Source organism: Streptomyces sp. NPDC059897 (genome assembly GCF_042730865.1).
GTDB lineage: Bacteria > Actinomycetota > Actinomycetes > Streptomycetales > Streptomycetaceae > Streptomyces.
The window spans coordinates 1-57,671 of record NZ_JBHWKQ010000023.1; the positions used below are offsets into that span (position 1 = coordinate 1).

Consider the following 57,671-nt stretch of genomic DNA (forward strand, 5'->3'; position numbering starts at 1 on the left):
TGCACCGGCTCGTGGCTCATGTAGTCCAGCGAGTCGTGCATCCAGCCCATGTTCCATTTGAGGCCGAAGCCGAGGCCGCCGAAGCCGCCGGGGCCCGTGTGGTGGGTGGCGCGGGTGACGCCGTCCCAGGCCGTGGATTCCTCGGCGATGGTGACGACGCCGGGGACCTGCCGGTAGAGGGTGGCGTTCATTTCCTGGAGGAAGGCGACGGCGTCGAGGTTCTCGCGTCCGCCGTGCCGGTTGGGGGTCCACTGGCCGTCCTCGCGCGAGTAGTCGAGGTAGAGCATGGAGGCGACGGCGTCGACGCGCAGGCCGTCGATGTGGAATTCCTGGCACCAGTACAGGGCGTTGGCGACCAGGAAGTTGCGGACCTCTTTGCGGCCGTAGTCGAATTCGAGGGTGCCCCAGTCGGGGTGGGCTGCGCGTGACGGGTCTTCGTGTTCGTACAGGGGGCGGCCGTCGAATTCCGCGAGGGCCCAGTCGTCGCGGGGGAAGTGGGCGGGGACCCAGTCCATGAGGACGCCGATGCCGGCCTGGTGCAGGGCGTCGATGAGGTGCTTGAAGTCGTCGGGGCTGCCCAGGCGGGCGGTGGGGGCGTAGAAGCCGGTGACCTGGTAGCCCCACGAGCCGCCGAAGGGGTGCTCGGCCACGGGCAGTAGTTCGACGTGTGTGAAGCCCAGGTCTGTTACGTAGGCGGGGAGTTGGTCGGCGAGTTGGCGGTAGGTGAGGCCGGGGCGCCAGGACGGCAGGTGCACCTCGTACACCGAGAACGCCGATTCGTGGACGGGGCGCGCGGCGCGTTTTTCCAGCCAGGCCTCGTCGCCCCACGTGTAGTGGGTGTCATCGACGATGGACGCGGTCGCCGGTGGCTTCTCGGTGCGGCGTGCCAGAGGGTCCGCGTGCTGTCGGGGCGGGCCGCCGTCGGGACCGACGATCTCGAACTTGTACAGCTCGCCCTCGCCGATGTCCGGCACGAACAGTTCCCACACCCCGGACGAGCCGAGCGAGCGCATGGGTGTCGATGTGCCGTTCCATGAATTGAAGTCGCCCACCAGGCGGACACCTCGCGCGTTGGGGGCCCACACGGCGAAGCGGGTCCCGCGCACGCCTTGGTGTTCCATGACATGTGCGCCCAGCGCCGTCCACAGTCCCTCGTGGCGGCCCTCGCCGATGAGGTGCAGGTCCAACTCCCCCAGGGTCGGCAGGAATCGATAGGGGTCCTCCACCTCGTGGACACTCTCGGCGGTGGTCACCCGCAGCCGGTAGCCATCGACGGTGGAGGTGCTCGGGAGGACGCCTTCGAAAAAGCCGTCGCCCGTGTCCGGCAGTTCCCATGAGGTGTCGCCTGCCGGCACCGACACATCAAGGGCGTGCGGGAGGAGGCAGCGGACGATCACGCCCTGCGGCACCGGATGCGCCCCGAGCACCGCATGCGGGTCGTGATGGGTTCCGCCCAGCAGCGCCGTCCGCGTGCCCTGGTCGAGGCCAGGCCCCGGCCTGGCACGTCGGCGCAGGAGCGGGTCGGCGGTGGCGTTGACAGTCATGGTCGGCTCCTTCGGAAGGGGGCGGGCAGCGTCACGACGACGTCAGCGTGTGCCGGCGAGACGGGCCACCGCCTCCAGGGGGACGGTGATCCAGTCGGGGCGGTGTGTCGCCTCGTACAGCACCTCGTAGACGGCGCGGTCGGCCTCGTACGCGCGCAGCAGTTCCGGCGCCCCCGTCGGCTCGAAGCCCCCGGCTTCGCTGTAGCCGGAGCAGAAGGCGGTGCGGCAGCGCTCGGCCCACTCGGGGCAAGGGGCGGCGCTCATGTGCGCCGCGTAGTCGAAGGATCTGAGCATGCCGACCACGTCGCGGATCGGGGACCGGTCCGCACGGCGTTCGGCCAGCGGGCGCGAGGGCTCTCCCTCGAAGTCGACCGCGTGCCAACTCCCGTCGGCCCACAGGACCTGCCCCAGGTGGAAGTCTCCGTGTATCCGTTGCAGGGGCGGCTCGCTGTGGGTCACTGCCGCATCCGCGAAGATGCCCTGGAGGGCGGGCACATGACGGCGCAGGGCGGGCACCGTATCGGCCGAGCGCATCAGCCTGCCGAGCATCTCCTCGGCGAGCCGCGACGGGTGCTGCTCCTCGGGCTTCGCGGCGGGAAAGACCTGAGCGAGCGCCGCATGCAGCTCGCCCGTCGTGCGGCCCAGGCCCCACGCCTCCTTGACGAAGTCGCCTCGATCGGCGGCCGAGTCCAGAGCCAGCTGCCAGCCGTCCGTGGCCCCGCTCAGGAAGGGCTGGACCATGCCGAGGGTGCCCCAGAACGGTTCGGTGACGAAGAACCATGCCTCGGGCGCCGGCACCGAGGGGTGACCCCATCTCCCCAGCCGAGCGGTCACCTCGAGGTCGGGGTTGATGCCTTGCTGGATGCGGCGGAACAGCTTGAGGATGAGCCTGTCGCCATAGACGATCGATGAGTTGGACTGCTCGGTGTCCAGGACGCGGGGGGCCAGCCCCGTCGGCAGCGACACACTGCGGAACGACTCGAAGCGCAGCGCCCCGACCTTCCCGCCCTCGCGCAGCCGGTCCAGCAGCAGGACCGCCACACGGTGATCGTGAAGGGCGTCGTAGACCATCAGGCTGCCGCCCGCGGGCCCGTCCAGCTGCCCGAGGGCGTGCTGCCACAGTCGCGGGGGCGGGTCGACGGCCGCGCCCAGTATCAACTGGTAGTGGTTCTCGTCCTGTTGGCCGTCCTCCTTCACTCGCACCAGCAGGTGGAAGCACTCGGGTGTCAGCGCGGTCGCGGCCGCTACCGCGATCTCCGTGATCCGGCGGCCACTGCTCGCGTACCAGCGCTGTCTCGGGAGCCAGCGGCTGAGCAGTTCATTGAGCGAGGAGCCGAGGAGCGCGGGGCGCGGGCCGTCCAGTTCGGTCAGGGGGCGGGTCATGGTGTGCGGTCCAATCCGGCGGAGCCCCCCGCGTGACGGTCCAGCATTGAGGTCGTGCTCAGGCGGAACCAGTAGAAGCCGTGTCCGGCGAGGGTCAGCAGGTACGGGAGTTCGCCGATCGCGGGGAAGCGGACTCCGCCGATCAGTTCCACCGGGTGCCGCCCGTTGAACGTCTGGAGGTCGAGTTCGGTGGGCTGGGCGAAGCGGGAGAAGTTGTGCACGCACAGCACCAGGTCGTCGCCGTACTCGCGCAGGAACGCGAGGACCGCCGGGTTGGAGGAGGGCAGTTCGGTGTAGGAGCCGAGGCCGAACGCCGGGTTCTGCTTGCGGATCTCGATCATCCGGCGGGTCCAGTGCAGCAGCGACGACGGCGAGGACATCGACGCTTCCACGTTCGTGACCTGGTAGCCGTAGACCGGGTCCATGATCGTGGGCAGGAACAGGCGGCCCGGATCGGAGGAGGAGAAGCCGGCGTTGCGGTCGGGGGTCCACTGCATCGGGGTGCGCACCGCGTCGCGGTCGCCGAGCCAGATGTTGTCGCCCATGCCGATCTCGTCGCCGTAATAGAGGATCGGCGTGCCCGGCAGGGAGAGCAGGAGCGCGGTGAACAGTTCGATCTGGTTGCGGTCGTTGTCCAGGAGCGGGGCCAGGCGGCGGCGGATGCCGATGTTGGCGCGCATCCGCGGGTCCTTGGCGTACTCCGCGTACATGTAGTCGCGTTCTTCGTCGGTGACCATTTCCAGGGTCAGCTCGTCGTGGTTGCGCAGGAAGATGCCCCACTGGCAGCCGGACGGGATCGGCGGGGTCTTGGCGAGGATCTCCGAGACCGGGTAGCGCGACTCGCGGCGCACCGCCATGAAGATGCGTGGCATCACCGGGAAGTGGAACGCCATGTGGCACTCGTCGCCGCCGGAGGCGGTGTCGCCGAAGTAGTCGACGACGTCCTCCGGCCACTGGTTCGCCTCCGCCAGCAGGACGACGTCGGGGTACTGGGCGTCGATCTCCTTGCGGACCCGCTTCAGCATCTCGTGGGTGGCGGGGAGGTTCTCGCAGTTGGTGCCCTCCTCGGCGTAGAGGTAGGGGACCGCGTCGAGGCGGAAGCCGTCGATGCCCAGGTCCAGCCAGAAGCGCAGCGCGGCGAGGATCTCCTCCTGCACGGCCGGGTTCTCGTAGTTCAGGTCCGGCTGGTGGGAGAAGAAGCGGTGCCAGTAGTACTGCTGGCGGACCGGGTCGTACGTCCAGTTCGACGCCTCCGTGTCCACGAAGATGATCCGGGCGTCCGCGTACTGCTTGTCGTCGTCCGCCCACACGTAATAGTCCCCGTAGGGGCCCTCGGGGTCGGAGCGCGACTGCTGGAACCACTCGTGCTGGTCGCTCGTGTGGTTCATGACGAAGTCGATGATCACGCGCATGCCCCGCTGGTGCGCCGCGTCCACGAACTCCACGAAATCGGCCAGATCACCGGTCTCGGGCAGGGTGACAATGTAGTTGGCGACGTCGTAACCGTTGTCCAGCAAGGGTGACTTGAAGAACGGCGGCAGCCAGAGGCAGTCCACGCCGAGCCACTGGAGGTAGTCCAGCCTCTGCGTGATGCCTTTGATGTCTCCGACGCCGTCGCCGTTGCTGTCCTGGAACGAGCGGACCAGGACCTCGTAGAAGACCGCGCGCTTGAACCAGTCCGGATCCCGAGGCTTGGTGTCCGGTCTTTCAGGCAGCATAAATTCTTCGGTTGTCATGAGGGTCCTCTCCCTCGCTTGTTCATGCCGGTCGCGGTGGAGCGCTTTCCTGGCTCAACCGATGGTGAAGATGTGCGCGGGCGTCTCGCCCGGCGTCAGACAGACGTAGTTGGTGGCACCCCAGGTGTACGTCCGGCCGGTCAACTCGTCGCGCACACGGAAGGTGCCGTCCGACGGGACCCCGAGGGCCTCGCAATCGAGGCGGACCGTGGCCTCCTGGGTGTGGTGGGGGTCGAGGTTCACGACCACCAATACCGTGTTCGAGCCCTGTGCGGACGCGGTGGTCTTGGAGTACACGAGCACCGCGTCCTTGTCGGCCCGGTGGAAGTGCACATCCCGCAGGGTGCGCAGGGCCGGGTTGCGGCGCCGGATCGCGTTCAGTGAGGTGATCAGCGGGGCGATCGTGCGGCCCTCGCGTTCGGCCGACTCCCAGTCCCGGGGCCTGAGTTGGTACTTCTCCGAGTTCAGATACTCCTCGCTTCCGGCGCGCAGCGGGGTGTTCTCGCACAGTTCGTAGCCGCTGTAGACGCCCCAGGTGGGCGAGAGCGTCGCGGCGAGCACGGCGCGCAGTTCGAAGGCGGGACGGCCGCCGTCCTGTAGGAACTCGTGCAGGATGTCGGGGGTGTTCACGAAGAAGTTCGGCCGCATATAGGCGGCCGCTTCTCCGCTCAACTCCTCGGCGTACTCGGTGAGTTCGCGCTTCGAATTGCGCCAGGTGAAGTACGTGTACGACTGCTGGAAGCCGACCGCGGCCAGGGTGTGCATCATCGCGGGGCGGGTGAACGCCTCCGCCAGGAAGATCACGTCCGGGTCGGTGCCGTTGATGTCGGCGATCACCTGCTCCCAGAAGGCGACCGGCTTGGTGTGCGGGTTGTCGACGCGGAAGATCCGCACCCCGTGCCCCATCCACAGCCGCAGGATCCGCGTAGTCTCGGCGATCAGGCCCGGCAGGTCCTTGTCGAAGGCGATGGGGTAGATGTCCTGGTACTTCTTCGGCGGGTTCTCCGCGTACGCGATGCTGCCGTCCGGGCGGTGGTGGAACCAGTCGGGATGCTTGTCCACCCACGGATGGTCGGGCGAGCACTGCAACGCGAAGTCCAGGGCCACCTCCATGCCCAACTCCCGCGCCCGGCCCACGAAGGCGTTGAAGTCCTCGAAGGTGCCCAGGTCCGGATGGAGCGCGTCGTGGCCGCCCTCGTGCGAGCCGATCGCCCACGGCACCCCCACGTCATAGGGGCCGGGCGACAGCGAGTTGTTGGGGCCCTTGCGGAACGTGGTGCCGATGGGGTGCACGGGCGGCAGATACACCACGTCGAATCCCATCGCCGCGATCGCCGGAAGGCGCCGGGCGGCCGTGCGGAAGGTGCCGCTCACCGGCGGCTTCCCCGGCTCGACCACGGCCCCCTCGGAACGCGGGAAGAACTCGTACCAGGACCCGAACAACGCCCGCTCACGTTCGACGAGCAACGGGAAAGGCCGGCTCTCGGTCAGCCGCTCGCGCAGCGCTGCGACCTTCAATGCGGCACACACCTTGGGGTCCGCGACCGCGGCCAGCCGGTCCATGGGGCTGTGGGCGGCATCGCCCAGCGCGTCCACCGCCGAACGCAGCACGTCGCGCGTCTCCTCGTTCGGGACGCGGGCCATCGCTTCTTCCAAGTGGACGGCCCCCTGCTCCAGAGTGATCTCGCAGTCGACGCCGGCCCGTACCTTGATCGTGGCGTCCCGGAGCCACGTGGCCACGGGGTCGCGCCACGCCCGGACGCACCAGGTCAGCCGCCCGCACCTGTCGGAGCTCACCTCGGCGCTCCAGCGGTCGGTCCCCGGGGCCTGCGGCGTCATCGGCCACCGGCCCGCCTCACCCCCGTCGGACGCACGCAGGACCACTTCGGCGCCGAGGACCCCGTCGCCCTCGACGAAGACCGAGGCCGTGACCGTGAAGGGCTCCCCCACGACGGCCTTGGCCGGGCGTCGCCCGCCGTCGACGGACGGCCGCACGTCTTCGATCGGGATGGGCACAACGGTGTTCGACGGCGTCGTCATGCGGTGTCACCCTTCTCGATGGCAAGCGAGTGGCTCGAGCGCTGTGCCGCTTCGGCGGCCTCCCGGCCGCATCGCTCACCCGTGACCCGGCACAAGGCGGCGACGGCGCGCTCGAAGCTCTCGCGCGCCTCGGAATCGTCCGGGAAAGCCAGGAATCGACGCTCCCAGAAGCGGTAGCTCGCCAGGCACTGGTCAACCTCTCCGGTGACACGGGGCATCCCCATGGTCGGCCTCCGGGGCTCCTGGCCTCCGCGACGCGACGCCCGCCGAGACCAGGGGACCCACGGGCCGTTCACGGAGAGAGTTCATGTCGTTACCGTGCGCTGGCACTTTCTCATCTTGCGACGCCGTCGCCGATCCGTCCTGTTGAGCGGAGCGTCGCCCCGCGATCACGTCCGGTTGCACGAATGGAGTACAGCGCACAGGCTGATCAGTGACTCTCAAGCGATTCCTGCTCACGGTCCGTTCACGCTGTTCCGCCGTCCAGGCAAGGCCGTGAGCTACGCGGTGAGGAGCAGGAACCATGCACCAGGCAACGCCCAGCTACTACCACATCGCCGTGGAGCCGGCCCCCGAGCGCGTCGGCCAGGTCCAGCGAATCGTGGCCGCACACACCCGTTACTGGGGGCTCGAGCGTCTGACGCCCTCGACGGTCCGCGGTCTCGGTCTCCTGCTGGAACTGGCGATGGAGGGGCGCCCGGACAGCCGCATCGAGGTCGAGGCGTGGTGGACCGGGCAGCACTTGATCAGCGCTGTGTCCTACGAGAACCCGGACTCCGGGGCCTCGCACGGGTTCACCCGGCGTTGCTCCGCGCAGCTCGCGGCCCTGAGCGACGGGTGGGGCAGCTGCACGCGGCAGGCCCGGCGCATTGTGTGGTTCTCGCTGCGCAGCAGGACCGGGGTGCGGGAAGTGCTGGTTCCCAAGCTTCCGGTTCCCGATGCGAGCGAGGCGCTCCAGCTGCCCCGCTCCGCGCCGGCGGACCTCGCCCCGCGGCCCGTGCCCGTCACGACAGGCACCGCTTCGTGACCGCTCGCCCCGTGGACGGGGTCCATGTGCGCAGCGGGCGGCCCTATCCGCTCGGAGCGACCTACGACGGCCACGGCACGAACTTCGCCTTGTTCAGTGCCGTGGCCGACCAGGTGGATCTCGTGCTGCTGGACGCCGACGGCGCCGAACGCACGGTGCCGCTGCCGGAGGTCTACGGATCCGTGTGGCACGGCTACGTACCCCGTGCCAAGCCGCCCCAGCAGTACGGATACCGCATCCACGGTCCGTGGGAGCCGGCATCGGGGCACCGGTGCGATGCCGGGGCGTTCCTTCTCGATCCCTACGCCAAGGCCGTCCACGCCCGCGGCGGCGCGGCAGGAGTCGACGGGGAGGGTCTGTGCAGCGTGGTCGTCGACCCGGCCTTCGACTGGTCGGGCGACACCCCGCCGGATCACGCCTACGCCGACTCCGTCATCTACGAAGCGCATGTGCGGGGCCTGACCGCAAGGCATCCCGGTGTGCCCAAGGACCTGCGGGGCACCTACGCGGGCCTGGCCACGCCCGCGGTCCTCGACCACCTCACCGACCTGAAGGTGACCGCGGTCGAGCTGCTGCCTGTCCACCAGTTCGTACAGGACGGCTTCCTGCGGGACCGCGGGCTGTCCAACTACTGGGGCTACAACACGATCGGCTTCTTCGCTCCGCACCACGCCTATGCCGCACACGGCACGCGCGGCGAGCAGGTCACCGAGTTCAAGAGCATGGTCAAGTCGCTGCACGCGGCAGGCCTCGAGGTGATCCTCGATGTGGTCTACAACCACACGGCGGAGGGGAACGAGAACGGCCCCACGCTGTCCTTTCGCGGTATCGACAACGCGTCGTACTACCGCCTCGCCGACGACGACTTCAGCCGGTACTACGACACCACGGGCACCGGCAACAGCCTCCTCATGCGCCATCCCAATGTGCTGCAGTTGCTGATGGATTCGCTGCGGTACTGGGTCACCGAGTGTCACGTGGACGGCTTCCGCTTCGACCTGGCGGCCACGCTGGCCCGCCAGTTCCACGAGGTCGACCGGTTGTCGGCCTTCTTCGACCTCATCCAGCAGGACCCCGTGGTCAGCCGCGTCAAGCTGATCGCCGAGCCCTGGGACCTCGGCGAGGGCGGCTACCAGGTGGGCAACTTCCCTCCGCTGTGGTCCGAGTGGAACGGCAAGTACCGTGACTGCGTCAGGGACACCTGGCGGGCCCGGGACAAGACCCTCCCGGAGTTCGCCTCCCGGCTCACCGGGTCCGCGGACCTCTACCAGCACGAGCGCCGCCGGCCACGGGCCAGCATCAACTTCATCACCGCGCACGACGGGTTCACGCTGCGCGATCTCGTGTCCTACAACGAGAAGCACAACGAGGACAACGGCGAGCACAACAACGACGGTGAGAGCGACAACCGGTCCTGGAACTGCGGGCAGGAGGGGCCGAGCGACGACCCCGGTGTGCTGTCCCTGCGTGCCAGGCAGCAACGCAATCTTCTGGCGACCTTGGTGCTGTCCCAGGGCGTGCCGATGCTGAGCCACGGCGACGAACTGGGCCGCACCCAGCAGGGCAACAACAACGCCTACTGCCAGGACAACGAACTGACGTGGGTCGATTGGGGCCTCGACGACGAACGCGCCTCCCTGCTGGCCTTCACCCGCGACCTCATCGGACTGCGCACCACTCACCCGGTGTTGCGCCGGCGTCGCTTCTTCCGCGGTGAGGCCCCCGCGGGCCACGACCACGGCCTGCCGGACCTGGTGTGGCTGCGCCCCGACGCGACGGAGATGACGCAGGAGGACTGGAACCGGCCCGACGCGCACGCCCTGGCCGTGTACCTCAACGGCGACGCCCTGATGGAGCGGGACAGCCTCGGAGAGCGTGTCGTCGACGACTCGTTCCTGTTCCTGTTCAACTTCTTCTGGGAGGCGATGGAGTTCCAGTTGCCCGACGCGTCGCACGGCATCTCCTGGACGACACGCGTCGACACGGCGGAAGCCGACGGTGTGCCGGACGAGTCCGAATTCAAGGCCGAGGCGACCGTCCGGCTGGAGGCGCACTCCCTGGTCGTCCTCTCCCACCGCCCCGGTGGGTGAGAGGCCCGGGTGGGCGATTCCGCTGCCCGGTGGTCGACACCGTCCCCTCTTTTGTAGTGTCGAAGACACAACGAGCACGAGCTTGGGAAGACAGGCTCGCTCCAGGAGGTACGAGCCACCCGGAACGGGTGTTGATCGGCCCCTGGTCATCTTGCTGACCGCGACGATGAGGAGCGAACCATGGCCACACGTCACGTGCACGACGATGCCCCTGACACCGAACAGGACTTTCTCCGGCTCGCGAACACACCCGAGGGCCGCGAACGGGACACCCTGATCGAGCAGCTCGTGGAGGCCTGGCTGCCCATGGCACACCGCCTGGCCGGCCGGTACCGCAACAAGGGCGAGAACCCCGACGACCTGAACCAGGTCGCGGCGCTCGGCCTCGTGAAGGCCGTCGAACGCTACGAGCCCGGGCGCGGAGCCTTCGAGGCGTACGCGGTTCCCACGATCACCGGTGAACTGCGCCGCCACTTCCGTGACCACACCTGGGACGTGCGCGTCCCGCGGCGCGTCCAGGACCTGCGCAACAAGGTCCGTGCCGCGCGCCGCGATCTGCTCGACGAGCCCGGGCACCGCCACGAACCCGACCTGGAGGACATCGCGGCCCGGGCCGGGCTGACCCTGGACGAGGTCCGCGACGGCATGGAGGCGCTGGAGAGCTACAGCAGCCTGTCCCTGGACGCCGAACTCGGCTCGTCCCAAGACGGAGGCGACGGAATCAGCCTCGCCGACACGCTCGGCCAGGAAGAGCCCCACTACGACCTGGTCGCCGACCGGGAGGCCGCCAAGGAAGGCCTGCGGACACTCCCGGAACGTGAGCGCTCCATCCTCTACATGCGCTACTTCGAGGACATGACGCAGTCCCACATCGCGCAGGAGATCGGTGTCTCCCAGATGCACGTCTCCCGTCTCATCAGCCGCAGCTGCGCCCAGGTGAGGGAGTACGCATCGCTTCGGTGAGTCCGGGTACGCGACGGCTCCGGTGCATCGAAGGGAAACCGCATGCGCACTGTCGGAGTGGAAGAGGAACTGCTGCTCGTCGACCGTGACAGCGGAGAACCCCGCTCGATGTCGAGCGCGGTCCTGGCGGTGGCCGCCCGCAGCGGCGACGAGGCCTTCGAGGCCGAACTCCACCGCGAACAGCTCGAGTTCGCCACGCGCCCGCACGAGGCGATGTCGGACCTCGCCGAGGACGTCGCCCAGTGGCGCAGGGCGGCCGCCGATCACGCGGAGAAGCTGGGCTGCGCGGCGGCCGCCCTCGCCACGTCCCCGCTCCCGGTGAGTCCCACCGTGGGTACCGGCGCACGTCATCGGTGGCTGGCGGAGGAGTTCGGCCTGACCACACAGGAACAGCTCACCTGCGGCTGCCACGTCCATGTGGCCGTCGAGTCGGACGAGGAGGGCGTCGCCGTACTGAACCGGATCCGCCCCTGGCTGTCCGTGCTCGTCGCGCTGAGCGCCAACTCGCCGTTCTGGCAGGGCAAGGACTCCGGGTACAGCAGCTATCGCAGCCAGGTGTGGGGGCGATGGCCTTCGGCGGGGCCGGTGGAGCTCTTCGAGGACGCCGCCGCGTACCACCGGCAGGTCGAGGCCATGGTCGCCACCGGTGTCGTACGGGACAAGGGGATGGTCTATTTCGACGCCCGGTTGTCGGACGCCTACCCGACCGTCGAGGTGCGCGTCGCCGATGTGTGTCTCGAGCCGTTCACGACCGTTCTGCTCGCCATGCTGGTGCGTGGTCTGGTCGAGACGGCGGCGCGCGAGTGGCGTTCCGGCGAGCCCGCCGCGGACCATTCCGTGGCGCTGCTGCGCCTCGCGGCCTGGCGGGCCAGCCGCTCGGGCCTGGGCGACCGGCTCGTAAGTCCCCGGCTGATGCGGCCCGTACCGGCCCGGGCCGCGGTGGACGCGCTCCTCGACCACGTGCGGCCGGCGCTGGAGGACGCCGGTGACTTCGAGGAGGCCCGCGCCCTTGGCTCCCGGCTGCTGCGGCACGGCAACGGCACCGTCCTGCAACGCGAGGCTTTCCGGCGTACGGAGAGCCTGCCGGAAGTGGTGGCGGAGTGTGTGCGCAGGACCCACAGCGGGGTGTGAGGCACACCGCCTGCGGATGGTCACTCGTCCGACCGCCGGGTCCATGCGCGAGGGGCGGCCTGTCCGACACGCACGGTCCCGTCCGCGGGGACGTACCGCAGCAGGCCGAGATCGACCAGGCTCCTCAGATGCCCCAGGTACTCCTCGTCGCTCCACCGCAAGGCACCCCGCAGCTGATGGGCAGTGGGGTTCCCGCCGCCGACTCGCCGTTCGTACGAGGAGACCCAGGCGACGGCATCCCGCTGCTCTTGCGCGGACAAGCCGGTCGACGTCGGCGCCAGGTCCTCCGGCGGCGTGGCCCCGAGCGCCAGGCTGTACGGGGCATCGCTATAGGTCACCACCCCGCGTTGAGCGAGGTATTCAAGAACACCGGCGAGCTCCGCCGCGGTCCAGTCGAACCGTTCGCGCAGGTAGCCCCAGGACGGCCCTCTTCCGTGCTGCTCCCAGGCCTCCGCGATGTGCGCCGACACGAGCACCTCCCGGCCGCGCAGCAGGGCACGAGCTCGGTGCCTGCGGTACGAGGCCGACGACGCAGCCGGCTCCGGTCTCTTCGGCGGCTTCGCCTGCCACTCCGCGCGCGAGGAGAGGTGCCAGCGCCCGCACTGCGGGCATTCGTACACCCGCTGCGGAACCCCGCCGATGTGCCTCGGCCGCTCACGGATCTCCCTCAACCGCAGCTCCGCACTCTCACGGTCAAGAAACTCGGTCTTGCCCTGGCAGGCACGCACCCGCGTTCTCCGCGCACGTTCCTGAGCCAGCGCCTGCTCGGCATCGGTCGGGCCTTCGGCGTCGACGCCGGTGAGCCCCACGATGTCGTTGATGCGAGCTTCGAGTTCCCTGTCCATGTGACCGTTGTACGGCACGTCACTGACAATCTCCCTGGACCAGGGCCTTGGCAGTGGCCGGGTCCATGTGTCCGGCCGGCCCGTACGAAGGGCCCCCGACGGAAAGTGCTGAGGCGGCAATGAGCGAACCGACAAAGACGAAACCCCAGGTCGACGTCCCGGAAGGGGAGGCTCCCACCGAGCTGACCGTCCGGGACCTCATCGTCGGGGACGGACCCGAGGTGAAATCCGGCATGGTGGTCAAGGTCCACTACGTCGGGGTGACCTTCGCGACCGGGAAGGAGTTCGACGCCTCCTGGGACCGGGGCGAGCCGTTCAAGTTCGCCCTGGGCGGCGGCAAGGCCATCAAGGGCTGGGACCGCGGAGTGCGGGGCATGAAGGTCGGCGGCCGGCGCGAGATCATCGTTCCGCCACGTCTCGGCTACGGCAAACAGTCGCCCTCACCGTTGATCCCGGCGGGCTCGACCCTCGTCTTCGTGGTGGACCTGGTCGACTCGTACTCCAGGACGGGCGGCTGGAGCAGCGCCTCGTAGCGTGTGCCGAACGGGAACGAGCCGCCGGGGGGGAAGCCGACATCCGGCCCCACCCCGGCAGCACCCCCGGCATCGTCCTACGCCGACGTCTCCACGCCCTCCGGCTCCCCCTCCCGCAGCGCCCGCACGTTCTCCTCGGAACGCACCGGGGCCGACGGCGCCAGCTCGGCCGCGGCCTCCTCCGGGGACGTCGCGCGCAGGCGGCGCAGGTAGCGCTCGTACCAGAGGAGCGAGGCGCCGAGGAAGACGACGAGGCCGCCGACGTTGTAGGCCAGCGTCAGCCACAGCGCCTGGCCCTCGGGGAACGTGGAGGCCACGAATGCGACCGCGAACACCGCGAGGAGGAAGACGGACATGCCGAGGCCCACCGCCCGCGAGCCGAACCGGAACTCGCGCACCGAGCCCTCGAAGCGGGCCCGCAGCATCAGGTAGGCGACCAGGATGAGGGCCGGCGGGAGCAGCGCCGTGGCGGCCGTCATATTGGTGACGATCTTCAGCAGGTCGTCGATCGAGCTGCCCGCGCCGAGCGTCGGGATGAACAGCAGCGGCACGACGATCGCGAACTGGATCCAGGAGCCGACGACCGGCACACCCTGGTCGTTGAGCGCCACGACGCGCTTGCCGAAGACCTTGTCGGGGATCTCCGAGAAGAAGATCTTCACCGGCGCGGAGGTCCAGATCAGCAGGCCTCCCAGGGTGGCCACCAGCATGATGAGGCCGACGCCGCGCACCACCAGGTCGCCCGACAGGCCGAAGTGTCCGGCCGCCGACTGCATGGTCACGAAGATGCCGTTGCTGTACGAGACGCTGCTCTTCTTCACGAAGACGCCCATCAGCCACGTGCCGACCGAGTAGAGCAGGCCGATGGCGATGCCCGACACGACGATGGTGCGCACGAAGGCGCGCACACCGCCCTTGAGGTCGTTCAGGTACACACCGATCGACTCGGCGCCGCCGACGCCCTGGATGATCCACGCCAGCGTGCCGAGGAACGCCCACGCGGTGATGCCGGAGTCCGGGTCGAGGCGCATCCCGCCGGGTGACATGTCATTGGCCGGGGTGATCCCGCCGAGCAGCGCGCCCACTCCCGCGACGACGAACAGCAGCGCCATGACCATCATCAGGGTGGACCCGAACGAGGTGACACTGCCGATCCAGCGGGCGCCCTTCGTCGACACGTAGGTGGCGATGAAGAAGATCACCACGGACAGTACGGCGATGAGCCACGGCTGGATGGCCCACTCGTGCCCGAGGATCATGTAGCCCGCGTACACGAGCACGATCGGCAGCAGCGAGATGAAGTAGAAGAGGTTCACGAACCAGTAGCAGAACGCCGTGAAGAACGCCCAGCGGCCGCCGAGCGAGGACTTCACCCACTGGTAGACGCCGGACTCCGAGCGACGGTTGAGGCTCACCATCTCGGCGATGACGAGGGTGAAGGGCACGAAGTAGAGGATCGTGGCGATCAGGAAGATCGGGGCGGCGAGCGTCCCGATGGCGACGTAGTTGTTGACCACGTTGCGGAAGTTGAAGACGGCCGCGATGACCATGCTGAACAGGATCACCGCACCGATCGACCGGCGATTCGTCATTGAATGCTCCGTCTGATGTCGAGCTGATGTCGAGGGGTGGGGCAGGTGCGGTTACTTGTTGTGGAAGGTGGCGCCCTCCACGGTCACGTGGGCGACGACCGCGGTCGTCGCGGGTGCGGGCAGGACGCGGACGGCCTCGTCGGGTCCTGCCACGAGGACCGCGCCGCGCGGAATGGTGTGCCGCTCCCCCGGGCCACACAGGTACTGACGGTCGGTCAAGTCGCTGTAGGGTGCGGTCACTTCCAGCGTGACCACGGGCGCCGACTCGATCTCTGCGTCCCCGTCCACGGGCGAAAGCACGTACAGGTACCGGCGGCGGGCCACGAAGGTGTCCGTGGCGAGCGCGTCGGTGCGCTCGCGCATCGTCGTGAGCGAGTCACCGACCGAGTACATGACGCCGAGGGGGCGGCCCTCGGCGCGCAGCGCCTGGAGCGTCCGCTCCCACTTGGTGACACCGCCGAGGACCTCTTCGAGGTGGGCGTGGTCGCGGAAGATCCTCACGAGGCGGTCCCTTCGTCGTAGTGGGGCGCGGCCGCGGACACGGAGCGCAGGCCGAGCTCGAAGCGGAACGGCTCGAAGCGGACCCGGTGGGTGTCGAGGACCTCGCTGCCCCACGAGTTGGAGCCGAGGCCGAGCACGCGGTGGTTGATGTTCACGGTCACGCGGTCCTCCGGTACGAGGTCGGTGCGGTGCCGCGCGGCGTCGATGGCCGCCGCGGAGTACGGCCACGCCGAGAACGCGAAGGGGCCCGAGGCGGCCGCGCGCACGGCGATGCCGTCGCCGTGCGGGTCGGTGAGGGCCGCCCAGCGCACCTCGCCGCGGTTGGCGCAGTCCTGCGGCACGACGTACGGGGTGAACATGTCGTCGACGGTGGTGTGCCAGCGGCCGAGGGTGGCGGCCGCGCGGGAGTCCGGGTAGTTCTCGCCGGGCCCGAGGCCGTACCAGTCGACGGCACGCAGCTCGCGCGGGACCGCGCAGGACAGGCCGATGCGGGGCACGATGTCGCGGTAGTCGCCGACGGGTTCGCCCGCGACGGCAAGGTGTACGCCGTCGGCGGCGAGGGTCCAGGTCAGTGTGGTCCGCATGGCGATGTCGAGGGTGGGCGGCGCGATCCGCTGGGACACCTCCACGACGACCGCGCCGTCCTGCTCCCGCCACGACACATCACGCGTCGAGGTCTGCAGGTGCGGGAGGAAACGGGGCGCCCACAGCTCGTCGTTCTCCTGCTGGTGGTTGTCGACGAGGGGCTTCCAGAAGCCGACGCGGGGCGGCTCCGCGAGGAGTTCGCGCCCGTGGCTGCGCCACGACAGGTCGCCGGTGAGCAGGTCGACGGTGTACCGGTCGGCGGCCGGGGTGGTGACGGTGAGCGAGGTGGCGTCGGCCTCGGCGGCGACGGCCGCGCGCTTCACCGGCCCCGCGGTGCGGCGCGGACGGTCGGCGACGAGCGTCTGGTAGCGGCCCAACTCCCGCATGGGCTCCGCCCATTCGTACGCGGCGGTGGACAGGACGCGGGCGGTGACATGTGTTTCGCCGTGGGCCGCGACGTCCGGGTGCACGGCCTCGCTCCACACCTTGCCGGGTGGCACCGGGCCCGGGGTGAGCGTGCGGGAGCCGACGACGCGGCCGTCGTGCAGCGTTTCGAGGACGACCAGCACGTCGGACAGGTCGGTGAACCAGCGCCCGTTCGTCACGGTGCACACCCCGTCCGCGTACTCGACGCGCACGGGGCAGATGACGTGCTTGTACTCGACGAGTCCCGGGCTCGGCTCCTGCCACGGGAAGACCAGGCCGTCGACGCAGAAGCTGCCGTTGTTCGGGTAGTCCCCGTGGTCGCCGCCGTACGCGTGGTACTCGCGGCCGTCGTCCGTGTGCGCGAGGAGACCGTGGTCGCACCACTCCCACAGGAAGTGCCCCTGGATGCTGTCCCAGGTCTCGAAGACCCGCTGGTACTCGGCGAGCCCGCCGGGCCCGTTGCCCATGGCGTGCCCGTACTCGCACAGGATGCGCGGCTTGGGGTGCGGGTGCTCCCCCATGTCGTTCATCTGCGAGACACGCGAGTACATGGTGGAGATGACATCGACGACCTCGGCGTCCCTGTCCTCCTCGTAGTGCACCGGCCGTGTGGGGTCGAGTTCCTTGCAACGCCGGTACATGGCGGGGATGTTGCACCCGTACCCGGACTCGTTGCCCAGGGACCACATGACGATCGAGGCGTGGTTGCGCTGTGCGAGCACGTGCCGCTCGATCCGGTCGACGTACGCGGTCTGCCACGTCTCGTCGTCCGTGATCCGGGACAGGTCGCCGATGTTGGCGAAGCCGTGCGTCTCCAGGTCCGTCTCCGCGAGGACGAACAGGCCGATGCGGTCGCACAGTTCGTAGAAGCGGGGGTCGTTCGGGTAGTGCGCGGTGCGCACGGCGTTGATGTTGTGCTGCTTCATCAGGTGGAGGTCGCGCTCGACGCGGGCCATGCCGACGGCGCGTCCGTGCCGGTCATCGTGGTCGTGGCGGTTGACGCCGTGCATCTTGAACGGTGTGCCGTTGAGCAGGAGGAGTCCGTCGACGATGGTCACCTCCGCCAGGCCGAGGCGGTGGGGCACGTGCTCGACAGTTCCGTCAGCGCCGCGCAGCGTCAGGCGCATGTCGTACAGGTACGGGTCCTCCGGGTTCCAGAACCGCGCGTCCTCGACAACCAGCGTGGCGTCGGTGCCCGGTGTGACGGCGCGCGAGGCGACGAGGCGCTCGCCGTCGTACACCTCCCAGGTGACCTCCGGCTCCCCCACCGCGCTCGTGGTCAGGGTGAGCTCGGCGCGGTCGTCCGCGAGGCGGTGGGTGCGCACGAAGAAGTCGGCGAGGTGGGCGGCGGGTCGGCTCAGCAGATAGCAGTCACGGAAGATCCCGGACGCCCACCACATGTCCTGGTCCTCGAGGTACGTGCCGTCCGAGTACTGGAGCACCTTGACGACGAGGTGGTTCGCGCCGGGGTGCGCCACGTCGGTGACATCGAACTCGGCGCTCAGGCGCGACCCCTTGGTCATGCCGACGTAAGTGCCGTCCCAGTAGATCTCGGCGTAGCTCTCGACGCCGTCGAAGCGGAGCACGGTGCGCTCGCCGGCCGGTGTCCCGGGCAGCACGACGGTGCGCTGGTACACGCCGGTCGGGTCGTCGGCGGGCACCCGCGGCGGGTCGACCGGGAACGGGAAGCCCTCGTCCGTGTACTGGAGCTGCCCGTACCCGTCGACCTGCCACAGGTGCGGTACGCGCACGGTGTCCCAGCCCTCGGACTCGGACGCCTCGGCGAGCGCGGCGGCGGGGACGCGTGCCGGGTGGTCGAAGAGCCGGAACCGCCAGTCGCCGGTGAGGTCGACGAATCCGCGCGAGCGGCGGCGGTCCATGGTGCGGGCGAGCTCGGCCGATTCATAGCCGAAGAAGTACGCCCGCGCGGACAGCCGATTGCGTCCGGTGAGGGCGGGGTTCTCCCAGTCCGCCGGGTCCCGGTCGGCTCGGCCCCGATCGGCTCGGTGCCCGTCGGATCGGTCCCGGTCGGCCCGGCCGCGGTCCGCCGGGTCCGTGAGGTGGATCGTCATGAGCCGGAATGTAACCGGTTACATTCGCGCGTCACAACACCCGCCGAATGTGACCTGGATCTCACCGCGCACGTTCGCCCGCGCCGTCCTGACAGCGAGTCATCTGGGCGATACTGGGCAGCACACTTCTTTGTTCGTGCTGGTCACGGGCTCCCGGCCCGTGCGGAAAGGTCACCGATGCCCCGAGGCAGGCCCGGCGCCCCGCGCTCCGTGACGATCGGCGATGTCGCCCGCGAGGCGGGGGTCTCCCGCGCGACCGCCTCCCGCGCGCTCAACGACTCGGACCTCGTCACGCCCGAGACGAAGCGGGTCGTGCAGGAGGCGGTGGAGCGCACCGGGTTCGTGATGAACGCGCGCGGCCGCGCCCTGGCCACCGGCCGCGCGGAGACCGTGGGCGTCCTGGTCACCGAACCGCTGGACGAGCTGTTCGACGACCCGACGTACGGCAGGGTGCTGCGCGGCGTCGCGGAGGGCCTGACGGGAAGCGGATTCCTGCCGGTGATCATCCAAGCGTCCAGCGAGTCGGAGCGTGCGCTCGCGCTGCGCAGCTTCGGGCGCCGCTCGGTCGACGCGGTCGTCCACCTCACCCCGTACCGGGGCAGTGACCTGCTCGAATCCCTCGCGGGGACCGGGCTGCCCGTGGTGCTGTGCGGGCAGCTCGTCGACTCGCCGTACGACGGGGTCTTCTCGACGGTCTACTCCGACGACGTGCGCGGGGCCCGCCTCGCCGCGGAGCGGGTGCTCGCCGATGGGCGCGAACGGGTGGCCGTCGTGCTCGGTCCCGCGGACAACCCGGCGACCGTCGACCGCCGGCGCGGCTACGCGGAGGTGCTCGGGGCCCGCCTCGACGAGGCGCTCGTGGTGCACACCGGCTGGGACACCTCGGCCGGGCACGCGGCGACGGCCCGGCTCTTGGAGGCACACCCCGACATCGACGCGATCCTGGCGGGCTCCGACCGTATCGCCGTCGGCTCGCTGGCCGCCTTGCACGCCGCTGGGCGACGGGTCCCCGAGGACGTCGCCGTGGTCGGCTTCGACGGCCATGCCATCGCCGAGACCTCGGAGCCGCCGCTGACCACGGTCGCGCAGCCCCTCGTGGAGGAGGGGCACGTCGCGGCGCGGCTCGCCCTCGACATGATCGGTGGGGCGGCGCCGCGCACTGAAGTGCTCGAGATGAGCCTGGTGTCCCGCGCGTCCGCCTGAGCGCGTCTTCCTTCCCCACCGCGCGGCCAGGGTAAGCAACTCTGCGTTTCGGCAGTGATTTCTGTGGTGCTGCTGAGCCTTGTGGAGCGAACCGTCGGGTCCGGATAGTGGCCTTGATCGGCGCGGCAGTGGTGTCACCACACGTCGCCACGAGTCGTCGCAAGTGGTCGCGAGTCGCCGCAAGTCGTCGCGAGGGGAAGACATGAAGGTCAGGAGGCGTCGGGGCGTGGCCGCCGCGCTCGCCCTGAGTTGCGCCGTCGCCGTGACGGGATGCGTCAAGAACGCCGAACACACCGGCAGTCCGGCCGGGCCGAAGGTGAAGGTCGCGGCGGAGGCCGAGTTGGCCGACCTGGTACCCAAGCCGATTGCGGACAAGGGGTACTTGAAGATCGGCATCGGGCCCAACTACTTCCCGAACGAGTACCGCGACTCGCACAACAAAATCGTCGGCTGGGACGTCGAGATCGGCGACGCGATGGCCGCCAAGCTCGGGTTGAAGGCGAAGTACGTCGAGTCGAACTTCCCGCAGATCCTGTCGGGCCTCGGCATCGGGGACTACGACATCGGGATCTCGTCCTTCACCGACACCGCCGAACGCCGGCAGAAGGTCGACTTCGTCGACTACTACAAGGCCGGCACCCAGTGGGCGAGCGGCACCAGGTCCGAGAAGGTGGGCCCGGGCAACGCGTGCGGCAAGACGGTCGGCGCGCAGAACAACACGTACCAGCTGCTCGACTACCTCCCGGCGCTCAGCAAGAAGTGCCTCAGGGCGGGGCAGCCCGCCATCAAGATCGACTCGTACGACGACCAGACGCAGTCGACGACCGCCGTGGCGGTGGGCAAGGCCGACGCGAGCGTCGCCGACTCGCCGGTGACCGCGTACGCCGTGAAACAGAGCCACGGCCAACTGCGCCTGTCGAGCGGCATCTTGGAGGCCGCGCCGTACGGGATTCCGCTCAAGAAGGGCAGTGGTCTGAGCCGCGCCCTGGTCGCGGCGTTCGAGGCGATCGAGAAGGACGGCACGTACTACAAGATCCTGAAACGTTGGGGGGTGCATGCCGGTGCCGTCGACACGTTCGAGGTCAACGGAGGCTCCTGAGCCGGTGTCAGCGGGTACGCCGCTCCGGCCCGGGGCGGGCACGGACGACATCCACGCCGTGCCGCTGCGGCATCCGTGGCGGTGGGTGTCGGCCGCGGTCGTCGTGGTGTTGATGGCACTGTTCGCCATCAGCGCCGCGGGCAACGAGAACTATCTGTGGCACACGTACCTGAAGTACCTCTTCGACCAGCGCATCTCCAAGGGCGCGGCCGTGACGGTGCTGATCACCCTGATCTCGATGGTGATCGCGACCGCGGCGGGCCTGCTCGCGGCGGTGGCCCGGATGTCGGAGAACTTCGTGCTCCGCTATGCCGCGTGGCTGTACATCTGGGTCTTCCGCGGCACCCCGGTCTACGTACAGCTGGTCTTCTGGGGCCTGTTCACCAGCCTGTATCCGCGGATCGGGCTCGACATCCCCGGCGTCGGCCTGCTGTTCGGCGTCGACACCAAGCCGTGGTTCACGCCGATGGTGGCCGCCTGCATCGGCCTCGGCCTGAACGAGGGCGCGTACATGTCCGAGGTGATGCGCGCCGGCATCCTGTCGGTCGGCCAGGGACAGCGCGAGGCCGCCGCGGCGCTCGGCATCACCCCGGCGAAGATGATGCGCCGCATCGTGATGCCGCAGGCCATGCGTGTCATCATCCCGCCGACCGGGAACTCCCTGATCGGCATGCTCAAGACCACGTCGCTGGTGGTGGCCATCCCGGTGTCGGTCGAACTGTACGTCCGGGTGCGGGACATCTCCGGGGTGCTGTACCAGCCGGTGCCGCTGCTGCTCGTGGCGTGCACGTGGTACCTCGCGATGACGAGCGTACTGATGGTGGGTCAGCACTTCGTGGAGAAGCACTACGGACGAGGAGGAGGTGAGAAGGCGTGACCGCTTCCGCTGCGTCCGCCACGGACGGTCCTCCGATGGTCGAGGCGCGCGACGTGCGCAAGCGCTTCGGCGACGTGCAGGTACTGAAAGGCATCTCGCTGGAAGTGGCCCCGGGCACCGTGACGGTCCTGGTGGGCCCTTCCGGCTCGGGCAAGTCCACCTTCCTGCGCTGCATCAATCACCTGGAGCAGGTCGACGGCGGGCGTCTGTACGTCGACGGGCGCCTGGTCGGATATCGCGAACACGGCGTCAGGCTCCATGAGTTGCACCCCAAGGAGGCGGCTCGACAGCGGCGTGACATCGGGATGGTGTTCCAGCGCTTCAACCTGTTCCCGCACATGACGGCGCTGGAGAACGTCATCGAGTCGCCGGTCCAGGTGAAGCGGCAGAGCAAGGCCGCCGCGATCCGGCGCGCCCGCGAACTCCTCGCCGAGGTGGGCCTGTCGGAGCGCGAGCACGCCTACCCGTCTCAGCTCTCGGGTGGCCAGCAGCAGCGCGTGGCCATCGCACGGGCGCTCGCCATGGACCCCAAGCTGATGCTGTTCGACGAGCCGACGTCGGCCCTCGACCCGGAGCTGGTCGGCGAGGTCCTCGAAGTCATGCGCGAGCTGGCCAGGACCGGCATGACGATGATCGTGGTGACACACGAGGTCGGCTTCGCGCGCGAGGTGGGCGACCACATGGTGTTCATGGACGACGGCATGGTCGTCGAGCAGGGCACACCGTCGGCGGTCCTCGACGATCCGCGGCACGAACGCACCCGCGCCTTCTTCTCGAAGGTGCTGTAGACGACGTGGGAGCAACGGTGACGTACGACAGCACGGTCGCGGCCGGAGTCGGCTGGGACACCGTGGACGTGGCCCGGGACTGGCCGGGCCTGCCGCCCCTGAAGGGCGACGTGACGGCCGACGCGTGCGTGGTGGGCCTCGGCGGCAGCGGACTCGCCGCCGTCGACGCCCTCCTCGACCGCGGCCTCACGGTGGTCGGCCTCGACGCGGGCCGGGTGGCGGCGGGCGCGGCGGGCCGCAACGGCGGCATCCTCTCCGGCGGCGGCGCCATGTCCCTCGCCTCGGAGGCGAACGGTGTGCCGCGCGCCGACCGGATCGCGCTCCACCACGACAGTGACATCGAATTGCGGCGCCTGGAGGCGCAGCTCGGCCCCGCGGTCGTCGAGCGCGCCCCGCTCTACCGGATCGCCGGTTTCGTGCGCGGCCCGCGGGACGACGCCGAGCGCGCCCTCGAGGCCGAACACCTCGCCGCCATGCGCGCGGACGCGGCCGTCATGCGCGAGGCGGGCATCCCGGTCGAGGACTACGAGGGCGAGATGGGCCGCGGCCTGGTGCTGCCGAACCGGGCCCGCATCAACCCGGCGGTGCGCGCACTGAAACTGGCGACGCACTGCCTCGAGCGCGGCGCGGTGCTGCACGAGAACAGCCACGTCACGGGCATCGAATCGGGCGCCGTCCACACGGGCCAGGGCACGGTTCGGGCCCGCGTGGTCCTGGTCGCGGTCGACGGCAAACTGGACGCGATACTCCCCCAACTCGCGGGCGCAGTACATTCGGTGCGCCTCCAGATGCTCGCCACCGCACCGCTCTCCCACCGCATCCTGGACGGCCCGCTCGGCTGCCGCGACGGCTTCGAGTGGATGCAGCAGGACGCCGAGGGACGCCTGCTCATCGGGGGCGGCCGCGACCAGTACGAGTCCGCAGAGAACACCCTCGACGACCACCCCACCGCCCCGGTCCAGCGCTGGATCGACCAACAGGCCGAACGCGCCGCGGGCGAACCCGTGCGGGTCACCCACCGCTGGGCCGCGTCGGTCGGCTACACCCCTGACCGGCGCGCCCTGTGCGTACCCGTGCACGACGGTGTCATGGCGGTGGGCGGCTACTCGGGTTCGGGCAACCTGGTGGGCCCCCTGGCCGCGCGGACGGCGGTGGGGCGGCTGCTCGACGGCGCGGACGTGCCCGGGTACTTCCGGGCACGGGTGTGAGCGCGCGGCACCTGACACGTTGCCGGGCCGAGCCGTGCACAGTATCCCTGTGCACGGCTCGGCCCGGCAGGGCCGGAACCGGCTACCGCCGAATCCGCCCCTTGCTCACCATCGCCTCCCGGACCCGCTGTTCCGCGAGTCCTCGGCCCGCCGCGTGCGGGGTGATGGCGTGGCGGGCGGCCTCGTCCAGGACCGTCACCGCGTTCTCCCGGAGGCGTTTGCTGATGGTGTCGAAGATGGCGGGTGTCTCGGGGCGGAAGCCGGAGTAGCGCGCGTCCATGGCGAAGGCCGCCGCCACGACGCCGCCCGCGTTGGCCACGAAGTCCGGCAGGACGTGGATGCCCCGGTTCTCCAGGACCTCCTGGGCCTCGGGGGTGGTCGGCAGGTTGGCGCCCTCCACCACGAGTTTCGCCTTGATCCGGTGGGCGGTCGCGGCGTCGATGACATCCTGGAGGGCGGCCGGGACGAGGATGTCGCAGTCGACGGTCAGTTCCTCGCCCGGTGGGATTACGGTTCCTGCGGGGTGGCGGGTCACGAAGGCGTCGCCGTGTTCCTCACGGGCGGCCTCGAGGGCCGGCACGTCGAGCCCGGCCGGGTCGTGCAGGGCGCCCTGCGCGGTGGACACGGCAACGATGGTGGCGCCGAGTTCCGCGAAGCGTCGGGCCGCCGCGTGTCCCACGGCCCCGTACCCCTGGAGGGCGACCCTCGCCCCGGCCAGCGGCAGCCGCAGGTGGTGTGCGGCGGCGTCGGTGGCTTCCGCGACGCCGTAGCCGGTGACACCGAGCCGGTCGTAGGCGACGCCGCCGAGCTGTGCCGGGGTGCCCACCGCCACGCCCCTGTCGCCGAGTTCGTCCTGGATGACGGCGGCGTCGTCCTCGGTCAGGCCCATGTCCAGGCCCATCACGTACTCGCGGGGCACCTCGTTGGACAGCGCGCGGGCGAAGGCGCGCAGCACCGCCTCCTTGTCGGGCGAGGCGGGGTCCGCGACGATGCCGGCCTTGGCACCCCCGTAGAAGAGGTCGACGCTCGCCCACTTCCATGTCATCACCCGGGCCAGGCGGGCCACTTCGCCGACCGAGACGGTGGGGCTCATGCGGGTGCCGCCCTTGCCCATGCCGCGCGCCGTGTTGTCGATGACCAGCACACCCTTCATGCCGGTGCGGCGGTGCGAGACGACGACGATCTTCTCGGGGCCCCAGTCGTCGACGAGGGAGAGTGCGTCGGTCACAGTGCTGATCCTTGTCTGTCCACGGGATGGCCGGGGTGGCCGGGACGGCAGGTCCGGTTGCGTGACTTCACCCTCCGCGTCGGGCGCCGCGCGTCACAAGGGTCAGCAGCACGAGACTCTTCACCTTCCAGCCCCAGTGATGCTTATGCTGTCCGCACACGCTGTCGGTGCACCGCCGTGGGGTCCACGTTCCGGGAGGTTCCGGGTTGTTGAAGCCGCAGCACCTGCTCACGTTGCGGACCGTCGTGCGTACGGGGTCGTTCGTCGACGCGGCGCGCGAGCTGGGCTACACCTCGTCGGCGGTCTCTCAGCAGATCTCGGCGCTGGAGAAGGACACCGGCCTGGTGCTCTTCGAACGGGAGGCACACGGGATCCGCGCGACCTCGGCGGCGGACCGCCTCGTCGAGCTCGGCGCCCCGCTCCTGGCGACGCTGGAGGAACTGGACCAGCAGGTGCGCAGGCTCGCCACGGGCGCGACCGGGCGGCTGCGGCTCGGCAGTTTTCCCACCGCGGGGGTGCGTCTGGTGCCCGCCGCGCTGTCGGCGCTGACGTCGGCCCATCCGCACGCCGAGATCCAGTTGCAGGAGGGCGAGCCGAAGGAGCTCGTCGCCGCCCTGGACGCCGGTGATCTCGATGTGGCGCTGGTGTACGAGTACGGGCTCAGCCCCCAGCAGTGGCCCATCGGGCTGACATCGCACCCGCTGCTGCGCGAGGACCTCGTACTGCTTCGGGCCCCCGGCAGCCGCCACGGCACGCGCCTTGCCGGACTGTCGGGCGAGCGCTGGATCACGAGCCGGGAGGACACCGCCGGGGCGCTCTCGCTCGACCGGCTGTGCGCGGCGGCCGGCTTCCAGGCGAGTGTGGCCTTCCGCAGCAACAACTACGACGTCGTACGGGAGTTGGTGTCGACGGGGCAGGGCGTGGCGATCGTGCCGGGCCTCGCCCATGTGCCGAGCACGTCGGTGCGCGCGAGCCGCGTCACCCAGCGCTCGGCCTTCCGCCGCGTCCTCGCACTGCACCGCCGCGGAAACACCAACCCGCTGCTCAGGGCGGCGATTTCCGCGCTGCGCGGCGCCGTCCCGACCGGTCAGCCCTACGTTCACGGGGCGGGCGACGAGGACGGCACGGGAGACGGCACCCCGTAGGGCCGGTCGTCCGGATCGGGCTCGGCACCCTTGCGCAGTACGTCGACGAGGGCCGCCACCGCCGGCCGGTGCTCGGCGAAGGAGCGGAACACCACCACGATGTCGCGCTCCATGACATCCTCCAGCGCCAGCACGTCCAGGTGGGAGGGGCGTAGCCTCAGCATCAGGTCCGTCACCACGCTCACCCCGACGCCAGCCTCGATCAGGGCCAGCGTGGCCGCCGTGTCGGTGACCTCGTGCAGGACTCTGGGCTCGAACCCGGCGCGGCGGCAGGCCGTGAGCACGGCGCGTCCGTAGTAGCTGTCGGCGAGCGGGAGGATCCAGCCCCACTCGGCCGCGTCGGCGAGGCGGACCGTACGACACCCGTGCGCGGTGCCGGACGGTACCGCGAGCGAGAAACGTTCGCGGGCCAACCGCACCATTTTCAGCGCGGGTTCGCGCCGGATGGGCACGTCCGGGTAGTCGAGGCCGATGGCTAGGTCGACGGTGCCGCCCGCCACGGCGCCGTACACCTCGTCGACGTCCATGTCGCGGCTGCGGACGGTCACCGCGGGGTGCAGCTCGCGGATGCGGCGCAGGGCGGGCGGCAGGATCTCGGCGGCGGCGGAGGCGAAGAGGCCGACCCGCAGCGTGCCGGAAACCTCGTCGCGGGTGCGCTCCAGCGCCTCGACGGCCTCACCGTGCGTGGTCAGGATGCGCTCGGCGTGCGTCGCCAACACGGCCCCCGCGTCGGTGAGTTCGACGCGCCGTCCGGTGCGCCGCAGCAGCCGGGTGCCGGTGGCCTTCTCCAGCGCGGCGAGCTGCTGCGAGACCCCGCCGGGCGTGTACCCGAGGGCGTCCGCGACGGCGGTGACGGTCCCCCGCCGGGTCAGTTCGACCAGGGACCGCAGCTGCGCACTCGTCCAGTCCATGCCGGGACTCTAGACCGGTCCCGGGACGCGGACCATACAGCTCCACTAGAAGATCGTGAACAGTAACTGTTGATGGACGTCAACGGTTCGGCTGCTGCACGATGACTCCCGGACAACGACGGCAACCGGACACCGGTGGCCACCAGACAGCTGATCGGCATCGTCTCCGTACCCGACCCGACCGCCCTCGCCCGGCTTTGGAAGGGATCAGCACGTGACCTCCTCAGTTTTCCGGACCGTTCCCTCCTCCGCCGCCGTCGTGATCATCGGGGGCGGGGTGATGGGCGCCAGTGCCGCCTTCCACCTGGCCGAGGCCGGGGTCCGGGACATCGTCGTCGTCGAGCGCGGCGAGTTGGCGTGCGGCAGCTCGGGCAAGCCCATCGGCGGTGTGCGCGCCCAGTTCTCCGATCCGCTCAACATCGAGCTGGGCCACCGCAGTCTGCACGCCTACCGGGACTTCACCCGCCGCCCTGGCGCCGACATCCGGCTCGACACCGTCGGCTATCTCTTCCTCCTCAGCACACACCAACAGGCCGACGATTTCCGCGAGAGCGTGGAGATCCAGAACGGCCTCGGTGTGCCCAGCCGGATGATCGACCCCGTCGAGGCGCAGCAGCTGTGTCCGTACATCAGCACCGACGGCCTCGTCGCCGCCGCCCACTCCCCCGAGGACGGGCACGCCCGCCCCGCACTCGTCGTCCAGGGGTACGCCGACGCCGCCGCCCGCGCGGGTGTCACCATCGCCACGCACACCTCCGTCACCGGGCTCGACATCACCGGGGGCCGGGTCACCGCCGTGCACACCAGCGCGGGCCGGATCGCCTGTTCCGCAGTCGTCTGCGCCGCAGGGGCCTGGTCGGCGCGGATCGGTGACATGGCCGGCGTCGATCTGCCCGTCCGGCCGGTGCGCCGCCAGCTCGCGTTCACCGCGCCGCTCGCGCCGCCCGCCCCGCGCATCCCCTTCACCATCGACTTCTCCTCCACCGGGTACTTCCACAACAGCGACGACGGTCTGCTGTTCGGCCTCGCCGACCCCGCCGAGGAGGACGGCTTCGACACCACGTGTACCCCCGAGTGGCTGGACCTGTTCCGCACCGCCGTACGTCACCGGGCCCCCGCCCTCGCCGACATGGAGACGGTGAGCGGCTGGGCGGGTCTGTACGAGAACACGCCGGACCACAACGCCGTCATCGGACGCTCGGGCGACGTCCCCAACTTCCTTTACGCCGCCGGGTTCTCGGGTCACGGCTTCCTCCAGGCCCCGGCGGTCGGGGAGCTCGTGCGCGACCTGTACCTGGAGCGGGATCCGTTCACGGATGTGTCCCCGCTCAGCGCCGACCGCTTCAGGGCGGGCGCGGCGGTGGGCCGCCCCGAGGCACACGTGGTGTGAACTCCTGAACCTCATCGAACCAAGCGAAAGGGAGCCCATGTCCACCGTTCCGCAATGGCGCCTGCGGGCCGCGTTCGCCACCCGCCTCTCCGAGATGTACGGGCGCGAAGTGCCCGCCTACACCACGCTCGTGGACGTGTCGCGCGAGGTCAACGAGGACGTTCTGGGCGAGCGCGGCGCGGACGCCGAGCGCCTGGGCTCCATCGGTCGGGTCACCGCCGAGCGGCACGGCGCCATCCGGGTCGGCACACCCCGGGAACTGTCGCAGGTGGCACGGATCTTCGCCGCCGTCGGCATGCACCCGGTCGGCTTCTACGACCTGCGGGAGGCCGCCGCCAGCGCGGTACCGGTCGTCTCCACCGCGTTCCGTCCGGTCGACGGCGAGGAGTTGGCCCGCAACCCGTTCCGCGTGTTCACCTCCCTGCTCACCCCGGCCGACCCCCGCTTCTTCGACCCCGACCTGCGCTCGCGCCTGGAGACCTTCCTCGGCGCCCGCGAACTCTTCCCCAAGGAACTGCTCGAACTGGCCGACCGCGCGGCCGGCGAAGGCGAACTGCCGGACGTACAGGCCGACCGCTTCCTCGAACTGGCGGTTGCCGCCTTCGAGTTGTCGCAGGGGCCGGTCGACCGGGCCTGGTACCAGGAACTGGAGCGGGTCTCGGCCGTCGCCGCGGACATCGGCGGCGTACGCAGCACGCACATCAACCACCTCACACCACGCGTCCTCGACATCGACGAGCTGTACCGCCGCATGACCGACCGCGGCATCGAGATGATCGACACCGTCCAGGGCCCGCCGTCCTGGAAGGGCCCCGACGTGCTGCTGCGGCAGACCTCGTTCAAGGCCCTCGCCGAGCCCCGGGCGATGCGCGCCCCCGACGGCACCGTGACCAGCGGCGCCCTGCGCGTCCGCTTCGGCGAGGTGGAGGCACGCGGCATCGCCCTCACACCGAAGGGCCGCGCTCTGTACGACGACCTGCTCGGTCAGGTCGACCGGCAGGCGGCGGGGCAGCCGCCGCGGCGACGCGGGGACATCGCGCGCTCGATGTGGGAGCGGCACATGCCCGCCGACGAGGGCGCACTGGCCGCGCAGGGGCTCGCCTACTTCACGTACGAGGCGGCCCCGGGGCGGCCGCACGCAGGTCACGTTCCCTCCGAGGCAGCCGAGTTGGTGCGTGGCGGTTGGGTGCGCGCCCGGCCCATCGTCTACGAGGACTTCCTGCCGCGCTCGGCCGCCGGCATCTTCCAGTCCAACCTCAGCGGCGAGGGCACCCGCGACAGCGCCCAGCAAGGTGTCGCCTACGACGCCGCGTGGCTCTCCGGCGCCATCGGCCGCGACGTACTCGATCCGTACGCCCTCTACGAGGAGCAGCAGAGCCGGTCCCTCGCGCGGGCCGCCCGCGAGCTGGGGCTCAAGGGCACCATCGCCGCCACCGGCTGACCCACCCACTTCCACGACGCCACGACGCCACGACGAGGAGCACACCATGACCGGCACGACCCTTCCCACCACCGACGAACTGCGGGAGCGCGCGCTCGCGGCGCTGGACCGCGTCGGTGTCACACCCGGCGACGGCAGCGACTTCCACGCCCGCACACCGATCACCGGCGAGGCCCTCTTCGGCCTGGCGGCAGCGGGCGAGGCGGACGCCGAGGTGGCGGTCGCCGCCGCCCACGAGGCGTTCCTCGCCTGGCGTACGACGCCGGCCCCGCGCCGGGGCGAACTCGTGCGCCGACTGGGCGAGTTGCTGCGGGAGCACAAGAGCGACCTGGCCGACCTCATCACCATCGAAGCGGGCAAGATCCGCTCCGAGGCGCTCGGCGAGGTCCAGGAAATGATCGACATCTGCGACTTCGCCCTCGGCCTGTCCCGCCAGCTCTACGGCCGCACCATCGCATCCGAGCGCCCCGGCCACCGCCTGGCGGAGACCTGGCACCCGCTCGGCGTCGTCGGTGTCATCTCCGCGTTCAACTTCCCGGCCGCCGTCTGGTCGTGGAACACCGCCGTCGCCCTCGCCTGCGGCGACACCGTCGTCTGGAAGCCCTCCGAACTCACCCCGCTCATCTCGCTGGCCTGTGACCGGCTCGTGGCCCGCGCCGCCGACGACGTCGGAGCGCCGCGTGATGTGCACCGGCTGCTGCTCGGGGACCGTGCCGTCGGCGAGCGGCTCGTCGACGATCCGCGCGTCGCGCTCGTCAGTGCCACCGGGTCGACCCGGATGGGCCGTGAGGTGGGTCCGCACGTCGCCGCCCGCTTCGGCCGCAGCCTCCTCGAACTCGGCGGCAACAACGCCGCCGTCGTCACCCCCTCCGCCGACCTCGACCTCACCGTCCAGGGCGTCGTCTTCGCCGCCGCGGGCACCGCGGGCCAGCGCTGCACCACGCTGCGCCGCCTCATCGTCCACCGCGACATCGCCGACACCCTCGTCGAGCGCCTCACGGCCGCCTACCGCAAGCTCCCGATCGGCAACCCCTTCGACGAGACCACCCTCGTCGGGCCCCTCATCTCCCCCAAGGCACTCGACGGCATGCGGGGCGCGCTCGACCGTGTCCAGGCCGAGGGCGGAAAGGTCCTCGTCGGCGGCAACCGCCGCCTCGCCGACCAGGCCCCGGAGGCGGTGTACGCCGAGCCCGTGATCGTACGCGTCGACGAGCAGAACGACGTGGTACGAGAGGAGACCTTCGCCCCGATCCTGTACGTGCTGACCTACGACACCTTCGAGGAGGCCATCACGCTGCACAACGACGTGCCGCAGGGCCTGTCCTCCTCCATCTTCACCCGCGACCAGCAGGAGGCCGAGCTCTTCCTCTCCTCCGCCGGTTCCGACTGCGGCATCGCCAACGTCAACATCGGCACGTCCGGCGCCGAGATCGGCGGTGCGTTCGGCGGCGAGAAGGAGACGGGCGGCGGCCGCGAGTCCGGCTCCGACTCCTGGAAGGCGTACATGCGCTCCGCCACCAACACCATCAACTACTCGAGCGAACTCGCCCTCGCGCAGAACGTCAGCTTCCTCTGATGTCACTGGCCGAGGCCGTGGCCCGGCTGCGCGCCGAGATCGGCGGCAGCGACGGCGGCGGCGATGACGTGGACGACTCCGTGCGGCGCCGCGCGGAGTACTCCACGGACGCGTCCAACTACCGTGTCGTACCGGGGGTCGTGGTGCGCCCCCGGACCTGTGACGACGTGCTGGCCGCGCTCGACATCGCCCGCGGCACGGGCGTCCCGCTCACCTCGCGGGGCGGCGGCACGTCGATCGCGGGCAATGCCATCGGCACCGGCATCGTGCTGGACTTCTCCCGGCACATGAACCGCATTGAGGACATCGACCCCGAGGCGCGCACCGCACGTGTGCAACCTGGTGTCGTGCTGTCCGACCTGCAACGCGCGGCCGGGCGGCACGGGCTGCGGTTCGGGCCCGATCCGTCCACCCACACCCGGGCCACCCTCGGCGGCATGATCGGCAACAACGCGTGTGGTCCGCACGCCGTGGCCTACGGCAGGACCGCGGACAACGTCACCGCGCTCGATGTCGTCGACGGGTCGGGCCGCCGGTTCACGGCCGCCCGCGGTCTCGACCCGGCGCCGGGCCTGGAGGCTCTGGTCGGCTCCCATCTCGCCGTGCTGCGGCGGGAGTTCGGGCGGTTCGCCCGGCAGGCGTCCGGCTACTCCCTTGAGCACCTGCTGCCCGAGAACGGCCGGAACCTCGCTCGCGCGCTGGTCGGCACCGAGGGCACGGCCGCCGTCCTGCTGGACGCCGAGCTGACACTGGTGCCGATCGCCGCCGCCCGGGTCCTGGTGGTGCTCGGCTACCCGGACATGGCATCGGCCGCCGACGCGGTCCCCGCGCTCCTGGCCCATGAGCCGCTGGCCGTGGAGGGCCTCGACGCGCGCCTGGTCGACGTGGTGCGCCGCCATCACGGCGCGGGCCGGGTTCCCCAACTGCCCAGTGGTGGGGGCTGGTTGATGATCGAGGTCGGCGGCGCGGACACCGCCGAAGCCATGGTCACCGCCGAGGTCATCGCCAAGGACGCGCAAGCCCTCGACCATGCCGTGTTCCCGGCGGGCCCCGAGGCCACCGCCATGTGGCGCATCCGGGAGGACGGCGCGGGCCTCGCGGGCCGCACCGCCTCCGGTGCGCAGGCGTGGCCCGGCTGGGAGGACGCCGCCGTGCCTCCCGAGCACCTGGGCGCGTATCTGCGCGACTTCGAGGACCTGATGACCGGCTACGGGGTGACGGGCCTGCCCTACGGTCACTTCGGCGACGGCTGCGTCCACGTACGCATCGACCTGCCCCTGGAGGAGGGCGGCGATGTCATGCGGGACTTCCTGCGCGACGCCGCACGCCTCGTCGCCGGATACGGTGGCTCGCTGTCCGGCGAGCACGGTGACGGCCGGGCCCGCAGTGCCCTGCTGCCCGCCATGTACTCGCCTGAGGCCCTCGACCTGTTCGCGCGCTTCAAGGCACTCCTCGACCCGGACCACCTGCTGAACCCGGGCGTGCTGGTGTCACCTCGCCCGGTGGACGCGGACCTGCGCCGCCCGGCCGCCCAGAGCGTCCGGCTCTCACACGGTCTCGCCCTCGCCGACGACGGCGGTGACTTCACCAAGGCCGTGCACCGCTGCACGGGCGTCGGCAAGTGCCGCGCCGACAACACGGCCGCCGGCGGCTTCATGTGCCCCTCGTACCAGGCCACCCGCGACGAGAAGGACTCCACGCGGGGCCGGGCACGCGTTCTTCAGGAGATGACCAACGGCACGCTGGTGCAAGGTGGTTGGCACTCCCCCGAGGTCCATGACTCGCTCGACCTGTGCCTGTCCTGCAAGGCGTGCGGCAGTGACTGCCCCGCGGGCGTCGACATGGCCACGTACAAGTCGCAGGCCCTCTACGAGAGGTACAGGGGGCGGCGGCGTCCGCGCACTCACTACACCCTGGGCAGGTTGCCCGCCTGGCTCGCTCTGTTGCGTCGCACGGGACGCCTGGGCCCGGCCGTCGCCAACTCCCTGGCCCGGATACGCCCCTTGACCAGTGTCCTGCTCCGACTCGCGGGGGTCGACCCGCGCCGCCGCCTGCCACGCCTGCCCGGCGGGACGTTCACCCGCCGATGGCACCGCACCGCGCGCCGCGTCCGGGCCGCCCGCCCGGCGGGGCCGCGTGTCGTGCTGTGGGCGGACTCGTTCTCCGACACCCTCAGCCCCGACGTGCCCCGGGCCGCGGCTCAGCTCCTCCACGAAGCGGGGTTCGAGGTCGTGGTGCCCGAGCGGCAGACATGTTGCGGCCTGACCTGGATCAGCACCGGCCAACTCGACACCGCACGCGCCCGGTTGACCGGACTGCTCGACGTGCTCGCCCCCTGCGCCGAGGAAGGCGCCCTCATCGTCGGCCTGGAACCGTCGTGTACCGCCGTCCTCCGCTCCGACCTGCTGGAACTGCTCGGCGACGACCCCCGCGCCCACACCGTGGCGGACGCCACGCGCACCCTCGCCGAGACCCTCACCCGGCACCTGCCCGCCGAGTCGACCTGGGCCCCGCCCGACCTGACCGGCGTACGGGCCGTCGTCCAGCCGCACTGTCACCAGCACGCCGTCCTCGGCTTCGACGCCGACCGCGCCCTGCTCGACGCGGCGGGCGCGGCGGTGGAACAACTCGCGGGGTGTTGCGGCCTCGCGGGCAACTTCGGGATGGAGAAGGGGCATTACGAGGTGTCGGTCGCCGTCGCCGAGACCTCGCTGCTGCCCGCGCTCCGGGCGGCCCAAGTGCCCCAGGCGTCCACGCCCGCGGAGACCGTGTTCGTCGCGGACGGCTTCTCCTGCCGCACCCAGGCCGACGACCTGGCCGGCGTCCGGGGTGTGCACTTGGCGCAGCTGCTGACGACGACGCGGCCGGCCGACGCACCCTGATCAACCGGACCGGCTCACCAGCTCGGTGAGCAGGATCTGGGTGCGGGTGTGGGCGAATCCGGGCATCTGCTGCAACCGGAGGATCACCTCCTCCAGATGGTCGGTGTCCCGCACCTGCACCAGGACCTGCGCGTCGGCGTTGCCCGCCGTCGTCCAGGCGCGCACGATCTCCTCCTGCTCGTTGAGCGAGGCGGTCAGCTCCGCCCGCGAGGTACTGGGCGCGACGTAGAGGCCGATCAACGCCTGTACACCGAGGCCGAGTTGACGCTGGTCGACCCGAACGGTGTACCCGCGGATGACACCCGTCTCCTCAAGGCGTGCGATGCGCCGCTTGACCGAGGAGGCGGCGAGCCCGGAGACCCGCGCCAGATGTTCCAGCGAGGCGCGGGCGTCTATCGCCAACTCGCGCAAGATTCCGCGATCCGTATCGTCCATGGATCGAATTCTTGCACCGGCACATCGAGTTGCGCAGGATCCATCGACATTCGGTGCACCCGGAATCTAGCTTCCAGCGCATGCAGACCACGATGCTGTCCGCCCTCGCCGCGGACCTGTTCGACGTCCATGCCGAGGCCGTGCCGCTGCCCGGCGAAGCCACCGACAACACGCGTCTGGATGTGGCGGGCCGGCCGCAGTACCTGCTCAAGATGTACCCGGCCGGCACCAGCCCCGTGGAGATCGAGCTCCAGGAGGCCCTGCTCACCCACCTGGCGCGCACCGAATCCGCGCTGCCCACAGCCTCGTTGGTGGCCACCAGCACCGCGACCGTGGCCGGGCGCGAGCGCACCGCGCACCTTCTTGAGTGGATTCCGGGAACCCCCTACTCCCAGGCAGGACCGGCGGACGCGGGCAGGCTGCACGCCCTGGGCACCGCGGTCGCCACCCTGGACGGCGTACTCGCCGGATTCGAGCACCCCGCCCTTGACCGCGACTTCCGCTGGCACCCGCTGCGCGCGGGGGACCTCGCACGCGCGCTGCCCCATGTCGCCGACGACGTAAGGGAGTTCACGGCGAGCGCCCTGGCCCGGCTCGGCGAGCTGCTGCCCGAGCTGCGCGCCCTGCCGCAGCAGGCGATCCACAACGACGCCAACGACAACAACGTGCTGCTCGACGCGGACGGGCGGATCGCCGCCATCATCGACTTCGGCGACGTGGTGCGCGCCCCTCGGGTGTGCGGGCTGGCCGTGGCCGCGGCCTACGCCCAGCTCGGGGAGGCCGACCCGGTGGCTGCGGCCTGCGCGGTGGTCGCCGGGTACCACGCCGAGGCCCCGCTGTCGGCGGACGAGCTGCGGCTGCTGCCGGACCTGATCAACGCCCGCCTGGCGATGAGCATCGCCAACTCCGTCGAGCAGCTCGCCGCCGACCCGGACAACGCCTATCTGGACAGCAGCCAGCCGCAGATCCGCGAACTGGTCGAGGCGCTCGAAGCCGAGCCGCGCGAGGTGCTCGTCGCCCGCTTCCGCGACGCCTGCGGCTACCGCCCCGTCCCGGCGGAGCGGGAGATCGTGGCCTGGCTGCGCTCCGCGGCCTGCGACCCCGCGCCCATGCTGCGCACCGACCCGGCCACCGCCCGGATACACACCATCGACTGGACCGAGCACGGTCCGGCCGATATGGACATCAAGCACGGCACCCCGGCAGTGGGAGCGGCGATCGACGCGCACCGTGCCGCCCACGGCGGGACACTCACCATCGGCCGGTACCGCGAGGACCGTGTGGTGTACCGCTCGGAGGCGTTCGCCGGTGGTCCCGGCGGCGAGCGGCGCAGTGTGCACATGGCCCTCGACGTGTTCGACGTCGCGGGCGCGCCCGTCTTCGCCCCGTTCGACGGGACGGTGAAGGCCGTCGAGTTCCGCGGCGCGGACTACGACTACGGCGGTGTCGTCCTGCTCGAACACCGCACCCGCGCCACCGACGGGGCCGGCACCCCGTTCTGGCTGCTGGTGGGCCATCTCGACCGGCACAGTGTCGAGCGGCTGAGCGCCGGTGACACCGTACGGCGCGGAGACACCATCGGGCGTCTCGGCACGGCGGCGGAGAACGGCGGGTGGCCCCCGCACATCCACGTCCAGCTGTTCACCACGCTCCTCGGCCGTTCCACGGATCTGCCCGGCGCGGTCCGCCCGAGCGAGGCCGACGTGTGGGAGAGCATCTGCCCGAACCCGAACCTCGTACTGCGCGCGCCGGGAGAGACGGCCGTCGCCCCGGACCGGCGTGCCGAGCAGATCGCCGCGCGCCGCACCGCGAACCTCTCCCCCACCCTGTCGCTGAGCTACGCGGAGCCGCTGCACATCACGGCGGGCGAGGGCGCCGAGCTGATCGACGTGCACGGCAGGCGCTACCTCGATCTGGTCAACAACGTCTGCCACGTGGGCCACAGCCACCCGCACGTCGTCGCCGCGATCGCCGAGCAGGCGGCCCGCCTCAACACCAACACCCGCTATCTGCACGCGAACATCACCGAGTACGCGCGCCGGCTCGCCGCCACGTTCCCCGACCCGCTGAACGTGGTGATGCTGACCAACTCGGGCAGCGAGGCGAACGACCTGGCCCTGCGGCTGGCCCGCACCGCCACCGGCCGGGAGCACATCCTCACCCTCGACTGGGCGTACCACGGCAACCTCAGCTCGCTGGTCGAGATCAGCCCGTACAAGTTCAACCGCTCCGGTGGGACAGGGCCCGGCGAGCGGGTGCGGGTGTGCGACATCCCCGACCCCTACCGCGGCGCGTACGGTCCTGACGGGCCGCGCTACGCCGAGCACCTGCGGACGCAGTGCGCCGACCTGTCCGCCGCGGGCACCGGCCCCGCCGCCTTCATCCACGAGTCGGTCCCCGGCTGCGCCGGGCAGGTCGAGCTCGCCGACGGCTACCTTCCCGCCGCGTACGCCGAGGCCCGCGCGGCCGGTGCGCTGTGCATCGCGGACGAGGTGCAGTGCGGCTTCGGCCGGGTCGGCGAGCACATGTGGGCCTTCGAGCGGCACGGTGTGGTCCCGGACATCGTCACGCTGGGCAAGCCGATCGGCAACGGTCACCCCATCGCCGCGGTGGTCACCACACCGGAGGTCGCCCGCAGGTTCCGGACCGGCATGGAGTACTTCAACACCTTCGGCGGCAACCCCGTGTCCTGCGCCGCCGCGTCGGCCGTACTGGACGTGGTCGAGGACGAGCGGCTGATGGCCAACGCCGAGCGTGTCGGCGGCTACCTGCGCGGGAGGCTGACCGCGATGGCGGAACACCACCCGGCGATCGGCGACGTACGCGGGCGAGGTCTGTTCCTCGGCGCGGACCTCGTCGTCGACCGGGACACCAAGGAACCGGACCACGCGCTCGCCAAGCGGGTGGTGGAGGCCGCGAAGCGGGACGGCGTGCTGCTGTCCACCGACGGCCCCGGCGACAACGTCCTCAAGATCAAGCCGCCGCTGGTGCTGAGCATGGAGCAGGCCCACCGCGCCGCCGATGCCATCGAGCGCGCACTCATGGAGGCGACCGCGCAATGAGCCGGCCGGTGGACACGGCTGACGAGAGCCGACAAGCGGGCCCGCCCGACGAGGGTTACCGGCGCGGCCTCACATCCCGCCAGATCCAGATGATGGCCATCGGCGGCGCGATCGGCACCGGCCTCTTCTACGGGTCGAGCACAGTCATCGCCCGGATCGGGCCGAGCGTGATCGCGTGCTACGCCGCCGCCGGTGTCATCATCTTCCTCATCATGCGAGCCCTGGGCGAGCTGATGACCTACCGGCTCACGTCACGAAGCTTCGCGGACTACGCGCGCGAGTTCTGCGGCCCGTTCCTGGGCTTCACCACCGGATGGTCGTACTGGCTCGCGTGGACCGTCGGGTGCATGGCGGAGGTGACGGCGGCGGGCCACTACATCGCCTATTGGTGGCCCGCCGTCCCGGTGTGGGCCACGGCGGGGGTGGCGCTGCTGGTGCTGTTCGTCGCGAACATCGTCTCCGTCACGCTCTTCGGTGAGCTGGAGTTCTGGTTCGCCACGGTCAAGGTCGTCGCCATCCTCGCGCTGATCGTCATCGGGATCGGCATCCTGACCTTCGGCTTCTCAACTCTCGGCGACACCGCGTCCGTTCGGCATCTGTGGACGGACGGCGGCTTCGCCCCGCACGGCGCCTGGCAGTCCATGCTCGCCATGCACGGCATCGTCTTCGCCTACCTGGGCATCGAACTCGTCGGCCTCACCGCCGGGGAGGCGAAGAACCCCAAGGAAACGCTCCGCAAGGCGATCAACACCCTTCCGGTACGCATCGCCGTGTTCTACATCGGCGCCCTCGTCGTCCTGCTGTCCGTGCTCAGCTGGACCGAGTACACGCCAGGGGTCAGCCCGTTCGTGCAGGTCCTGGCCGCCGTCGGCATCCCTGGCGCGGCGGGCATCATGAACTTCGTCGTCCTCACCGCCGCCCTGTCAGCCTGCAACTCCGGCATCTACTCGGCGGGGCGGATGCTGCGCGGCCTCGCCGTCAGCGGCCAGGCGCCCGCGGCGATGAAACGGCTCAGCGCCCGCCGGCTCCCGCTGCCCGCCGTGATCCTGTCCACGTTGATCATGGGGTTCGGCGTCGTCGTCAACGTCGTCTCCCCTGACAAGGCGTTCGTCTACATCACGTCGGTCAACGTCTACGCGGGCATGTGGACCTGGGCCATGATCCTCGTCGCGCATCTGCGCTACCGGTCCAAGGTACGCGCCGGGCTCCTGCCCACCGTCGGCTTCCGGATGCCGGGCGCCCCGGTGACCAACTGGCTCGCCCTCCTCTGCCTCACGTTCGTGGCGATCCTCATGGGCGCCTCCAGCGACACCCGGCTCGGCCTGTACGTGTGGCTGATCTGGTTCGCGGTCATGATCGCGGGCTACCGGGTGGCGCGGGGCCGCGCTGTGCGGTGAGCGTGGCGGGGGCGGACGGGGTTTCGCCCGCCCCCTCTGCGACTATGCCGCCGACTACGCCGCGGAGCGCGCCCCGCGCCCGAAGAACAGCGACGCCGCGAACGCCACCAGGCCGATGACGCCCGCGAGGACGAACGCCGCGCTCAGGCCGCTCGCGTCGGGCGCGCCGGACGCGGCGTCGGACGCGCTGGAGGCCACGGTGACGAAGACCGCCGTGCCGAAGGCGCCCGCGACCTGCTGCATCGTCGCGAGGATCGCGCTGCCGTGGGAGTGCAGGTGGTCCGGCAGCACGTTCAGGGACGCCGTCATCAGCGGGGTCATCATCAGGCCGAGCCCGCCCATGAGCAGCAGGTGCATGCCGATGACCGCGGCCAGCGAGGAGTCCGGGTCGAGCAGCGAGAACAGCCACAGCGACGCCGCCAGCGCGGCCGCGCCCGGGATCACCAGCGGGCGGGCGCCGACGCGGTCGTAGAGCCGGCCCACCGGGCGGCCGAGGACGCCGAGGAGCAGGCCGCCGGGGAGGACGGCGAGGCCGCTGACGAAGGTGGTCGTGCCCATGACCGTCTGGAGGTAGAGCGGCAGCAGGATCGCGGCCGCGCCCAGCATGCACATGAACAGCAGCGCGGACAGCAGCAGGGCCACGGAGAAGGTGGGGTTCGCCAGCGGGCGCAGGTCCAACAGGGCGCGGTCCCGGCGCTGCAGGCGCAGTTGGCGCAGCACGAACACGGTGAGGGAGAGCAGGCCGGCGACGATCGGCATCCACGGTTCGACGGTGTGCTCCCCGCCGCCGGACTCGCCGATGGAGGCGAGGCCGTAGAGGACGCCGCCGAAGCCGATGGCGGAGAGCACCACCGACAGCACGTCCAGCGGTACCTTCCGGGTTTCGCTGTCCAGGCGCAGCCATATCGCGCCGATCACCAGTGCCACCAGTGCCAGCGGCAGGACGATCCAGAACATCCAGCGCCAGCCCAGCGAGGACAGCACGGCGCCGCCCACCGTCGGGCCGACGGCCGGGGCCACCGCGATGACGATCGTGATGGTGCCCATCATCGCCCCGCGGCGCTCCGCGGGGACCAGGCGCATCACGGTCGTCATCAGCAGCGGGATCATCACCGCGGTGCCGAATGCCTGCACCACGCGTCCGGTGAGCAGCATGCCGAAGCCGGGCGCGAGGGCGCTGATCAGGGTGCCGGTGCTGAACGCCGTCAGCGAGGCCAGGAAGATCTGGCGCGCGGAGAAGCGCTCGAGCAGGAAGCCGGTGATGGGGATGACCACGGCCATCGTCAGCAGGAAGCCACTGGTCAGCCACTGCACGGTCGTCGTGGAGACCCCCAGGTCGACGGTGAGGTCGCGCAGGGCGACGCTCAGGATCGTCTCGTTGAGGATCATCACGAACGCGGACGCGACAAGGACCGCGATGAGGATACCGGCGCGCGCCGGTGTCCCGTCCGCGGGCGGGGCGGCCGTACCGCCGCCCTCCCCGGGTGCGTCCACGTTCTCGACGTTGGTTGGCTGGCTCATGTGGGGCGGTACCTCGCAAGAGTCGGTCGAAGTCATGGGCCCGGCGGTCCGGGCCACTCAGGGTGCTCACCGCAGGGCAGGAGAACGGCGCACGCACACGCGGTGCGCACTCACTCCCCAACGGGCCATCACAGCGGGGCATTCCCGGTATGACGGCAATCCCAGCAGATCACGACATCGCCGCGGGTGTCGCGGGCATTAATGCGCCCCGTGGCCGGGATCACGCAACCGGTCGGCGCCCTGCCTATCCCTGCGGGAAGTCGACACCGGCCGCGCGCAGCCGCGCCTCGACCAGTGCGTTCAGCCGGGCGATGGAGGGCGCGTCGTCCTCGCGGTGGCGGTTGACCAGTGCGTAGCGGGCCGCGTTGTCGGACCGGCCCTGCAGTCCGGTGCCCGCCGCCAGCAGCTCGCGGTCGGCCAGCACCTTGTCGGCGAGCTCCGCCGCCAGCTCGTCGAGGCGCGGGTCGTCGGGCGGCCAGGCCCCCGCGTCCCAAGCGCGCTTGGTCAGGTCGACGTGCTCGGGGTCGTCGAGCAGGTGCTCCAGCCGGGTAAGGAAGCTGTCGAGCATCTCCGGGACGAGGGCCCGGGTGAGCACCAGCGCCTCGCGCTGCGTGTTCAAGTACGCGACGGTGAAGCCGAGTTCGGCCATCCGGTCCAGGACCGCGCAGGCCCGGTCGGGCAGCAGGGCCCTGTCCCCGTGGCTGATCCGGTGCAGCGTGTCGCGGCGCGCGACGAGGTCCTCGATCTGGTCGGTGAGGCGGCGGTGGACGTCGTCCAGGGCCGCGGTGAACCGCTCGGGCTCCGCGTCGAGCAGTTCACCGACCTCGGCGAGCGGCACTCCGGCCCCGGCGAGGGTCCGCGCCTGGACGAGGCGGAGCAGTTCGGCCGAGCCGTAACGCCGGTAGCCCGACGTGTCCCGCTCCGGCTCGGCGACCAGGCCGAGCCGGTGATAGTGCCGCACGGTCTTGATCGTGACACCGGCGTACGCCGCCGCCTGACCGATGGTGAGCCCATCTCTGGCACGCATCCGTTCCCACTCCCCCCGTTGAAGCTTGACCTTGACCTTAGGGCAGGGACCACGCTCGCCGTACTGCCACTTCAGGCAGCGGACCAAAAGGACCAGAGAACCAGAGGAACCAAGGAGACCGCCATGAGCCAGTCCCCGCACACCGCAACCGACTTCGCCGCCGACTCCACCGACTCCGCCGTCGGCCAGGACCGTCCGCAACTGCGCGGCATCCTCCAGGAGATCGTCGACTCCGGCATCACCGGCATTCAGCTGCGGGTGCACGACGACCGGGGCGCGTGGGTCGCCACCGCCGGCGCGGCCGAGCTGGACCGAGACGCCAGGCCCCCGGCCGACGGGCACGTCCGTATCGGCAGCAACACCAAGACGTTCACCGCGACCCTGGTGCTGCAACTCGTCGCCGAGGGCAAGGTCGACCTCGACGCGCCGGCCGTCGACCACCTCCCCGAGTTCGACCTCGACCGCCGGATCACGGTGCGCATGCTGCTGCAGCACACCAGCGGAGTGTTCAACCACACCGGCGAGTTCGACCCGGACGGGACCGTGGTCCCCGGAATCACCTCGACCATCGCGGGCAAGGAGTGGGTGGAGAACCGCTGCCACACCTACCGCCCTCAGGACCTGGCCCGGCTGTCGCTGTCGAAGCCGCCGCGGTTCGAGCCGGGCGCGGGCTGGAGCTACTCCAACACCAACTACGTACTGGCCCGGCTACTGGTCGAGAACGTCACCGGCCGCCCGATCACCGAGGTGACACAGGAGCGGATCCTGGACCCGCTCGGCCTGACGGGCACGGTGGTCCCGGGCACCTCGCAGGACATCCCCGAGCCGTACGCCCACGCCTACTACCGCTACGAGGACGCCGGCCGCCCGCACACGGTCGACGTCAGCCACCAGAACCCGTCCTGGGTCGACGCGGGCGGCGACATGATCTCCACCACCCGGGACCTGCACACCTTCATCTCGGCACTGGCCCGCGGCGAGCTCGTCCCCGCCCCGCTCCTCGCCGAGATGAGCACACCGCACCCCGACAGCGGCTTCGGACTCGGCCTGCGCATCCAACAAGCAGGCGCCGGCACCCTTCTGTTCCACAACGGTGGCCACAGCGGCCACGCGGCGCTGATGTACAGCACGGCCGACGGCAGCAGGACCCTGACCGCCGCGCTGAACTACGTGGACGACGCCGCGATGACCCTGGCGGTCCCGTTCATGAAGGCTCAGGAGCGGCTCGTCGAGGCGGTGTTCGGCAGCTGAGCGCGGGCGGGAGGGCGGGCGCCGGGGAACGGGAGGCCCTCAGCGCCCGGTGGCCCGGTTCCATGCCCGCCCGGCTCCTCGCCACCGCGAGAAGCTTCCCGTCACGCGGCCGACGACGGTCCGTACGCCGCTCCGGGCCCCGACGAGCGCCTGTACGCCGATGAGGACCCAGACAAAGTTCGACGTCACCGAAGGCCATGCCCCGCTGGCGGCGGCGGAGACGGCCAGAAGAGCGCCACCGAGCATGTTGATCAGCTGAAACATCGGGGCGTCCGGCTCGATGACCCGACGCGAGACCAACAGATAGGCGGCAGCCGTGCTCAGGGCTCCTACCCACCCTGCTGCCGTCGCCGCGGAGGTCATGATTGCCTGCATGTCCCCCATGGTGGACACCCGCCGCATACAGATCAATCGAAGTTCTCTACGCCGGGGGTTAAGCTGAATTGAATGGATGTGGACCCGCGGAAACTGGCCGTTCTGCTCGCCGTGCACCGGGCGGGCGGGATCCTCGCGGCCGCCGACGTGCTGCACCTGACGCCCTCCGCCGTGTCGCAACAGATCGCCCGCCTCGAATCCGAGGTCGGCACCCCGGTCCTCGACCGCCAGCCGCACGGCGCGGTGGTCACGGCGGCGGGCCGGGTACTCACCGAGGTGGCCGAACGCATCGAGTCGGAACTGACGGACGTCACACGGTCGTTGGCGGCCCTGCGCGACGAGGTCTCCGGCACCGTGGTCATCGCCGCGTTCCAGACGGTGATCCGGGCCCTGCTCGTCCCGCTGGTGCACCAACTGCGCGCCGAATTCCCGGGTTTGGAGCTGCAGATCCACGAGATGGACGGCGACAAGGCGCAGCAGGAGCTGCGCGCCGGGACGGTGGACCTCCTGATCGTGGAGGCCGAGACCCCCATCGGCCGCAGGTCCGCGCGGGGCACCCGCGACGTGCCGATCCTCGAGGAACCGTGGGTGGTCGTCACGCCCGCAGGAACCCCGACCCCCACCACCCTGACGGACCTCGAACACCTCACCTGGCTCGGCGTCGACTCGGACGCCGCCGCCCACGGCGCCACCGAACACGTACGCCGCGGCATGACCGCCGCCCGCACCGCGCACAGCTACTACGACTACAACGCGGCCCTGGCGCTGGTCGCGGGAGGACTGGGCGTCGCGGTGGTGCCGTCCCTGGCCGTGCTCGGCATGCCCGTCGAGGGAGTCAAGGCGGTGTCCGTGCCGGGGCTCGGCTACCGCCGCCTGATCGCCCGGCACCGCGCGAGCCGTGCGGAGCCGCGCAAGGAGGTGGCGACGGTCCTGGACGGCATCATCAGGGCGGCCGCGGAGCTGCCGTCGCCGACGGAGTGACGCACCCTGGCGCAGGCCTGCTGACGTGCGCGGAAATATTCACTCGCCTACGCGCCGCCGGCCTGCCTACCCTTTCCCCACGGATACTTCCGCACGGCTCCCTGCCGATGCGGCCGAACGACCGGGCCTCGCGCCCACCGAGAGGGTGTCTTGATGACCCGGCCCGCGCCGAGCGCGCCTCACCGCGACGTACTGCATACACGGACTGCACGTACACACCGCGCATAATCGACCAACCCGGTCGCGCCGTCGAGGCCGCTCGGCCTGCTCTTGCTGTCGATGACCAACTCCCCAGCAAGGAGCACAGGTGTCCGAGCACACCCCCAACCCGAACCCCAGCCCCACCCTCAAGACCAGTACGTTCGTCTGCGCCTGGTGCGGTCTCACCGTGACCCTGGCCGATCCGGACGGCCGCAGCCGTAACCACTGCCCTTCGTGTCTGCACTCGCGGCATGTCCTGGACCACGTTCAGGGCGGCCGTACCGAGTGCCACGGCCGGATGTCCCCGATCGCCATCGCCGTCCTGCGGACAGGCGACTGGATGATCGTCCACCGCTGCGTGCGGTGCGACGAGCTCACCTCGAACCCGGTGAGCCCGGACGACAACCAGTTGGTGCTGATGCGGATGGCGGTGCGGCCACTGGCCCAACCACCTTTCCCTCTCGAAGCGTTCGGAACGCTGTGAGCGGGGAGGCCCGGCATGCCACGCCGTAACCGGACGTCGTCCGACGTCCCCGCCTCCCGGCGGCGCCGCCAGCGCGACAAGGACGTCCTCCACGCCCAGCGCGACGGCCACCGCACCCGCGACTTCCGCTGCGCGGGCTGCCGGTTGGACGTGTCCCTGGACGCCCCGGGCAGCGGGCACCGGAACCACTGCCCGAACTGCCTGACCAGCCTGCACGTGGACGCCCGCATCCCCGGCGACCGCGCGTCGGAGTGCCGGGGCCGGATGGACGCGCTGACGGTGTCCTGCCGCCCGGACGGCGAGTGGCTGATCGTCCACGAGTGCCTGGCGTGCGGCGAACTCTCCACGAACCGGGTCGCGGGCGACGACAACGCCCTGGTCCTGATCCGCCTCGCGGTCCTCCCGCTCCGGGCCACGGGCCGGGCGGCGAACCGCACGCTGCTGATGCTGTGAGGGGGTGGGCCGGTACGGGGCCGCTGCCCGTACCGGCCCACCCCTGCGGCGCCATCACCCGGGATGCCGAGGTCCGCTGCCCGGGCCGCGGTGCGCGCTAGCCTTCGCGGGTGGAGACGAATCCCCCAGACGACGACCGTGGCCCGTGGGCAGCCGTGCTGATCGCTTCCTCGGCCGGCGGCATTCAGGGCCTCGGCACACTCCTGGGCGGTCTGACACCCGCCCTGCCCGTGCCGGTACTGGTGGCCCAGCACCTCAAACGATCCCGCGAGACACACATCGTGGCCGTCCTGTCGCGTGCCACCCTCCTGTCGGTCAAGCTCGCCGAGCACGGGGAGCGCCCGCAGGCAGCCACGGTCTACATCGCCCCGCCCGACCGGCACCTGTGCGTAGCGGACGACGGGACACTGGCGCTCACGCAGGAGGACCGGGTCAACTTCGCCCGCCCCGCCGCCGACCCCCTCTTCGAATCGGCGGCGAAGGCATACGGTTCCGGCGTCATCGGCTGCGTACTCACCGGCTCCGACAGCGACGGCGCCCGGGGCATCGAAGCGGTCAAGTCACACGGCGGCACGGTCATCGTCCAGGACCCGGAAACGGCCGAGTTCCGCGGCATGCCCAAGGCCGCGATCAGCACCGGCAAGGTGGACTTCGTCCTCCCCCTCACAGCCATGGGCCCGGCTCTCACCCGCCTCGTCCAGCCCGACACCGGCACCGACGACGACACCGCCACCGTCTGACCGCGGCAAACCAGTAAGGGCCATTCGCGTACCGCCCTAAACGGAGTCATAACCTCCTCCCCAATATCCCCTCCGGACTATCGAGGGACCGCCACTCACGGCTGTATAGGCTGCCCCGGCAGACCAGTGAAGTGCCGTGAAACGGGGGCTACTTCGCGACGGCAGGGAACTTTCCATACGTGGGAGGCACCGTGTACAGACGCGTCACGATTCCGCTCAGCGCCGTGTTACTTCTGCTCGGAGCCGCAACACCGTCGGCCATCGGCGCCGACGACGACGGCGGCGGCTCAAGTCCAGGCAAGACGCTCTACCGGGACACCGAGGTAGAGATCTCGTACCTCAAGCTCGACGCCGGGGATCCGCTGCGGGGCAAGGCGCCTGCGGCCATCCGCGAGAAGACGTCCAAGGGCTCGTACCTCGCGCGGTTCCAGATCGAGAACCTCTCCAAGCGCAGGATCAACGACTGGTCCCTGACCTTCGAGTTGCCCGACCGGATCACCGCCACCGACGCGGTACGCCTTGACTCCGGGCAGGGCGACCGTGCCACCTTCCAGAGCACCCCGGCGAACAAGGTGATCGAGCCGGGCAAGACCTCCACCCTCTGGTACAGCGCCAGGCCCGACGGCAGCGCACACACCCCGACCTGGGCGAACTTCGCCAAGGACGGCGCGAGTCCGACCAAGGACACGGACGGCGACGGCCTCACGGACGACATCGAGCAGCGCGCCAAGCTCGACCCGAGGGCCAAGGACACCGACCACGACGGCCTGACCGACTTCGTCGAACTCGGCAACCGCAGCGACGCCCTCAAGCGCGACACCGACGGCGACGGCACCCCCGACGGCCGGGAGGACCCCGACGGTGACACCCTCACCAACCTGCGTGAGCTGAAGCTCAAGACCGCCGCGGGCAACCCGGACACCGACGCCGACGGCCTGACGGACGGCAAGGAGTCCGCCCAGCGCACCGATCCCGTCAAGGCCGACACCGACGGCGACGGCGTGGAGGACGGCCAGGAGAGCCGTATCGGCTCCGATCCGCGCGACGCCCAGTCCACCTTCGACGTGACGCGCACGACGGACGGCGGCGTCACCGAGGCCTCCGCCGCAGCCGAGGGCCTGCGTCCCGAGCAGGTGCAGGGCTTCGACATTACCCAACTCCCGGCCGACCAGAAGCAGTTCCCGAAGTCCACGCCGGGCTATCTGGGCAACGGGTTCCAGCTCTCGTCCGACCAGACATCGACATCCAACCGGGCGAAGGTGTCCTTCACCCTCGACCCGGAGCGGACCGGTCCCGCTGCCGAGCCGGCCGTCTACCGCTACGACGACACGTCCCAGCGCCTGGTGAAGGTGGCGGACCAGCGGCTCGACGGACACACCATCACGGCCACGGCCGGCGGCCCGGCCAAGTACGTCGTGCTCGACAGCCGTGCCTTCGACAAGGCGGTCGAGCAGGGCGCCCGCACCAAGGCCGCCCAGGACGCGAAGCAGTCCAAGGACACCGACAAGGACGGGATCAGCGACCACGACGAGCGGCAGATCCGGGACGGCCGCATCCTCACGGGCAACGGGCTGCCCGTCGGAAAGCTGGACCCCGACAACCCGGACTCGGACGGCGACTCGGTCGAGGACGGCAAGGAGCTCGAGGTCGTCACCGGGAAGCTGAAGGGGGCGGCGGACCAGGTCTACGCGAAGCTCGCCTCGAATCCGCTGAAGCGGGACTCGGACGGCGACGGGAAGCGCGACGGCGCCGACAAGCAGCCCCTGGTGGTCGTGCCGACGAACATGCTGATCCACCAGTCCGCGAACCGGGAGGGGCACCGCAAGGAGGCCGACCCGAGTGACGTCAAGGTGCCACTGAACCCGCTGGTGGCGGACGACCTGACGTTCAACGACTACACCTACGACGAACTGACCGATCTCAGCTGGCAGTTCTACGTCGCCTCGTTCACCCCGGAGTCCTGGATGTGGGGCGAGTTCAACAGCATCATGAACGCCGGAAAGGCGGGCGCGGACTACGACCACCAGCAGGCGGTCGTCGACCTGTACAACGGATTCCGCTACGGCCGCGGCGGCGAGAGTGCCGGCAGCGTCACGGTGGACGACAACTTCGACCCGTCCCGCTTCCAGACGGTCGGCTCCGGCACCGCCCTGTCCCGGGCGGTCGCGTCATCGCCGCAGGAGCAGCAGTACCTCGAGAAGGCCGGCGGGATCATCACCCGGCTCCTCCAGGAGAACCGTGGTGACACGGCGCCGTTCACGGTCGACGACAAGCTCGACCGGAACCTGCTGTACCAGGAGTTCAACCGCACGGGGCTGCAGTACCCGGTGTACGACTTCTCCGCCACCGACGACAACCAGCGGGCGCTGTCCATCGCCATCCACCAGTTCCACGGGCACACCATCGAGCTGAAGAACTACACGGTCAGCGGGAACACGTTCTCCGGGACACTGCGCTTCCACTCCTACGACCACTTCGGTCTCGACCCGGACGACGAGATCACCACGTACGGCTTCATCGACTGGTTTACGCTGCAGCACTACGACCGGTTCGACGGGAAGTACACCCCGCCGATCGCCCAGGCAGACGTCGAGGTGCCCATCAGTGGGTCGTTCTGACTCCCTAGAGCTTGAGCGGCGCGCAAGGCGGCGCTCGCCGGGCCGGATCCTGCTCGTCACGCTGATCGTCGTGGCGGCGGGCGTCCTGGCCTGGCGGGTCGCCGTCTTCGCCATGCTGGGCTGGCACTTCGGCAGCGGTTTCGACGAGCGGCGCTTCGACAAGCTGGAGCAGCGGATCGAGCCCCGGCAGGCCGCCTTCGCCAGGGCCGACGCCCGCATGCGACAGCTGGCGGCCGCCCACCCGGATGCCGAAGTGATCACCTGGATCCAGCCCCGCGTCTGCGTCCGTGAGGCCGGGCGTCCCGAGGAGTGCGAGCCGACGACGCCGCGGGATCAGGCCACGTACGACGCCCTCTGGGGCACCGACGTGATCCTGTACCAGTCGCACGACAAGGGCCGCGTCTTCTTCCGCTTCTACGGAAACGACCCGCCGATCTACACGCTGATGCACGCCCCCGCCGACACCGACCCCGACTCGTACGCGGACACCCGGGGTTTTCGCTCCACCCGCTCCCTCAGCCCTGGTTGGACCCTTCTGGGGCCCATCCCGGACGAGGGCGAGGACGACAGGCAGTGGCAGTACGACGACTGACACCAACACACCCCCGGCGCCAAGGGATCAGCCCTTGACCGCCCCCGCCGCGAGCCCGGACGCGAGCCGGTGCTGGACCGCCACGAAGAAGATCAGGACCGGCACCGTGACCAGCGTCGAGCTGGCCATGACCGGGCCCCAGCTCGTGGTGTTCTCGCCGAAGAACTGGAAGATGCCGACCGCGGCCGTGTACTTGTCGCTGCTCTTCATGAAGGTGTACGCGAAGACGAACTCGTTCCACGCGGTGATGAACGCGAAGATCGACGTGGCGACAAGACCCGGCGCGACCAGCGGCAGCAGCACGGAGCGGAACATCCGCCACCAGGAGCAGCCGTCGATGTACGCCGCCTCCTCGATGTCCTTCGGCACGGTCTGTACGAAGCCGCGCAGCGTCCAGATGGCGAAGGGCAGCGACAGCGCGGTGTAGACGATGGTCAGGCCGAGGAGGCTGTTGAGCATGTCGTAGTCGCGCATCTGGATGAACAGCGGGATGACGAGCGCCTCGAGCGGCACCATCTGCACGATCAGGACCATGACCAGCACGGACGTGCGGAACTTGAACTTGAAGCGGGCGACCGCGACCGCCGCGAACAGGGCGAGGGCCGCGGAGACCACGACCGTCCCCAGGCCGACGATCGCCGAGTTCAGCAGGTACGTACCGAAGTTGCCGCGCTCGAAGACCGTGGTGAAGTGGTCGAGGGTGAGGCCGCCGGGCAGGAGGTCCGCTCCTCGGCTCTGGGCCTTCGGGTCCAGAGCCGTCGAGACCATCCAGTAGATCGGGAACAGGGTGAAGATCAGGAGGGCGGCGACAGCGACCGGCAGACCGACCTTGGAGCCGAGGGAGGACCGCGTCGTGGCAGGCATGTCGGTGGTGCTCACAGGTCCTCCTCGCCCTGCCGGAACAGGGTGCGGATGTAGATGATGGTGATCACGAGCAGGAGGAGGGTGAGCAGGACCGCCGCGGCGGCGCCCATTCCATAGTCCTCCTTGGCGAAGGCCTCGAGGTACGAGTAGACGCCGAGGTTCTCGACCTGCTCGTTCTGGCCCTGGCCTCCGGGCATCAGGAAGATCTGCGTGAACACCTTGAAGTCCCAGATGGTCGACAGGATCGTCACCACGAGGAACACCGGCTTGATGGCGGGCACGGTGACCTTCCAGAACCGCTGCCAGGCGTTCGCGCCGTCCAGCATCGCCGCCTCGTATAGCTCCTTGGGGATGGTCAGGAGCCCGGCGAAGACGGTGATCGCGACGAACGGGAAGCCGTGGTGGACCACGTTGAGGGTCCCGATGGCGTAGAAGGAGAGGCGGTCGGTGAACCAGTTGCTGGAGTCGGAGCCGCCCACCAGCGCGCTGAACAGGCCGTCGCCCGGCTGGAAGAGCCAGATCCACACGTAGGTGCCGGTTACCGCGGGCATCGCCCAAGCAGCCATGATCGCGGTGGAGCAGATGGTCCGCCAGACCGTGCCGAGCCGGCCCAGGAGCAGGGCGATCGCCGTGCCGAGCGCCACCGTCAGGCCGACACACGCCACCGCGAAGAACGCGGTGTTGGGCAGCACCGTCTTCCACAGCAGATCGCCGCTGAGGAGTTCCACGTAGTGGTCGAAGCCGGTGAAGGTGGCGACGCCGCCGCCGAACTTCACCTCGTAGTCCTGCAGCGACAGGATCCCGACCTGGATCATCGGCCACAGCAGCAGTCCCGCGAGGACGACGAGGGAGGGGGCGAGCAGCAGCCACGGCCGGGTGAGGGTGGTGCGCCGCTTGCGCTTCAGCAGGCGTTCGGACTCGGGCGAGGGCGGGGGCACGGACGGCCGGCTGCCCTGGCTCTCCGGGGCGTCCACGGCCTTGGTGGCGAGCGTGCGGTTCATGGATCGCTCTCAATGGTCGGATGTGCGGGGAGAGTTGAGGGGGCGGCGCGGGAGTGACTCACCGGTCGGTCCTGGGAGCCACCAGGTGTCACTCGCCGGCCGCCGCCGTCACGTACACGTGCGCCGTTCGACGGCGGGTGTCACTCGCTCTGCGCGAAGATGGCGTCCATTTCCTTGGCCGCCTTGTCGGCCGCCTGCTGCGGCGTGGCCTTGCCGGCGAGGATCGACTGGACCATCTTCGGGATGACCTGGGTGGCCTGGATCTCGGTGTACGACTTGGCCTTGGGGACGCTCGCGCCGCCGTCCTTGAACTGCTTGACGAACGGCTTGACCAGCTCGTCGTCCTTGTCGGGCATCTTGTCGAGGTCGGTGTTGGTGGGCGGCAGGTAGCTGGACTGCTCGGCCCACTTCTTGGCGAACTTGCCGGTGGTGAGGAGCTTGATGAACTCCCACGACAGCGCCTCCTTGTCCGTCTTGAACGCGGAGAGGTAGGAGCCGCCGAGGAACGACGGGGACATGCCGCCGTCCTTGCCGGGGACCGGGATGGCGCCGAGCTTGCCCTTGAGGTCGGGGTTGGCGGCGGTGAAGGCCTTCGGGGTCCAGTTACCGGAGAGGGACATGGCGACCTCGCCCTTGTTCCAGGCGTCGCCGACCTCCTTCTCGGTCCAGGTGTTCACCTTGGCCGGCGACACCTTGTCCTTGAGCGCGAGGTCGGTGTAGGCCGTGATGCCTTCGACGGACTTCTTCGAGTTGATGCCCGACTTCCACTTGCCGCCCTGCTTGACGGCGAGTTCGCCGCCCGCGCCCCAGATGAAGGGCGTGGCGAACATCTCCGCGCCGCCCGCGACGGGGAAGGCGAGCATCTTCGGCTCTTCCTTCTTCAGGGTCTTGGCGGCCGAGCGCAGTTCCTGCCAGGTGGTCGGGGGCTTGATGTCGTGCTTCTCGAAGATGTCCTTGCGGTAGACGACCGAGCGGACGCCCGCGTACCAGGGCATGCCGTACTGCTTGCCACCGAGGGTGCCCGCGTCCTTGAGGGCGGGGACGAGGTCGTCGGTCAGGCCGGCCTCGTCTACCTCCTCGGAGACGTCGACGAGCGCCCCCTTGTCGGCGAAGCCTGGCACCCAGGTCGTACCGACCTCGGCGACGTCGGGCACCTGGTCGGCGCCGCCCTCGATGGCGGTGGTGAACTTCCGCTGGGCGCTGGCCCATTGCTGGTACTCGACCTTGATCTTGGCGCCGGTCTTCTTCTCGAAGGCGGCTGCGGCCTCCTTGAAGAAGGGCTTCGCGTCGGGGTTGGTCCCCTCCATGATCCAGACGCTGAGCGTCTTGCCCTTGCCGTCGGTCCCGCCGCCGCCCTCCGAGCCACCCCCTCCGCAGGCGGTGGCGGTGAGCCCGAGTGCCAGGGCGGTGCTGGTGGCTGCGATGACGCGTCGGTTCATGGGTGGTGGCTCCTCTTACAGCAGTACAGCAGGGAAGTGGTGGTGCCCGTGATATGCCCGTGAGCACGCAGATTCTCATCACGTTCTCACCCAGGAGGTCTAGACCCCTTGGGAAGTGGCGACTGAACTGTGATCCGCGTTGCACACCGTGCAGCCGGGCATGCCAGTTGCCCGGGACTGGCCGGTCCCGGGCAACTGAATCGGCCGGGTCAGCGCTCGATCTTCACCTCGGCGCCGCTCTTCGCCGAGGCGTAGACGGCGCTGAGCATGCGGGCCATCTCCAGGCCCTGTTCCGCGGTGGCGTCGGCGGGTATCTCGCCCCGGCAGATCCGCAGGAAGTGGTCGATCTGGTTCGCGAACCCGGCCTTGAAGTCAAAGCCCAGCGAGTCGATCTGCGGCCGCACATGCAGGAGCGTGTCGTGCCGCTCGGTGAGCATCAGCAGTTCCGGCTCGATCTCCGCACCACCCTTGTCACCATGGATGCGCACACTGATCTCGTTGCGGGCGTGCAGCGAGTACGAGGTGTCCACATCCAGCACCTGGCCGTCCTCGAAGCGGATCTGCGCGGTGACGTAGTCCTCCACGGTGTTGGGCCGGTCCGCCGAGGCGGCACGGTACCGCTTGAGGTTCTGGATGTTGTCCCGCGCGCCCAGCGGCGCGAAAGTGACACCGGACGCGGACACCGCCTTCGGCCTGCCCATCAGGTACCAGCACAGGTCGATGATGTGCACACCCAGATCGATCAGCGGACCGCCGCCCGACAGCTCCACATCACCGAACCAGCCGCCCGGGTTCCCTGCGGCCCGCAGCAGCGTGGCACGCGCGGCGTAGATGTCACCGAACTCGCCCGCGTCCAGGAACCGCTTGGTGACCAGCGCGTTCGGCGCGAACCGCCGTACGTAGCCGATCTGCAGCGCCTTGCCGGTCTCCTCGACGGCCCGGACCAGTGACTCGGCCTCGGCGACGGTGACCGTCATCGGCTTCTCGATCAGTACGTTCTTCCCGGCCCGCAGCGCCGCCTCGGCAATGGGGGCGTGCAGGGTGTTCGGCACACAGACACTGACGGCGTCCACGTCCGGGTCGGAGAGGATCTCCGCGACGTCGGTCGTGGCCCGCGGCACGTCGAACTGCTCGGCCCGCGCCTTGGCCCGCTCCGGGTCGATGTCGCACACGGCGACCAGCTCGGCCCGCTCGTTCTTCTGATAGGCACTCAGGTGCTCGGTGGCGATGGCCCCGAGGCCGATCACAGCGATACGCGTCGTCATGTCAGGCCAAGCCTTCCGTCGTCAGTCGAAGTATGTTCGCAAGGGATTGCTCGATGGCGGGCAGCGGCGCTTCCATGCCCTCGAATTCCAGACTCACCGGCACGTCGGGCTTGGTGGCGGCCAGGGCGAGGAGGCCGGGCAGATCGAGGTCGCCGTGGCCCGAGACGGTGCCGAGGAGGTAGTCGCCCGCGAGCGTCTTCAGCCAGCCCTCCCCCGCAGAGCGGCGGATGTGGAAGTCCTTCACACCGATGGACGCCGCCACGTCGATCAGGTCGGCGGCGGTCTTCCCCGGCACCTCGCCGACGCACAGGCCGTTGCCGAGGTCGAGGGTGACGCGGAAGTTCGGACGGTCCACGGCGTGCACGAGGCGGGCGAGCCGCTCGCCACCGTTCATGAAGAAGCCGTGGTTCTCGATGGTCGACACCATGCCGAGCTCCGCCGCATGGTCGGCGACGGCGCGGCAGCCCTCGACGACCTTCTCGAAGGTCGACTCGAACTCCCCCGGGTCCCGCTCCCGCCAGGCCCACGGCGCGACGTCGTGCCGGAAGATCCCGGCGCCGAAGGCCTGCGCGACGTCCAACTGCCGGCGCAGACGGTCGACTTCCTTGCCGTCCGCGTCCCTCAGATCGCCGCTCACCAGATAGTTGACGATCGGCACACCGACGTCCTCGGCGTGCTTCGCCGTGTCACGTACGACGCGTTCGTTCTCCAGGTAGTACGCCCCGTCCGTCGCGGCGATCTCGATGTGTCCGGCCTTCGAGGCCGCGACCCAGTCCAGCACACCGATCAGGTCCATCTCGCCGCTGCCGATGAGCTGGCGGAAGCAGTACGAACTGACTCCGAGCTTCACTTGGTGATCCCCTCCACGTCGTGTGTGATGCGGGCCCATGGGCTGGGATAGCCGTGGACCCCGTAGATCTCCGAACCGCACCGGTCGAACGCGTTGCCCACGGCACCGAGCACCACCGCCTCGCGCCCCAGACCGGACGCGACGAACGACGGACGCTCCGGCGAGACCAACTCCCTCTCGATCGCGGCCTCCAGCGGCCGCAGCAGCGCCCCGACGTCCTTCGCCGCACCGCCCCGCACGACCACCACCTCCGGGTCGACCACCAACAGCACGGTCGCGACCCGCTCGGCGATCTGCGCGCAGAAGTCCTCGACCTCGGCCTGCGCTTCGGCGTCGCCCGCGGCGGCGGCGCTCAGCACCTGCGCGCTCGTCCGGCGCGACGACCAGACCAACTGCCCGCGCCGCGCGTTCCGCGTCCAGCGCATGCCGCGCTGCGCACCGAGTTCGCCCGCGAGCCGGTGACTGCCCTGCCGGATCGAACCGTCCAGCACGATCGACACGGACAGCCGGTGACCGATCTGCAGATAGACGACATCGGAATACCCGCGGCCCGCGCCCGCGCGCTGCTCCGCGAGCCCGGCCAGCTTGATGTCGTTGTCGACGACCACGGGCTTTTGGCCGAGGTCCTTCGCCAGCAGCTCCGCGACCGGCAGACCGGCCAGGTCCGGCATCGCGAGACTGGCGCGCAGCCGCCCGTCCGCCTCGACGACACCGGGCAGCGCGATGCCGACCGCGCGCAGCTGTCCGAGGTCGAGCGAGGAACCGGCTGCGGCGTCGAGCGCGCGCGAGATCAACGCGAGATCGGCGTGCCGGCCGACATGCTGCTCGGCGCCCTCGACGCCGTGCTCGTCGGGTGCCGCTTCCGCGTACCCCACCCGGCGGCCGGACAGGTCGCAGATGACCGCGCGCGCCCCTCGGGGCCCGAGGTCGACCCCGGCGACAAGCCCGCCCTCCCGTACGAACCGAAAGGCACGGGCAGGCCGACCGGGCCCTGCCGACGCGGCGCTGACACTCTCGACCATTCCGAGCTCGACGAGGTCGTCGAGCACGGCCCGCACCGTCGGCCGTGACAGGCCGGTGGCCTCACTGATCACACCGATCGTGCACGCCTCGTCGGCCTCGGCCAACACCCCCAGACACGCGACCTGATTCGCCGCCCGCTCCGCCTGAACGGCCTCCCGTGCAGTGTCCATTGCCCCCATCACCCATATGGAAACCGGCTTTAATAAACACGGTATAGGAATGAGTGGGAGGGAACAAGGGTGTCCTGTCGAGCGGGTACGAGCGGGCGTCAGCGGCGCCGACGCCGCCGGGTCACCGCTTCTCCCACACGGGCACCGACGGCAGACCGCGCTGTGCGCGCGCACGGTCGGTGAGTTCCTGCACGAGCGTCGTCTTGGCCCGGGAGTACGCACCCGCACCGGTTCCGGCGGCGACGATCGCCCGCTTGAGCCGCGCGTAGCGGGCGGCGTCCTCGGGATGGGTGCGCATGTGGTCCCGGAGGATGCGCTGGTTCCGGGTGGGCCAGCTCTCCAGGGTCACCACGTGGAGGATGTGACTGCGAACCCTGTTGCCCGCGCTGTCCGCGTTGTCCGCGTCATCCGCGCGTACGTACAGCAGCCGGTCGGTCATCCCGTTGTCATGCGGATGGAAGCCGAGGCCGGCGAGCGCCGCATGGTGGAGCGCGGCGTACGGGAGGTCGTGGACGGCGGCCATCAGATCAATGACGGGCTTGGCGGCAAGTCCGGGGACAGCTGTCGAGCCGATGTGCTCGATCTCCACGAACAGCCCGGGTACCGCAGCCCGCAGGGCATCGATGGCAGTCGCGGCCTGCTGAGGCCAGCACGGGTCGTACTCGACTACGTAGATGCCCCCGGACTCCGACACGGCTGCCATCCTGCTCAACACACACTGCGACGTCCAACGAAATCCCGCCCAGGCCCAGCCCAGGCCCAGCTCAGGACGGCAACCGCGCCGTACTCAGGTACCCTTTAAGGCAGTAGGTGCGCCCGGGACGGCCCGTGCGTGGGAGACAAGCGCCGGGACGGCCCGCAGATTGGGAGATCTGACCCGTGTCGGTCATCTCTGGCATCCGAAACGTTCTCACTCCCCGGGCACTGGCTCAGCTGCTGCTCGGCTGGATCGCCTTCGGCGCACTGCTCATCGCAGGCCCCGCTCTGGAGGGCCCGCTCTCGACCCCGGTGCTCTTCGGGCTGCTCGCGGCCATCGTCCTCGTGATCGTGGCCTGCGCCTTCGGCGTGGTCACCCAGGCCGAGCGCCTCTCCCACCGGCTGGGAGACCCCTACGGAACCCTGGTCCTCACCCTGTCGATCGTGGTGATCGAGGTCATCCTGATCTCGTCCGTGATGCTCGGCCCGGGGGAACACGCGACCATCGCCCGTGACTCGGTGATGGCCGTGTCGATGATCATCCTCAACCTCGTGGTCGGCATCGCGCTGCTCGTCGCGGGCATCCGCCACGGCAGCCTGCGCCCCAACCGCGCCGGTGTGTCCTCGTACGTGTCCCTGCTGGTGGTCCTGCTGGCGACGGCGTTCGCCCTGCCCGGCCTGATCGGCGACGACGGCGCGTACACGGCCGGCCAGGAGGTGCCGATCCTCGTCTCCACCCTGGCGCTCTACGTCTTCTTCCTCTGGCGCCAGATGGGCCCCCAGAGCGGCGACTTCCAGGAGGTCACCGCCGAGCCGGCCACGTCCGCGGCAGCCACAGAGGGCCCGAGCCACCCCGGCATCAAGGAGGTCCTGTCGGCCCACCGCACCGAGGTGCTCTCACGCGCCGTGGTCCTGGTCCTCACCGTCATCCCGGTCGTACTGCTCTCCCACGACATGGCCACCCTCCTCGACGAAGGCCTCGGCCGCATCGGCGCCCCGGTGGAACTGTC

Annotated in this window: 47 protein-coding genes (1 of these 47 running past the window's edge); 25 read left to right on the plus strand and 22 right to left on the minus strand. The window is 70.2% G+C overall.

All coding sequences use genetic code 11. The features are described 5' to 3' along the window. The 5 genes from glgB to ACFV9W_RS24085 form a co-directional block, all read right to left on the minus strand. The coding region (gene glgB / locus ACFV9W_RS24065; protein WP_385764209.1) for a 1,4-alpha-glucan branching enzyme at positions 1-1,544 on the minus strand (1,544 nt) is incomplete at its 3' end. A 42-nt stretch (positions 1,545-1,586) separates the two neighbouring features. Then, positions 1,587-2,927, minus strand: coding sequence for a phosphotransferase (locus ACFV9W_RS24070; RefSeq protein WP_385764211.1), 1,341 nt, complete (start codon positions 2,925-2,927; stop codon positions 1,587-1,589). Continuing rightward, entirely contained in the window at positions 2,924-4,663 is a 1,740-nt protein-coding gene (treS, locus tag ACFV9W_RS24075) for a maltose alpha-D-glucosyltransferase (RefSeq protein WP_385764213.1), read from the minus strand. The genes ACFV9W_RS24070 and treS overlap by 4 nt, the downstream gene beginning before the upstream one ends. 54 nt (positions 4,664-4,717) lie before the next feature. Further along, entirely contained in the window at positions 4,718-6,703 is a 1,986-nt protein-coding gene (locus tag ACFV9W_RS24080; protein WP_385764215.1) for an alpha-1,4-glucan--maltose-1-phosphate maltosyltransferase, read from the minus strand. After that, a complete protein-coding gene (locus tag ACFV9W_RS24085) occupies positions 6,700-6,927 on the minus strand; it encodes a DUF5133 domain-containing protein (RefSeq protein ID WP_385764217.1) in 228 nt (75 codons plus the stop codon). The genes ACFV9W_RS24080 and ACFV9W_RS24085 overlap by 4 nt, the downstream gene beginning before the upstream one ends. A 299-nt stretch (positions 6,928-7,226) precedes the next feature. On the opposite strand from ACFV9W_RS24085, the gene ACFV9W_RS24090 reads away from it, so the two are divergent. The 4 genes from ACFV9W_RS24090 (at position 7,227) to ACFV9W_RS24105 (ending at position 11,914) form a co-directional block, all read left to right on the plus strand. Next, positions 7,227-7,730: a pep a2 gene (locus ACFV9W_RS24090; protein ID WP_385764219.1), complete on the plus strand. Its 504-nt coding sequence runs from the start codon at positions 7,227-7,229 to the stop codon at positions 7,728-7,730. Next, complete coding sequence (gene glgX / locus ACFV9W_RS24095) at positions 7,727-9,820, plus strand: glycogen debranching protein GlgX (protein WP_385764221.1); 2,094 nt, start codon at positions 7,727-7,729, stop codon at positions 9,818-9,820. The genes ACFV9W_RS24090 and glgX overlap by 4 nt, the downstream gene beginning before the upstream one ends. Before the next feature lie 180 nt (positions 9,821-10,000). Continuing rightward, positions 10,001-10,783 carry a SigB/SigF/SigG family RNA polymerase sigma factor gene (locus ACFV9W_RS24100; RefSeq protein ID WP_385764223.1) on the plus strand — a complete coding sequence of 261 codons (783 nt, stop codon included), beginning with the start codon at positions 10,001-10,003 and terminating at the stop codon, positions 10,781-10,783. A gap of 42 nt (positions 10,784-10,825) precedes the next feature. Further along, complete coding sequence (locus ACFV9W_RS24105) at positions 10,826-11,914, plus strand: glutamate--cysteine ligase (protein ID WP_385764225.1); 1,089 nt, start codon at positions 10,826-10,828, stop codon at positions 11,912-11,914. Between the two features lie 20 nt (positions 11,915-11,934). Here ACFV9W_RS24105 and ACFV9W_RS24110 read toward each other — a convergent pair whose 3' ends face one another. Next, complete coding sequence (locus ACFV9W_RS24110; protein ID WP_385764227.1) at positions 11,935-12,759, minus strand: hypothetical protein; 825 nt, start codon at positions 12,757-12,759, stop codon at positions 11,935-11,937. A gap of 119 nt (positions 12,760-12,878) precedes the next feature. On the opposite strand from ACFV9W_RS24110, the gene ACFV9W_RS24115 reads away from it, so the two are divergent. Next, positions 12,879-13,292 (plus strand): FKBP-type peptidyl-prolyl cis-trans isomerase, encoded by a 414-nt coding sequence (locus tag ACFV9W_RS24115; protein WP_385764229.1) that lies wholly within the window; start codon positions 12,879-12,881, stop codon positions 13,290-13,292. A 77-nt stretch (positions 13,293-13,369) separates the two neighbouring features. Here the strand turns inward: ACFV9W_RS24115 and ACFV9W_RS24120 are convergent, their stop codons facing one another. Genes ACFV9W_RS24120 through ACFV9W_RS24130 form a run of 3 tightly spaced genes read right to left on the minus strand, consistent with a single transcriptional unit; the run spans position 13,370 to position 18,468 of the window. Then, entirely contained in the window at positions 13,370-14,884 is a 1,515-nt protein-coding gene (locus ACFV9W_RS24120; protein ID WP_385764231.1) for an amino acid permease, read from the minus strand. A 51-nt stretch (positions 14,885-14,935) separates the two neighbouring features. Then, on the minus strand, positions 14,936-15,385 hold the full coding sequence (locus ACFV9W_RS24125) for a hypothetical protein (RefSeq protein WP_385764233.1): 450 nt from the start codon (positions 15,383-15,385) through the stop codon (positions 14,936-14,938). Then, a complete protein-coding gene (locus ACFV9W_RS24130; protein WP_385764235.1) occupies positions 15,382-18,468 on the minus strand; it encodes a glycoside hydrolase family 2 TIM barrel-domain containing protein in 3,087 nt (1,028 codons plus the stop codon). Before ACFV9W_RS24130 ends, ACFV9W_RS24125 begins: the two co-directional genes overlap by 4 nt. Before the next feature lie 177 nt (positions 18,469-18,645). Here ACFV9W_RS24130 and ACFV9W_RS24135 point away from each other — a divergent pair, with 177 nt between their 5' ends. From ACFV9W_RS24135 to ACFV9W_RS24155, 5 genes are all read left to right on the plus strand, one after another. Continuing rightward, a complete protein-coding gene (locus tag ACFV9W_RS24135; RefSeq protein WP_385764237.1) occupies positions 18,646-19,671 on the plus strand; it encodes a LacI family DNA-binding transcriptional regulator in 1,026 nt (341 codons plus the stop codon). 226 nt (positions 19,672-19,897) lie between these two features. Beyond that, on the plus strand, positions 19,898-20,770 hold the full coding sequence (locus ACFV9W_RS24140) for an ABC transporter substrate-binding protein (RefSeq protein ID WP_385764239.1): 873 nt from the start codon (positions 19,898-19,900) through the stop codon (positions 20,768-20,770). 4 nt (positions 20,771-20,774) lie between these two features. Continuing rightward, on the plus strand, positions 20,775-21,647 hold the full coding sequence (locus ACFV9W_RS24145) for an amino acid ABC transporter permease (RefSeq protein WP_385764241.1): 873 nt from the start codon (positions 20,775-20,777) through the stop codon (positions 21,645-21,647). Positions 21,648-21,682: 35 nt separating this feature from the next. After that, positions 21,683-22,435 (plus strand): amino acid ABC transporter ATP-binding protein, encoded by a 753-nt coding sequence (locus ACFV9W_RS24150; RefSeq protein ID WP_385764438.1) that lies wholly within the window; start codon positions 21,683-21,685, stop codon positions 22,433-22,435. A gap of 5 nt (positions 22,436-22,440) precedes the next feature. Then, a complete protein-coding gene (locus tag ACFV9W_RS24155) occupies positions 22,441-23,643 on the plus strand; it encodes an NAD(P)/FAD-dependent oxidoreductase (protein ID WP_385764243.1) in 1,203 nt (400 codons plus the stop codon). A gap of 82 nt (positions 23,644-23,725) precedes the next feature. Here the strand turns inward: ACFV9W_RS24155 and ACFV9W_RS24160 are convergent, their stop codons facing one another. Further along, the gene (locus ACFV9W_RS24160; protein WP_385764245.1) at positions 23,726-24,871 is read right to left on the minus strand and encodes a Glu/Leu/Phe/Val dehydrogenase; all 1,146 of its coding nucleotides are present in this window, start codon (positions 24,869-24,871) and stop codon (positions 23,726-23,728) included. A 209-nt stretch (positions 24,872-25,080) separates the two neighbouring features. Here ACFV9W_RS24160 and ACFV9W_RS24165 point away from each other — a divergent pair, with 209 nt between their 5' ends. Beyond that, the gene (locus ACFV9W_RS24165; RefSeq protein WP_385764247.1) at positions 25,081-26,016 is read left to right on the plus strand and encodes a LysR substrate-binding domain-containing protein; all 936 of its coding nucleotides are present in this window, start codon (positions 25,081-25,083) and stop codon (positions 26,014-26,016) included. Here the strand turns inward: ACFV9W_RS24165 and ACFV9W_RS24170 are convergent. Beyond that, on the minus strand, positions 25,971-26,927 hold the full coding sequence (locus ACFV9W_RS24170; RefSeq protein WP_385764249.1) for a LysR substrate-binding domain-containing protein: 957 nt from the start codon (positions 26,925-26,927) through the stop codon (positions 25,971-25,973). The two genes, ACFV9W_RS24165 and ACFV9W_RS24170, sit on opposite strands and share 46 nt — an antisense overlap. Before the next feature lie 214 nt (positions 26,928-27,141). Between ACFV9W_RS24170 and ACFV9W_RS24175 the strand changes: the two genes are divergently transcribed. The 4 genes from ACFV9W_RS24175 to ACFV9W_RS24190 are packed head-to-tail and all read left to right on the plus strand — an operon-like array spanning position 27,142 to position 34,216. Continuing rightward, positions 27,142-28,317 carry an NAD(P)/FAD-dependent oxidoreductase gene (locus tag ACFV9W_RS24175; protein WP_385764251.1) on the plus strand — a complete coding sequence of 392 codons (1,176 nt, stop codon included), beginning with the start codon at positions 27,142-27,144 and terminating at the stop codon, positions 28,315-28,317. A 37-nt stretch (positions 28,318-28,354) separates the two neighbouring features. Further along, entirely contained in the window at positions 28,355-29,758 is a 1,404-nt protein-coding gene (locus ACFV9W_RS24180; RefSeq protein ID WP_385764253.1) for a 2-oxoadipate dioxygenase/decarboxylase family protein, read from the plus strand. A 46-nt stretch (positions 29,759-29,804) separates the two neighbouring features. Next, positions 29,805-31,334, plus strand: a complete 1,530-nt coding sequence (locus ACFV9W_RS24185; RefSeq protein ID WP_385764255.1) for an aldehyde dehydrogenase family protein — start codon at positions 29,805-29,807, stop codon at positions 31,332-31,334. After that, positions 31,334-34,216, plus strand: a complete 2,883-nt coding sequence (locus ACFV9W_RS24190; RefSeq protein WP_385764257.1) for an FAD-binding and (Fe-S)-binding domain-containing protein — start codon at positions 31,334-31,336, stop codon at positions 34,214-34,216. The genes ACFV9W_RS24185 and ACFV9W_RS24190 overlap by 1 nt, the downstream gene beginning before the upstream one ends. Here the strand turns inward: ACFV9W_RS24190 and ACFV9W_RS24195 are convergent, their stop codons facing one another. After that, the gene (locus ACFV9W_RS24195) at positions 34,217-34,651 is read right to left on the minus strand and encodes an Lrp/AsnC family transcriptional regulator (protein WP_385764259.1); all 435 of its coding nucleotides are present in this window, start codon (positions 34,649-34,651) and stop codon (positions 34,217-34,219) included. 80 nt (positions 34,652-34,731) lie between these two features. On the opposite strand from ACFV9W_RS24195, the gene ACFV9W_RS24200 reads away from it, so the two are divergent. Beyond that, positions 34,732-37,713 (plus strand): aminotransferase class III-fold pyridoxal phosphate-dependent enzyme, encoded by a 2,982-nt coding sequence (locus ACFV9W_RS24200; protein WP_385764261.1) that lies wholly within the window; start codon positions 34,732-34,734, stop codon positions 37,711-37,713. After that, positions 37,710-39,110 carry an amino acid permease gene (locus ACFV9W_RS24205; protein ID WP_385764263.1) on the plus strand — a complete coding sequence of 467 codons (1,401 nt, stop codon included), beginning with the start codon at positions 37,710-37,712 and terminating at the stop codon, positions 39,108-39,110. Before ACFV9W_RS24200 ends, ACFV9W_RS24205 begins: the two co-directional genes overlap by 4 nt. A 54-nt stretch (positions 39,111-39,164) precedes the next feature. Here the strand turns inward: ACFV9W_RS24205 and ACFV9W_RS24210 are convergent, their stop codons facing one another. Further along, positions 39,165-40,631: a DHA2 family efflux MFS transporter permease subunit gene (locus ACFV9W_RS24210; RefSeq protein WP_385764265.1), complete on the minus strand. Its 1,467-nt coding sequence runs from the start codon at positions 40,629-40,631 to the stop codon at positions 39,165-39,167. A 244-nt stretch (positions 40,632-40,875) separates the two neighbouring features. Beyond that, positions 40,876-41,658: a MerR family transcriptional regulator gene (locus ACFV9W_RS24215; RefSeq protein ID WP_385764267.1), complete on the minus strand. Its 783-nt coding sequence runs from the start codon at positions 41,656-41,658 to the stop codon at positions 40,876-40,878. Between the two features lie 123 nt (positions 41,659-41,781). Between ACFV9W_RS24215 and ACFV9W_RS24220 the strand changes: the two genes are divergently transcribed. Further along, the gene (locus ACFV9W_RS24220) at positions 41,782-42,909 is read left to right on the plus strand and encodes a serine hydrolase domain-containing protein (protein WP_385764269.1); all 1,128 of its coding nucleotides are present in this window, start codon (positions 41,782-41,784) and stop codon (positions 42,907-42,909) included. A 39-nt stretch (positions 42,910-42,948) separates the two neighbouring features. On the opposite strand, the gene ACFV9W_RS24225 is transcribed toward ACFV9W_RS24220, so the two are convergent. Next, positions 42,949-43,284: a hypothetical protein gene (locus tag ACFV9W_RS24225; protein ID WP_385764271.1), complete on the minus strand. Its 336-nt coding sequence runs from the start codon at positions 43,282-43,284 to the stop codon at positions 42,949-42,951. 72 nt (positions 43,285-43,356) lie between these two features. Between ACFV9W_RS24225 and ACFV9W_RS24230 the strand changes: the two genes are divergently transcribed. The 6 genes from ACFV9W_RS24230 (at position 43,357) to ACFV9W_RS24255 (ending at position 49,353) form a co-directional block, all read left to right on the plus strand. Further along, positions 43,357-44,265 carry a LysR family transcriptional regulator gene (locus ACFV9W_RS24230; RefSeq protein WP_385764273.1) on the plus strand — a complete coding sequence of 303 codons (909 nt, stop codon included), beginning with the start codon at positions 43,357-43,359 and terminating at the stop codon, positions 44,263-44,265. 307 nt (positions 44,266-44,572) lie between these two features. Further along, entirely contained in the window at positions 44,573-44,950 is a 378-nt protein-coding gene (locus ACFV9W_RS24235) for an RNHCP domain-containing protein (RefSeq protein ID WP_385764275.1), read from the plus strand. Positions 44,951-44,965: 15 nt separating this feature from the next. Continuing rightward, a complete protein-coding gene (locus ACFV9W_RS24240) occupies positions 44,966-45,403 on the plus strand; it encodes an RNHCP domain-containing protein (protein WP_385764277.1) in 438 nt (145 codons plus the stop codon). A 110-nt stretch (positions 45,404-45,513) separates the two neighbouring features. Next, the gene (locus ACFV9W_RS24245; protein WP_385764279.1) at positions 45,514-46,143 is read left to right on the plus strand and encodes a chemotaxis protein CheB; all 630 of its coding nucleotides are present in this window, start codon (positions 45,514-45,516) and stop codon (positions 46,141-46,143) included. A gap of 191 nt (positions 46,144-46,334) precedes the next feature. Next, complete coding sequence (locus ACFV9W_RS24250; protein ID WP_385764281.1) at positions 46,335-48,761, plus strand: DUF3289 family protein; 2,427 nt, start codon at positions 46,335-46,337, stop codon at positions 48,759-48,761. Then, positions 48,748-49,353 carry a hypothetical protein gene (locus tag ACFV9W_RS24255; RefSeq protein ID WP_385764283.1) on the plus strand — a complete coding sequence of 202 codons (606 nt, stop codon included), beginning with the start codon at positions 48,748-48,750 and terminating at the stop codon, positions 49,351-49,353. The genes ACFV9W_RS24250 and ACFV9W_RS24255 overlap by 14 nt, the downstream gene beginning before the upstream one ends. A 27-nt stretch (positions 49,354-49,380) precedes the next feature. On the opposite strand, the gene ACFV9W_RS24260 is transcribed toward ACFV9W_RS24255, so the two are convergent. The 7 genes from ACFV9W_RS24260 to ACFV9W_RS24290 form a co-directional block, all read right to left on the minus strand. Beyond that, positions 49,381-50,217 carry a carbohydrate ABC transporter permease gene (locus tag ACFV9W_RS24260; protein WP_385764440.1) on the minus strand — a complete coding sequence of 279 codons (837 nt, stop codon included), beginning with the start codon at positions 50,215-50,217 and terminating at the stop codon, positions 49,381-49,383. A gap of 11 nt (positions 50,218-50,228) precedes the next feature. Continuing rightward, complete coding sequence (locus ACFV9W_RS24265; RefSeq protein WP_385764285.1) at positions 50,229-51,218, minus strand: carbohydrate ABC transporter permease; 990 nt, start codon at positions 51,216-51,218, stop codon at positions 50,229-50,231. Positions 51,219-51,358: 140 nt separating this feature from the next. Next, positions 51,359-52,657 (minus strand): sugar ABC transporter substrate-binding protein, encoded by a 1,299-nt coding sequence (locus tag ACFV9W_RS24270; RefSeq protein WP_385764287.1) that lies wholly within the window; start codon positions 52,655-52,657, stop codon positions 51,359-51,361. Between the two features lie 209 nt (positions 52,658-52,866). Then, positions 52,867-53,922 (minus strand): Gfo/Idh/MocA family protein, encoded by a 1,056-nt coding sequence (locus ACFV9W_RS24275; protein WP_385764289.1) that lies wholly within the window; start codon positions 53,920-53,922, stop codon positions 52,867-52,869. Position 53,923: 1 nt separating this feature from the next. Further along, positions 53,924-54,772, minus strand: coding sequence for a sugar phosphate isomerase/epimerase family protein (locus tag ACFV9W_RS24280; protein ID WP_385764291.1), 849 nt, complete (start codon positions 54,770-54,772; stop codon positions 53,924-53,926). Next, positions 54,769-55,965 carry an ROK family protein gene (locus ACFV9W_RS24285; protein WP_385764293.1) on the minus strand — a complete coding sequence of 399 codons (1,197 nt, stop codon included), beginning with the start codon at positions 55,963-55,965 and terminating at the stop codon, positions 54,769-54,771. Before ACFV9W_RS24285 ends, ACFV9W_RS24280 begins: the two co-directional genes overlap by 4 nt. Positions 55,966-56,086: 121 nt before the next feature. Beyond that, positions 56,087-56,668, minus strand: a complete 582-nt coding sequence (locus ACFV9W_RS24290; RefSeq protein ID WP_385764295.1) for a GrpB family protein — start codon at positions 56,666-56,668, stop codon at positions 56,087-56,089. Between the two features lie 176 nt (positions 56,669-56,844). Between ACFV9W_RS24290 and ACFV9W_RS24295 the strand changes: the two genes are divergently transcribed. Then, positions 56,845-57,671 carry the 5' portion of a calcium:proton antiporter gene (locus ACFV9W_RS24295; RefSeq protein WP_385764297.1) on the plus strand. Its footprint extends 325 nt past the window's final position, so only the first 827 of its 1,152 coding nucleotides appear in the window; its start codon is at positions 56,845-56,847; its stop codon lies off the right edge, out of view.

Excerpts from the sequence above, each read along its gene's own strand:
- ACFV9W_RS24170 (WP_385764249.1), bottom strand. The coding sequence starts at position 26,927 with ATGGACTGGACGAGTGCGCAGCTGCGGTCCCTGGTCGAACTGACCCGG.
- ACFV9W_RS24225 (WP_385764271.1), bottom strand. The coding sequence starts at position 43,284 with ATGCAGGCAATCATGACCTCCGCGGCGACGGCAGCAGGGTGGGTAGGA.
- ACFV9W_RS24270 (WP_385764287.1), bottom strand. The coding sequence starts at position 52,657 with ATGAACCGACGCGTCATCGCAGCCACCAGCACCGCCCTGGCACTCGGG.
- ACFV9W_RS24230 (WP_385764273.1), top strand. The coding sequence starts at position 43,357 with ATGGATGTGGACCCGCGGAAACTGGCCGTTCTGCTCGCCGTGCACCGG.
- ACFV9W_RS24195 (WP_385764259.1), bottom strand. The coding sequence starts at position 34,651 with ATGGACGATACGGATCGCGGAATCTTGCGCGAGTTGGCGATAGACGCC.
- ACFV9W_RS24185 (WP_385764255.1), top strand. The coding sequence starts at position 29,805 with ATGACCGGCACGACCCTTCCCACCACCGACGAACTGCGGGAGCGCGCG.
- ACFV9W_RS24080 (WP_385764215.1), bottom strand. The coding sequence starts at position 6,703 with ATGACGACGCCGTCGAACACCGTTGTGCCCATCCCGATCGAAGACGTG.
- ACFV9W_RS24240 (WP_385764277.1), top strand. The coding sequence starts at position 44,966 with ATGCCACGCCGTAACCGGACGTCGTCCGACGTCCCCGCCTCCCGGCGG.
- ACFV9W_RS24265 (WP_385764285.1), bottom strand. The coding sequence starts at position 51,218 with ATGAACCGCACGCTCGCCACCAAGGCCGTGGACGCCCCGGAGAGCCAG.
- ACFV9W_RS24105 (WP_385764225.1), top strand. The coding sequence starts at position 10,826 with ATGCGCACTGTCGGAGTGGAAGAGGAACTGCTGCTCGTCGACCGTGAC.
- ACFV9W_RS24085 (WP_385764217.1), bottom strand. The coding sequence starts at position 6,927 with ATGGGGATGCCCCGTGTCACCGGAGAGGTTGACCAGTGCCTGGCGAGC.
- ACFV9W_RS24290 (WP_385764295.1), bottom strand. The coding sequence starts at position 56,668 with ATGGCAGCCGTGTCGGAGTCCGGGGGCATCTACGTAGTCGAGTACGAC.
- ACFV9W_RS24070 (WP_385764211.1), bottom strand. The coding sequence starts at position 2,927 with ATGACCCGCCCCCTGACCGAACTGGACGGCCCGCGCCCCGCGCTCCTC.
- ACFV9W_RS24220 (WP_385764269.1), top strand. The coding sequence starts at position 41,782 with ATGAGCCAGTCCCCGCACACCGCAACCGACTTCGCCGCCGACTCCACC.
- ACFV9W_RS24210 (WP_385764265.1), bottom strand. The coding sequence starts at position 40,631 with ATGAGCCAGCCAACCAACGTCGAGAACGTGGACGCACCCGGGGAGGGC.
- ACFV9W_RS24180 (WP_385764253.1), top strand. The coding sequence starts at position 28,355 with ATGTCCACCGTTCCGCAATGGCGCCTGCGGGCCGCGTTCGCCACCCGC.
- ACFV9W_RS24200 (WP_385764261.1), top strand. The coding sequence starts at position 34,732 with ATGCAGACCACGATGCTGTCCGCCCTCGCCGCGGACCTGTTCGACGTC.
- ACFV9W_RS24100 (WP_385764223.1), top strand. The coding sequence starts at position 10,001 with ATGGCCACACGTCACGTGCACGACGATGCCCCTGACACCGAACAGGAC.
- ACFV9W_RS24285 (WP_385764293.1), bottom strand. The coding sequence starts at position 55,965 with ATGGACACTGCACGGGAGGCCGTTCAGGCGGAGCGGGCGGCGAATCAG.
- ACFV9W_RS24275 (WP_385764289.1), bottom strand. The coding sequence starts at position 53,922 with ATGACGACGCGTATCGCTGTGATCGGCCTCGGGGCCATCGCCACCGAG.
- ACFV9W_RS24190 (WP_385764257.1), top strand. The coding sequence starts at position 31,334 with ATGTCACTGGCCGAGGCCGTGGCCCGGCTGCGCGCCGAGATCGGCGGC.
- treS (WP_385764213.1), bottom strand. The coding sequence starts at position 4,663 with ATGACAACCGAAGAATTTATGCTGCCTGAAAGACCGGACACCAAGCCT.
- ACFV9W_RS24215 (WP_385764267.1), bottom strand. The coding sequence starts at position 41,658 with ATGCGTGCCAGAGATGGGCTCACCATCGGTCAGGCGGCGGCGTACGCC.
- ACFV9W_RS24130 (WP_385764235.1), bottom strand. The coding sequence starts at position 18,468 with ATGACGATCCACCTCACGGACCCGGCGGACCGCGGCCGGGCCGACCGG.
- ACFV9W_RS24115 (WP_385764229.1), top strand. The coding sequence starts at position 12,879 with ATGAGCGAACCGACAAAGACGAAACCCCAGGTCGACGTCCCGGAAGGG.
- ACFV9W_RS24090 (WP_385764219.1), top strand. The coding sequence starts at position 7,227 with ATGCACCAGGCAACGCCCAGCTACTACCACATCGCCGTGGAGCCGGCC.
- ACFV9W_RS24260 (WP_385764440.1), bottom strand. The coding sequence starts at position 50,217 with ATGCCTGCCACGACGCGGTCCTCCCTCGGCTCCAAGGTCGGTCTGCCG.
- ACFV9W_RS24110 (WP_385764227.1), bottom strand. The coding sequence starts at position 12,759 with ATGGACAGGGAACTCGAAGCTCGCATCAACGACATCGTGGGGCTCACC.
- ACFV9W_RS24205 (WP_385764263.1), top strand. The coding sequence starts at position 37,710 with ATGAGCCGGCCGGTGGACACGGCTGACGAGAGCCGACAAGCGGGCCCG.
- ACFV9W_RS24135 (WP_385764237.1), top strand. The coding sequence starts at position 18,646 with ATGCCCCGAGGCAGGCCCGGCGCCCCGCGCTCCGTGACGATCGGCGAT.
- ACFV9W_RS24120 (WP_385764231.1), bottom strand. The coding sequence starts at position 14,884 with ATGACGAATCGCCGGTCGATCGGTGCGGTGATCCTGTTCAGCATGGTC.
- ACFV9W_RS24150 (WP_385764438.1), top strand. The coding sequence starts at position 21,683 with ATGGTCGAGGCGCGCGACGTGCGCAAGCGCTTCGGCGACGTGCAGGTA.